This window comes from Erysipelatoclostridium sp. An15, from assembly GCF_002160675.1.
Classification (GTDB): domain Bacteria; phylum Bacillota_I; class Bacilli_A; order Erysipelotrichales; family Coprobacillaceae; genus Thomasclavelia; species Thomasclavelia merdavium.
On sequence record NZ_NFLA01000018.1, the window covers coordinates 1 to 55,233 of the forward strand.

Below are 55,233 nucleotides of genomic sequence, written 5' to 3' on the forward strand. Positions count from 1 at the left end.
AAATCTTCTAATGCTTTATATGCTCCATAGTAATCATTGAATGGTTGATGCAATAATACTAAATCAATATAATCTAATTGCATTTTCTTTAAAGATTCTTCTACTGAAGCTTTTGTTTTATCATATCCATAATTAGCGACCCATACTTTAGTTGTAATAAACAATTCATTTCTTGGAACTGATGTTTCTTGAATAGCTTTTCCTACTGCTTCTTCATTTCCATAAGATTGTGCAGTATCAATTAAACGATAACCAACATCAATTGCATCTAATACTGCTTGTTTACATTGTTCTTGATTTTTGATCTGGTATACTCCAAATCCAACTTTAGGCATTTTTAAGCCATTATTTAGTGTTACAAACTCCATATTTTTATCCTCCAATTCAATTATACTCTTTAAATTTTAGTTAGTCATGGATTTTTAATCCCATTAATCTTGTTTCGTTTGATAAATCTTCTGGATCATGTGTTCCTTTTCCAGTATCCATTGCTTGGATATTTTTCATTTCTTCATCAGTTAATTCAAAATCAAAGATATCAATATTTCCTTTAATTCTTTCATCATTTGTTGATTTAGGTAAAGAAATGATTCCTTCTTGATAATGCCATCTTAAAATAATTTGTCCGACATTTTTATTATATTTATTAGCTAAAGATACTAAATATTCATTTTCTAATAATTCTTTATTTCCATGTCCTAATGGATACCAAGCTTCAAGTTTAATACCATATTTTTCCATTTCTACGCGTAATGGTTTTTGTTGGAAAAATGGATTGCATTCTACTTGGTTTACAGCTGGCATAATAGTCATACCATCTTTAAATTTATTCCATAAATTAATTGTTACGTTAGAAATACCAATTGATTTAATTTTTCCTTCAGCTACTGCTTCTTCTAATGCTTTCCATGATCCTAAATAATCACCATATGGTTGATGTAATAAATATAAATCAATGTAATCAACACCTAAATTCTTTAAAGAATTTTCAATACCTATTTTAGCATTTTCATAACCATAATCTTGTAACCATAATTTTGATGTAATAAAAATTTCTTTACGATCAATTCCACTATCTTTAATAGCTTTTCCAACATCACTTTCATTCATATATCCAGCTGCAGTATCGATATGACGATATCCTGCTTTTAATGCTTTTAAAGTAGCTTCATAAGTTGGCCCATCATTAGGGATCATAAATACTCCAAATCCAACTGCTGGGATAAGTTCATGATTATTAAGTTCAAATTTTTCCATAGTTCTCTAATCTCCTTTTCATTAATTTAATTTTAACAGCTAATCATGGATTTTATATTTATTTAACCATTTTGCTGTTGTGTAACTTTGATGATTGATTATTTCGCTATAACCCAAATCCATATTGGCAATCATATTCATATCTTCATTGTCTAATTGAAAATCCCAAATGTCTAAATTTTCTTTCATCTTATCAACTCTAACTGTTTTGGGAATTACAATAACATTATTTTGAATATGCCAGCGTAAAATAACCTGGGCAATTGTTTTGTTATGTTTTTTAGCAATTGCTTCTAAAATTTCATTGTTGAAAATATCACGTTGTCCTTCGTTTAATGGTCCCCAGGCTTGTACTTTGCAATGATATTGTTCTAACACTTTAACAAGTTCTTTTTGTTGAAAAAATGGATGTAATTCAATTTGATTGATCATTGGTTTAATTGAACAATTTAAACAAAGATCAACAAATCTTTCTGCAGAAAAATTACAAATCCCAATTGCTCGAACTTTACCTTGGCGATAAAGTTCTTCCATTGCTTTCCAAGAGCCATAATAATTTCCATAAGGCTGATGAATCAGATACAAATCAAGATAATCTAGCCCTAGGTTAGTTAAAGATTGATTAAAAGCTTTAATCGTATTTTCATAACCACTATCCTGGACCCACACCTTAGTAGTAATAAATAACTCGCTTCTTGGTATATGTGATTCCTTAATCGCTTCACCAATACCAGTTTCATTAAAATACGAAGCAGCTGTATCAATTAATCGATATCCTTCATCTAATGCCTCTAATACTTTTCTTTTTGCTAAATTAGAAGAAATTTGCAAAGTTCCATAACCGATAATTGGCATTTTTACACCGTTACTAAGCTCTATCCACTCCATCTGTTCCCTCCTTACACTTACATTTTAGTTAACTTAAAAAATAAAGTACAATATCAATATTACATTATGCTATAATTATAGTGCATAGTGAGGTGATAATAATGATCGAACTTTACCAATTAGAACAATTAGTGACTATTGCCAAGGCCGGTACAATCTCTAAAGCTGCTGAAATTTTATTAATAAGCCAGCCGGGTCTAACACGCTCAATTCAGCGTCTAGAAGATGAACTTGGTTTAAAATTGTTTGATCGTAAGAAAAATAAAATAACATTAAATGATAACGGAATCATGGCCGTTGAATATGCTAAAAAAATACTTGATGAAACTGATAAAATGGTTAAACAACTACAAAGCTATGATTTAAGCAAACGAACAATCAGTATCGGTTCTTGTGCTCCAGCACCAAATTGGGGATTAACTTATATTTTTAAACAATTATATCCAGCTATGAAAATTACCGATAGCCTTGATAGCAATGAAGATAACTTATTAAGCGGTCTAGATAATCATGAATATTCGATTATTGCCATTAATCATCCCATCAATGATGATAATCGCATTTGTATCCCATTATTTGAAGAACACCTATATTTATCAGTACCCCCTGCTCATCCATTAGCTTTGTTTAAAGAAATATCATTTCGAGATTTAAATGGTGAAAGTGTTTTATTATTATCGCGAATTGGTTTTTGGAATGAAATATGTTTAAAAATGATACCGGAATCTCATTTATTGATTCAAGAAGATGATGCCATTTTTGAAGAACTAACAAAAGCATCAGCTTTACCTAACTTTCGCAGTAATTTAACATTACTTCGCGAAAAAGAAAATAATAATCGTATCAATATTCCAATCAGCGATCCTGAAGCTCATGTTCAATATTATGCAGTATATAACAAAAACAATCGTAAAATGTTTGACCCTATCAAAGATGAAATTACTAATATTGATTGGGCTAAAACAGTATAAATTAATAAAGCTGTTAACGTTTTTGTTAACAGCTTTATTTAATCTTTTTTCGATTTTTCATATATCGTAAATTAAATTTATCATTACTAATTGGTTTATCATAATAATAACCTTGACCAAAATCACAACCAAAACTTCTTATTAAATAATTACATTCTAAAGTTTCTACTCCTTCAACAACTGTTGAAATCGATAATATTTTAGCTAACTTTACAATTTCTTCCATGATTAATTTTGTTCTAAAATTATTTTCAACAAAAATTTCTTGTAAAAAATCTTTATCAATCTTTAATTCATCAATATCTAACTTTCCTAAAATATTTAACGAAGAATAGCCACTGCCAAAATCATCCATCGACACTCGAAAACCAATTTTATGCAAACATTCTATCTTACTATTAACTTCATCAACATTATCAATAACTAAATTCTCTAAAATTTCTAAAGTAATCAAATTAGCCGGTATTTGATACTTATTAACAATTTTCTCTAGTCTTTCAACATAATCAGCTTCATAAAATAATAACTTAGACTGGTTAACTGAAATTCCAATCGGCTCTATTCCTTCATCAATCCATTCTTTGATTTGTTTACATGCCTCTTCAAACATATACATATCTAATTCAATACAAAAACCACTTTTTTCAAAAATCGGAATAAATTGATCTGGATAAAGTTCCTGTCCATCATTTGTTATCCAACGTACCAGAGCTTCTGCACTTTCTAATGAACCATCTTTTAAACCGATTTTAGGTTGTAAGAAAAACTTAAACTCATGCTTTTCAAGCGCTTGATGCATATGACTTTCAATATAATTATCTATTTTTTCGCGCTCATGTAATTCAACATCATAAAACCAGATACTTGTTTGTAACTTTTCTTTTGCTTTATCAAGAGCAAACATCACACTTACCATTAAGCCATCAAATGTTGTATCTAAATTATACTGGTCACTTGAAATTACAATACCACAATGAATTTTTAAATGATAATTTGTATGTAATAAAGCATCATAATCGAAAATTTCCTCAATTATCTTATTTAATCTTGATTCAATAATTTCCTTATCAATATCTCTTAAAAACAAAAAGAACTGATCTGCCGTATCTCGACAACAAAATTCTTCACTGTTTAAATTATTTTCAATAACCCCTTTAATATGACATAATAACTTATCCCCTTGTTCATTGCCAAATATTTCATTAAAAAACTTAAACTGTCGAATATTTAAAACTACAATACTGCAATTAAGATTCTGCCTTAACTCTTGTTTACCTTTTTGATTAAAATATAATAAATTATAAGCCCCAGTTAAACGATCATAATAAGCCGACAAAGCTAATTCATGATTATTTTTCAATGTCATCCAATAACCGTATAACAACAAACCAATTACTAAAATAACAATTACCACAAATAAACCATTAACAATTCTAGCTGTCTGACTAATCGATAACCCAGCACTTTGATCAATATCAATACAAACCATATACCAGTCATTTATATCTATAGGCTTTAAGATAGCTTGACAACTTTCATCTTTATAATCAAAAGTCAAAGAAACATTTTTATTATTTTTTAAATCACTTTTAATCTGATTAATATTAGTATCTTTTAAATTAATATTTTCAAAAAAACTATTAGTTTGATTAATATCTTGATTAGAACCTAGCAAAATATTACCATCACTGTCAATAATACAAGCATAAGTATTATCATTTTCATCAGTTGTTATATGTAAAACATCTAAAGCTACTAAACTTCCTATTATCTGATTATTTCTTAATACTGGTATTCCATAAGCAACTGTCGGTTGTGTAGATAATTCACTTTCAAAAATATCGGAAATAGCTTTTTTTCCAAGCAAAGTCTCTTCAATTACTGATTGTATTGGTTTAGAAAGATTGCTTGTTTTGACATCATATTTAATATCCTGGTCATTTATCGCAACAACATTAGATGAACTACTAAAATATCCCAATAAAATAAAATCACTTTTTTGATTTGCTAAATCCAATGCCAGTGCAATGTCTAGATCATTTTCAATCGTAAATATACTAGTAAATGAATTCAATATTTGAAAATCAGTATCAACCTGTTCCTTTAAACGATCTATATATTCATCACTATCTACTTTTATTTGATTGATAATTGCTTCTTTGATTGTATTATTCAAATAAACTCGTAAATAAATACTAGTTCCTAATAAAAATATCGCAACAGTCAAAACAATCAATATTGTTTTTTTAAGCCTATTTCCAAACATTGTTTTATCCACCACCATTCACCTCCAATCATCAAACATCATATATTTATCACAATATATTTTCACATTAAATTATAACACTTTTATATAAAATATACACCTTTTAACCCAATTCATACTAAAAGAATCAAAAAAAGCATCAAAATGATGCTTACTAAATATTATTAACTTTAACAAACATGATCATAACACTTACAAATCCATCTTGAAGACTACTTACTGAACTAATGCCATGATACCTGTTTAATAATTCATTCAAACTTGCAGCAACTTTTTCTTGTAAATCACAATTAGAACAATTGAATTTAAACTCTTTTTCCGCTGTTTTAAAAGCATTTGAAAAGAAAGCTTTACCATCTTAACCACCTCTTTTACAATTCAATCATAGTAAAAATCAATAATTCATACAATCACCTTGGAATAAGAGACAGTTTATTAGTATAAGCGGTAAAAAAAGCCACTAAACAGTGACTTTTAATAAACTATGATTTTTTACTAGTATCAATAAGATAACTATGATATTCAACTTCCCCATTTAATACTTGATTATAAAATTTTTGTTTTTTATCAATATACTTTAAACTTTCTTGAATTTCTTCTAACTTTTTAATTAGATTATATTTTTGTTCCTCCAACATTTCCTGTCTTTCAGGAATTGTCTGTTCACCTTGTAAACATAACTTTAAATATGCCTGCATTTCTTTAATTGACATCCCGCAATTTTTTAAACATGATAAACTCTTGATCCAATTAATATTATTTTCATCAAAAACACGGTGATTGTTTTTATCACGTTTAACATTAGGAATTAAACCAACATTACAATAATACTTAAGCGCTTCATAAGTCATATTAACCATTTCACAAGTTTCTTTCATCGTATAATACATAAAAAACCTCCTCAAATCAGCATTACCGGTTGTAACAACCGATAGTTATAACTAGATTATAACAAGAAAATTATTAAGAATCAAAGAGTATCCAACTGTTTCAAAAACTGAAGTATCATTTTAATTACTATGTAACATCCAGCCAACTAATACCGGTATTACAACTACCCCTAATAAATATTGTGTTTTAGGGATTTCAGTTAATTTTTTATCTTCATAAAGCAGTTCAAAACCAATTACTGTCGATAAAATGAAAAAAGAATAATAAATTGAAGAAGTCATATCAATACCAATTGCAACAAATTCTAACACAAAATATAACAATCGCTTAAATCTTCTATTTATCATTTTTTTCTCCTCTAATTATTAACCTTCAATTAAACCAAAATGCACAAATGCTTTGTATAATCCATCTTTATCAACATCATCTGTAACATAATCAGCCATAGCTTTAATTTCGTCGCCACCACTATTCATAGCAACACCTACTTTACAATATTCCAACATTGGAATATCAACTTTAGCATCCCCAAATGCATAAGTATCTTCTAAAGAAGCACCTAAATATTTCAACAATTCACCAATAGCGTGGGCTTTAGTAATATCTTTAACTCCTAAATCGCCAAATAAAGCAACTTCACCTTTACCACCCCAAGTACCAGGTTTTAAATCTGGAAATTCTTCAATAGAATCTAAATGATCTTGATAACTATTTAAAATAAAACTAACTTTGTTTAAATCATCACGATACAATTCTCCCCCAAAAATCATTTTTGGGAAAACATCGCGAACAGTAAGATTATCTGCCCCTTCTTTACCTTTACGCTTAGAATATTCTTGAATTACTGGTTCTCCTTTAGTTTCAAAGTTTTCACTAGCAAACAAACCATTATTACTTTCAAGATAAAATTCTAATCCCCGTGAATGAAGCCAATCAACAATATGTTTACATTGTTCTAATGTAATTAACTGATGCATAACTACATGACCATTGTCTTCAACATAACTTCCATTACCACCAATCATACCATCAAAACCAATGTTCCAAACATAATCATATACCTCTGCTTTACTTCTTCCGCTGCAGATATAAACTTTATGACCATTCTTTCTAGCTTGTCTAATAGCTTTAACAGCAGATTCTGGCAACTTGTTTTCATAGTCTAACAATGTTCCATCAACATCAATAAAAATAATTTTGTTACTCATCTTCTCTCCTCCTCAATATTATTTTCTATAATAATTACTTAAATATTTATCTGACAAAATAATTTTATCACTAATAATCAAAACTTAAAGCAGTAAACATTTAATTGATAAAAGATTTAAAACAAATTTCTAAAATCATCTATAGATCTGAAAAAATTTTTTCATAATCATACTTTTAATAAAAACTATAACTAAAAAGTGTGATGATAACTTAGTACTTAAACTTTCATCACACTTTAATAATTAATCTAGATTTTCACCATTTGTTTCAATTACTTTTTTATACCAATAAAAAGAATCTTTACGATAACGTTTATAAGTTCCATTACCTTGATCATCTTTATCTACATAAATAAAACCATATCGTTTTCTCATTTCCCCAGTTCCAGCACTAACTAGGTCAATACATCCCCAAGTTGTATAGCCAATTAAATCAACACCATTATTAATAGCATTACCCATTTCTTTGATATGATCTCTTAAATAATCAATACGATATGAATCATGTACTGAACCATCTTCTTCAAGAGTATCATAAGCTCCTAAACCATTTTCTACAACCATAATTGGTTTTTCATAACGATCATAGATCATTTCTAAATAATATCGAAGTCCAAGTGGATCTTGAGCCCAACCCCAATCAGAATATGTCAAATAAGGATTTCTTGCTCCGGCAGCAAAATTACCAGATACCATATCATCAGTTTCATGAGTTGTTTCAACAGATGACATGTAATAAGAGAATGTATACATATCAACACATCCCTTTTTCAACTCTTCTAAGTCTTCTTCAGTAATATCTAATTGAACATGATGTTCATCCCATAGTCTTTTTGCAAAAGTTGGATACTTTCCTTTACATTGAACATCACCACAATAGAAAATACTCTTTTCCCACATATGTCTATTCGCCATAATATCTTTTGGATCACATGTTCCAGGATAGAATGTAATTCCACAAATCATACAGCCAATCATATTATTAGCATCAATTTCATGTCCAATTTGAACAGCTTTGGCACTAGCAACAAATTGATAATGTAATTGCTGATATCCTTCTTGATGTTCTTTATCTCCAGCGTGATTTCCAAATAAGTTTAACATCATGATTGTATTATTGATTTCATTAAATGTTAGCCAATATTTAACTAACCCTTTGTATTCTTTAAAACAAGTTGTTGCAAAACGAACATAAAAATCTATTAATTTACGATTATTCCAGCCACCATAATGTTCTTCTAGATATAAAGGGGTATCAAAATGCCAGATTGTTACTAATGGTTCAATTCCATATTTTTTACATTCCATAAAAACTGAACGATAAAATTCAACCCCTTTTGAATTAGGTTTATCTTCATCACCATGAGGATATAAACGAGACCATGAAATAGAAAGTCTAAACATTTTAAATCCCATTTCAGCTAGCAAGGCTATATCTTCTTTATAATGATGATAAAAATCCACACCATCATGATTAGGATAGTAATAATCATCTAAAACAGCGTATTTAGCACCTTCTGGTATCGGTTGTCCATTAACAACCTTTCCTGGATTTCCATCTTTATCAATAAAAGTCACATATCTTGGCTCTTTAACAGAACCTCCTGTAGTTACATCGGTTTTAGCAGGACCACGACCATCTACGTTCCAAGCACCTTCAGCCTGATTAGCCGCAATAGCGCCACCCCATAAAAAATTTTCTTTAAAACTCATCTTTAGCATTCCTCCTTGTACTTCTATTTTAAAATACTTAAGCAGAAAGACAAATACTTATTTATTATATAAATCCATGCTTTTTCTATATGTGTTAAACTTACTATTTAAATAGCCAAAATAAACTTATAAATTAATTTTTTACATACCTAATTTTTCCACTTCATTTTTTATCAACTCTAAAAATGTTTCAGCCTGGTTAGAAAAAACGTGATATTTTTTCCAGGCAATATGAATTCCTACATCTAATTGTGGTGATAGTTCTTTAAAACAAAGCGGACTATTTTCATCATCACGAATTAAATCTTTAAAAGTTAAGGCATAACCACCACCCTCTTCTACAAGCAAGGCAGCATTATTAATAAGATTATATGTAACCTTGATATTAAGCTTTCTTTCATTACCACCGATCCATCCAGCAATCTCATTTTTTACAATATCCTGATTTGAAGCAATTATCGGCTTATCTTTTAATAATTCTGGAGTTATAACATCATACAAAGCTAACTCATCATCTTTTTTCATCAATAGCCCCATTGTTTCTTTAAACGGAAGAGTAAAATAATCAAATTTAGTAAGATCAACTGGATCAAAAAATATTCCAAAATCTAATAGTCCACTATCAAGTTTATCTGCAACATCCTGAGCATTACCACTAAATAAATGAAAACGTATTTTAGAATATTTAGATTGCATTTTAGCAACCACACGCATAACAAAACGAATACCTGAACTTTCACCACTTCCAATATAAATATCACCAGCTAGTTCATTATCTTCTTTAAGCAAATCACGCTCAGCCTTGTCTACTAAGCCAATAATTTCCTGGGCATACTGCTTTAATAAAATCCCATCTTTAGTAAGAGTAATTTTTCTACTTCCCCGAATGAATAACTTTTTATTAAATTCATCTTCTAATTCTTTCATTTGGCGAGAAAGGGTTGGCTGTGTAATGTGTAAAACTTCAGCTGCTTTAGAAATACTTTCTTCTCTAGCAATTGTTAAAAAATATTGTAAAACTCTTATTTCCATTAAACATCACCTATCATAATTATATTGAGCAAACCCATGCTTATCAAGTATAGAAAAGCATAAAATTTAAGTAATTGATATATCTTAAAAGTATCGATACAATAGATGCGAAATTGAAAGGAGAAAATAAATGGCAGCATTAACAACGTTATTTCCCGTATTTTTTATGATTGGACTAGGAGCTATTGCTCGTATCAAAAACTGGATTACCCCAGAACAAAAAGATGGAGCAAACAATATTGTCTTCAATGTCTTATTTCCAATTATGATTTTTAATGTTTTATTTACAGCAAAGATAGAAGTATCAGTTATTTGGGTTATTATTTATGTATTTATAGCATTTGTTTTAACAATGGTTATTGGTAAATTGATTAGTGGATTTACCGGTAAAGAATTAGCGCATATTTCACCATACTTATTAACAACCTGTGAAGGAGGAAACGTTGCTCTACCACTTTATACATCAATAGTTGGCTTAAGTTATGCAAGCAATACTGTAATTTTTGATATTGCTGGTAGTTTCATTGCATTTGTTGTTATCCCTATTTTAGTTGCAAAATCTACTGCTGGTAAAACAAACAATAAAGACTTATTAAAAACTATCTTTACAAACTCATTTGTAATTGCTGTAACTCTTGCATTAATATTAAACTTAAGTGGATTTTATAACTATTTAAGTCAAACACCATTTATCAACGTCTATACTAGTACTGTTACTCAGGCTACTGCTCCTATTGTAGGAATGATATTATTTATTATTGGTTATAATTTAAAGATCAAAAAAGAAACATTACCGTCATTACTTAAATTGTTATCAGTTAGACTAGTTTTATATGTATGTATCATTGCTGGATTCTTTATCTTCTTCCCACATATGATGGCAGATAAAATTTATATGATCGCAGTATTAATTTATTTTATGAGTCCTACTGGTTTTGCTGTACCAATGTTAATCTCACCACTTAATAAATCAGAAGAAGATGCTGATTTTCAATCGGCATTTATCTCATTATTTATGGTTATTACACTAATTGTTTATACTGTAATAGTTATCTTTATTTACTAACTAAAAAGACTGGGCCAAGTTTTACCTACTTTTACGCTCAGTCTTTTTAATATTGAAAATTATCATGGGACATATAAACCAGGATTTCCTCTAATAACTTTAAAATCATCATGTTCTAATTGTAATTTCTTTTAAATAAATATCAACTCCCTTGGATCATTTAAAATGTTATTATAAATCCTCAAACTTAAACCAATAATACCAAAAGGAAGAATTAATAAATCAATTATATAATATTATTTATAAAATTTATTTTCTTTAACTATTCTATAAACAAAAATACATAGAAACAAAGCTATATGAACAGTCCAAATTATTGTTCTATTAAAACTTGTAAAATTTAAATTAATAAGAAGGCTCATTGCAATTATAAAATACATAAAGTAACACCAAGAACGAATTTTTATAAATTGTTCTTTATATTGTTGTTTTATTGTTTTTTCTTCAACATATGAGATTTTTTTAGTACGTTTAAGATAAATAGAATAAATAAGTGACGTTAAACCCCAATCAGAAAAACCAAATAACTTTACTAGACCATTAAGAAAATTATTCATTCTAACCACCATTATGAAGTAACCCCTCTTCGATATTATCTTATTTTTGCCTACTTCATAACTTCCCCTTTCTTTGAATTTTTATTTCTATAAAGTTTTTTATCATTATAAATCTATACCTAGTAAATTAATTAGTTACTTCATAGTATCTCAATACTAATTTTTGAGATATATCTTTAATTTCATTATACATAACCATATAGTAAATACAACTTATTAACATGTTTTTGTTGATGATACCCCGATTTTTTTATAAAATAATTAATTTCATTTCAAAATATTTTTTTACCTGTCTTAAAATTAAATTTTGAAAATTCAGTGATCTTAATATTTATCTATCATCCATAATAAAAATACCCTAGTATCGTTCAACTATTTATACTAAGGTATACTTTTATATCTCCATTAATACCTGTATTAAAATATCACTATTTAATACATATCAAGTGAAATCTTTTTACTATCAATTTGCCATTTAGAGCCTTCATTTTGTAGATCAACCATATGACGATAGAGTCCATTTATAGCATATAATTTTGCTGGTGCTCCATATTCTTTGACATTACCATTTTCTAAAACAACAACCTTATCAGCAGATTGGACTGTTCGCATACGATGAGCGATGACTAAAACAGTCTTATTAACCAGTAACCTAGATAAAGCTTCTTGCACTTTAGTCTCATTTTCCACATCAAGGCTAGCTGTTGCCTCATCTAACAAAACGATTGGAGCATCTTTCAAAAGCGCTCTGGCAATGGAAATTCTTTGTCTCTCACCACCTGATAGTTTTGCACCATTTTCACCAATCAGTGTGTCATAGCCATTAGGAAGTTTCTGCACAAATTCATCGCAATTTGCTGCTTTAGCGGCTTCATATACTTCTTCATCTGTTGCTCCTCTTTTTCCTAGACGGATGTTTTCCTTTATGCTGTCATCAAATAAAACAACATCTTGAAACACCATTGAATAATCTCTCAATAAAATTTCAGGATCAACAGTATTAATATCAATTCCTCCTACTGTTATAGTTCCTTTATTGACATCCCAAAGACGTGCAGCTAATTTAGCACAGGTACTCTTGCCAGAACCAGAAGGTCCAACTAAGGCTGTTACTTCTCCTTCCTTGGCTATAAAACTGACATCCTTTAAAACATCATGGTCATCATAAGCAAATGAAACATGATGAAATTCAATATCATGTCCTTTTGGTTCAAAAGTTTCTTTCCCTGATGCAACTGGAGTATCGTAGATTTCCATCATACGATTTGCTGATACCTGTGAGACAAACATCTCAGCAATTAATGCTAGACTCTGATCAAAAGGTGCATAAATTCTTGTAATGACCAATAAGAACATAAACAATACCATAAAATCCACTTGTCCGTGAACAATAAGATTTGCACCAACTAAGATTGTAGTTGCAACACCTAAACGCATGATGACACTTGCTGCATTGATAAAAATACCGGATACAAGTTCTCCTTTGATCATCACTTTTTCATGTTCATCAATTTTTTGATAAAGACCTTGAAGATAAGTTTCTTCTTGGTTTGTGGCTCTAATCTCTCTAACATTTTCTAATGTTTCCTGTATTCCATCAGAAACTTTGACAGCTGCCTTTTTCAGTTTTTCAGAGGCTTTTGCAGTCCACTTTCGAGAGCCAAACAATAGACCAAACGCAACAGGTACCCCCCAAAGACAAGCTATTGCTAAACGCCAATCATAAATAAATAGGAAAATAGCAATAATTCCTGTTGAAATATAAGATCCGTATAAATAACCAAGCACATGTGACCAGACATGCTCCATACGATTAACATCTCCCATTATCGTTTCTGTTAAATCTGCAATATCTTTTTTATTAAAATATCCTAATGGTAATTTACGAAGTTTTTCCGCCAAAGCAATTCTTGTAGCCTTGACTTCACCATAAACAAGTCCATAAGTGGCTATATACTGCTGAAGATGTGTTATAAATGATAAAAATACAAATGCAACTAATAAAATAAGAATCGTTATCATATTGATTTCTGTTTGATCACCTGTCAAAACTCCCATCAATTCTTTCATCAGTAGATATAATACGCTAACACCAGCCATAACAACAATATTTACTATAACTGTCCAAAATGTCCCCTTTTTGACATTCTGAACACCTTTCTCTGTTAAGGCATATTTTCGCTTAAAATTTTTTCCAAACATTTACGCTGCCTCCTTTCCACTTGTGATTTTCCATTTCACTGCCTGATTATAGTCAGTCCACATTTTATGATACAGACCATTTTTATCTAATAATTCTTTATGAGTACCCTCTTCAATAATATGTCCCTCTTCTAAAACAATGATTCTATCTGCATTGACAACAGTTGATAAACGGTGAGCAATCATGATAACTGTTCGATCTTTACATAAAACACTGAGGGCTTTTTGTATTAAAATTTCATTTTCAGGATCAGCAAAAGCAGTAGCCTCATCCAATACAACAATAGGAGCATTTTTCAAAATAGCACGTGCTAAAGCAATTCTTTGCTGTTCACCTCCAGAAAGATATGTTCCCTCATTCCCAATTATCGTATTGACACCATTAGGAAGTTTTTCAATAATATCCTCACATCTAGCCGCTTTTAAAGCTTGCATAACATCATCATCTGATGCGTTTGGATTGGCAATTTTAACATTTTCTAAAATCGATGTTTTGAAGAGCTTTGTATTTTGAAAAACGAAAGCGACCTGATCCATTAAAACATGCTGATCAATTTCTTTAACATTAACATTTCCAACCGCAACTACACCTTCATCTACATCCCAAAATCGAGGAATTAAACTGGCAGCTGTTGTTTTACCACCACCTGATGGTCCTACGAGTGCAACAGTTTGACCTGGTTCAACTCTAAAAGATATATGTGATAATGCAGGAGTACTTGAACCAGTGTAAGTAAAACTGACATCTTTAAAAACCACACTATTATCTTCAGGCTCTTTTGGATTCACACATTTTTCAAGCGTTGGAGCCTTCATGACTAAATCAATGCGGCTTAACGCTGTACTAGCTAGCATAATACCTGAAGATGCAAACATAATTTTTGCGAGTGAAGTCGAAATGATAGCAGAAAAAACAGCATAGAATACAAAATTCGTAATAAAATCACTGAAGTTACCGCTATGCAATGCACCAGGTATCAAAAAGATAGCAATAGGCACTAAAAAAATAAAAGCCCCTTCAGTAAATGTCAAATTGATCGATTGAGGCACACGACAAACTTTCGCCTGATAATATTCTGCCTTATCACTATATTCTTCAATGGCCTTTTTAAAAGTCTTAAACGAATAAACAGTCTGCTGAAAAATCTTAACTACAGGAATTCCTCTAACATATTCTGTTCCTGCTTTTGTCATTCTATCCTGGGCAGCTTGATATTCAGCCATAAGCTGAGCATTTTTACCGCCCATCATTGAAAACATTGCAATAATGGATATAACTGCAGACAATAAACATGCAGCACCCATACGCCAATCAAATATAAACATCAAAATGACCATTCCGACAAATAATACGATAGTTCCAACAATATCGGCTAAATTGTGGGCTAACAGTGTTTCTGTATCATTAGCCGCACTATCCAACCTTCCTCTAATAAGTCCTGAAGCATTATTGTCAAAATACCCTAATGGTGCTTTCATGATATGATTCATACCTATTTTTCGTATATTTTCAGCAGTTCTAAAAGCCGCTAAATGAGTACATATTAAACCAATAAAATATAGTACAATTCCTAATACAGCGAAACCAAAGGCAATCCATCCATAGGTTTCTACATTTTGAACTTTAGAAAAGTCAGACACAGCGGTAATCAGATCTTTAGCAACAAGCCAAATACAAACATATGGCACTATGCTACAAAGCATCGAAATTGCAGATAAAGTTAATCCTATAAACGTCAAGACCTTATAGTTTCCAGCATAACCTAATAAAGCAATAATAGCATTTTGTTTCTTTTTTTCCATATTAACCCTCCTTTTTCAACAAACACTTATGTTAGCATATGCTAACTGACAGGGTAAAAAAATTGCGGTTGTTGCATTAATCTATTTTGTTTCCATTAATGCTAACCAACCAGCTGTGTAAAATGCTCGAAGTTGACCTACATCACGCATAGCCTGGTCTTTAGGAATATCGTGGATGACAACTTCAAAAATTCCTCCAAACATACCACTTGCGATAATGTGACACAAAGTCCTATCGAGTTGAGGTACTAAATAACCAAGTTCCCTTAAAACATCCATGTATTTTAGAGTATATTCAACTTCGACTTCAACAATATTATGAACAAAATTTTCATAACTCGTTCCTTCAGCTTTCAATAATAAAAGTTTTACTGCTTCACGATGATCACAGATATAATTAACCATCCAATTTACACAAGAACTTGATTCAATTCCCATATGAGAAGGTTGTTCATCTTTAGGTAAATCAGCAAATTTTAATTGAGCTTGCATAAAATTAGCCATTATAGCTTGTGCATGCGGTTCAACAATTGAAGCAAATAATGCTTCCTTACTAGAAAAATATCCATAAAATGCTCCAGTTGTCACACCTGCATGTTTAACGATTTGACGTAAAGAAGCTCCTCTAAACCCTTTTTCCAAAAACTCATCAATAGCAGCTTGTTGGATTTTATTCAGTGTCAAATTTGAAGTATCTTGCATTTTTTACCCCCTATATAACAGTGTTATATAACACTGTTATAATACACCTATATATTCAATATTGTCAATAATAAATTAAAAATACAACTTATAAATATTCATTTTATAATGAACAAAAAATTTAGAACACATTTAAAATAAAAAAAATACTTCAGGACCAACCCTGAAGCAAATATCAACATGGTGCGGGTGACAGGAATCGAACCTGCACGCCAAAGGCGCTAGATCCTAAGTCTAGTGCGTCTGCCAGTTCCGCCACACCCGCGTATATAAAAATGGTGCCGGCTAAAGGACTTGAACCCTCAACCTACTGATTACAAGTCAGTTGCTCTACCAATTGAGCTAAGCCGGCTTATAATGGTGGAGGTTAACGGGCTCGAACCGCTGACCCTCTGCTTGTAAGGCAGATGCTCTCCCAACTGAGCTAAACCTCCAAATGGTGACCTGTACGGGATTCGAACCCGTGAATGCATGCGTGAAAGGCATGTGAGTTAACCGTTTCTCCAACAGGCCACATGGCGCTTGAAGTAGGACTCGAACCTACGACCGATCGGTTAACAGCCGATTGCTCTACCAACTGAGCTATTCAAGCACTTGGTGCCCTACTATAATAGCATTATCCAATGTATGATGCAAGTGTTTTTTACAATTTTTTTAATTTTTTTTATTTTTTATATATTCCAAATAAAAATCATCCTGTTCATCTTGGTCAATTGCTATCTGTTCCATTTCCATTGTTACTATACTTACATCTGTTTTATATTCATATTTTAAAAGTATTCCCGTTTGTTTGTCAACAAATAAAGATATAGTCCCCTTATTATAAACCGTATCATCAATAGTCCCTTCAACAACAAATACTTCTCGATCAAGAAAATCAGTATTGTCTTTAATATCATAATTATCATATTTCATTCCTAACTGATATAAAGCAATTTCTTCTGGAAATACATATGGTGCAACATCACCATATAAATCATTTGCAACCCGAGTACTACTAAAATTATCAATTCTTTCTTGAAGTGATAAATCCCGATATTTAAACAAATTATTATTGGCACTAACTTGTTCTACGATCATTTTTTTCTCTTTTATCAATTCACTCAAATCATTATTCTTTAAATCATCAATATTGCCATTATAAAAATACATCTTTTCACTATCTCTAAAAAAACATTGCTCATTAAATCCAGTAGAAGAAACCTGATAAATAAAACTATGATAATCAGGCACATTAATTTGAAAATCATATTTTATCTGCTGCATTTGTCCTTGATAATCCATTGTCAGTACCATTGAACCATTTACATAATTATAATAATCAACACTATTTGCCATTAATAATAACAAATTGTTTTTCCCATCTTGATTATTTTTAAAATTCTGATTGTTTTTCAAAACCTCATTTTTAATTGTTAATACTTTTTCATTTTCTTTAGCGCTAGTTACTTTTTTAGCATCAGCATCTTGACAACCACATAACAAAAGTAATGCTATTATTAATAAATATCTACCCTTCATCACATATCACCCATATAGAATTTAAGCATATTTATTTATAAAACATTGTAGAAATCCATAGAAACACTCAAAAGTTCTTAAATTATATCAATAAATTACAAATATATTAAAAAAACTCTTTACAGATTAAAAAAAATATGTTATTTTATTTAGGCACTGAAAAAAGACCCGCTAGCTCAGTCGGTAGAGCATCTGACTTTTAATCAGAGGGTCAGGCGTTCGAATCGCCTGCGGGTCACCATTCTAAGTATCCAAGATGAACTGAGTTCATCTTTTTTCATATAATCAAGGAGTAATGATATGATTAAAATTTTATTTATCTGTTTAGGGAATATATGTCGTTCTCCAATGGCAGAATTTGTTTTTAAAGATTTAGTTGAAAAAGAAGGTTTAAGTAATCATTTTTTTATTCAATCAGCCGGCACTTGTGGTGAAGTCGGTTCTCCTGTTCATTATGGAACCCAAAACAAACTACAACAATATCATATTTCTACTAGCGGTAAAGTCGCTATGCAATTAAAAAAATCGGATTACAAAAATTATGATTATTTAATAGCAATGGAAACTAGAAATGTAAATGGCATTTTAAGAATTGTCGGTAATGACAAAGAAAATAAAATATATCGTTTACTAGATTTTTCAAAACAACCTCGTGATATTGCTGATCCTTGGTATACTGGTAATTTTGATGTTACCTATGATGATGTTTATGAAGGTTGTTTAGATTTTTTAACATATTTAAAGCAACACCATAATTTATAGTGTTGCTTTTTCTTTTTCATTATTTTGTTTAATATATTCTGCAATAGTTTTATCACTATATCCTAATAAATATCCAAATTGATAAGCTAAAGAGTTTCTAACTTGTTCATATTTATTATTTTTTAAAGCCTGCCTTTTTTCTTCTTTTAATTCTTGATATTTTTTAATATCTTCATCGTTTCGATAAAAAATAATATTATAAGTATTTAGATTCATTGACATTGCAAACAAATCAGTAATTAAAGGATCATCGTCTAAAAAATAACGAATGTGATACTGATTAGTAATTTTTTCTACAAACCCTAAATAACTATCTTGATCTTGTTTTGTTTTAAAAGGATGTGCTAAGGCAATTTTTTTAACACCAGCTTTAACCATTTCACAAAAACAATCCATTACCCCACAACGATATGAATATTCATCTATAACTATTTCCTGTTTTTGATTTTTCCAATCATCTTCTAAAATAGCCATTAAAATAGTATCACCATAATTATCGCCATCTTTAATCGAATCTTTTAATATGCCCTCTTGTTTAAATCCCGCTTTTTTATAACTATGAATAGCTCGTGGATTAAATGAGAAAACTTCTAATTCTACTCGATGTAATTTTAAAGTATCAAAAGCAAATGCTAATGTATTTTTTATTGCCCAGCTGCCAATCCCACGATTACGAGAATTATTATGAAATAAAGCAACTCGATAATTCGCACATTTCAAATCTTGATCTATTTCATTTAAAACACTTTCACCGATTATATGCCCTTTAGGTTCAACAATAACAAAATCATAGCGATCTTTAGCGTCAATACACTGTTTAAAAAAACTAACAACTTCTTCTTGAGTATATGATGTTTTTGAGCCTGTAAATCTAGCCACTTCAATGTCTAATGGATTAAAATTGTTTTGATAATAATCTAATGCATCTTCTTTTTTAGCTAATCTTAAAATATAACCATTTTTTTCAAAAAAGTCGTTCATAAATTTCACCTGCCAGTTATAAATATTTTTATATAAAAAAATCAAACCAACCGGTTTGAAATATGGTGCCGGCAACGGGATTTGAACCTGCAGCCTATCCATTACGAGTGGATTGCTCTACCGTTGGAGCTATGCCGGCTTAAATATAACAATATTATAGCACTTTTGTAAAAAGTGTAAAATATTTTTACCTATTTTCTATTTGGGAATATATAAAAAAATGGTATAATAATCTATCGGAGGGAAATAAATGTACGTTAAAGATGATGAAATAAATAGAATATTTAATGAGCAAAACTGGGCAATGGCTCGAAAGTATTATAAAGATAATGTAATTTCGAACATGTCAGTAATCAAACAAGGTAACACATACCATATTGATGGCCAGGTTACTATTAATGGTCAACATAATAATTGTCAGGTAACTGTCGATACCAGTGGTAAAATAACCAATTTCCTTTGTGATTGCGCTAATTGTCAAGATAACAAAATAGCTTGTGGTCACATCGGCGTTTTATTATTAAAATTTTATAGTTTAGAAATGTCTGATATCCCATTTCAGTTTAATCAAAAAATTGAATATAAAGCTAAAATAGAAGCATTTGAAAGAATCCAGGAAGAAAAAATAATTAACAGTAAAATCCAAGTAGCAAAAGATTTGATTGACAGTTATTCTAATTACCAGGAACCTTCTTTAACGGATACTAATATTCGAATAATACCAAATATCAATCATTCTTTTAATAAACTGTTAATTTCTTATCGTATTGGTAACCAGAAGACTTATGCTATTAAAAACCTAAAAGAGTTTATTAAAAACTTCCGTTACCAGCGAACAGTTAGTTATGGAAACATGTTAACGACAAATCACAATCGTCATTCTTTTGATCAAAATGCTTTAAAACAAATTAATTTCATTCGTGAAAACAGTGATTTTATTGATAGTATCGATCGTTTTAGATCAATTGAAATCAATCAATATAATATCGATGAGTTTTTTGAATTATACTTAACTAATTTAGATATCAATATCTTATTTACAACTATCGATCATGATAATATTGCAATTAATATTAAAGATAAAGATGATTATTTTGAATTAGAACTAAATGTATCTGATGGTCAATTAATTATTGGTAATCAATATATCTATTGTTTAGAAAACAATGTATTAAACCGTTATAGCTTAAAAATGTCTACTATCACTAAAGAGTTATTAAGCGTTTTAACAAAGGAAAATATTATTGTTAATAAGGAAGATTTTGGTTATTTTGGAAAATATATTATTGATCAAATATTACCATATATCTCAATTACCGGTGTTAATATTGATGACTATTTACCTAGTGTAATCACTCTATTAAGCTATGTTGATATGAATAACTTCGGTGATTTAACCATCAATTTAGAATACCGCGACGAAGAAGGAAATATTTTATTTGATGGTAAATATATTGAAAGCTACGAAACTAAACTACCGTTAAACGTTGATAAAGCACTAGCATTAATTGAAGATTATGCCAATTATGATGAATTGACTAATATGTATTTAATTACTAATAATGATGAAGATATTTATTATTTTATTAAATATGTATTGCCAGAATTAAATCAGTACTGTGATGTTTTCGTTAGTGAAGATATTAAAAATATCAACAAACCAAGAAATGTTGCATTTAATATCGGTATTAGATTGAAAAATGACTTATTAGAAATTGATTTAGACAGCATTAATGTTTCTAAAGATGAAATCCAGGGGATTCTAGATTCTTATCAAAAAAATAAAGCCTATCACCGTTTAAAAAGCGGCGAGTTTATCAATCTTGAAGATCAGACAATCAGCGAAGCCTATGATTTAATCCAGGACTTAAATATCAGCAGCGCTAATGTTGAAGATGGTAAAATCTTAGTCGATAAATCTAAAGCATTATATTTAAATCAACTAACATTAGATAGTAAGACAATTAAATTTTCACGTGACCAGCAATTCCAGGAACTTGTTGACCACATAACTAACTGCAATACTAACCAATACCAGATTGCACCAGCTTATCAAAATATCTTACGTGACTATCAAAAAGATGGTTATCGCTGGATCAAGACAATGAGTGATTATGGTTTTGGGGGTATCTTAGCTGATGATATGGGGCTTGGAAAAACATTACAAATGATTGCTGCTTTAGAAGATAGCAAAGATAAAGTCAGCATCGTTATTACACCAGCAACATTAATTTTAAACTGGCAAGATGAAATTAAAAAGTTCTCTAACGATTTAAAAGTAACTTGTATAACTGGTAATCTAGCTGTTAGAAAAAAATTAATTGATCAGATTAATAACTATAATATCGTAATTACATCATACGATTATTTACGTCGCGACTTTGAATTATATCGTGATTATCGTTTTGAATATATTGTTTTAGATGAAGCTCAGTATATTAAAAACCAGACTACAAAAAATGCTAAAGTTGTTAAGGAATTAAAAGGTACTCATCGTTTTGCTTTAACTGGTACCCCAATTGAAAATTCATTAGCTGAATTATGGTCTATCTTTGATTTTTTAATGCCTAATTATTTGTTTAATTACAATTATTTTAAAGAAAACTTTGAACGTCCGATCGTTTACAATAAAGATCAGGAAGTACAAGAAAAACTTAAAAAAATGGTTGAACCATTTATTTTAAGAAGAACTAAACAAGAGGTATTATCAGAATTACCAGAAAAAGTAGAAAATACTATTAAAATAGCATTCAACAAAGAAGAAGAAAATCTATATTTAGCTAACTTAAGCCAAATCAACGATAAATTGCAACAAGCTCTAGAAGTTGAACATCTTGATCATATTCAGATATTAGCAATGATGACTAGATTAAGACAGCTTTGCTGCGATGCACGAATTCTTTACAATAACATTGATGGTCCAAGTTCTAAAATGAGTGCTTGTCTGGATATAATTAAAAAAGCTAAAGAAAATAACCAGAAAGTATTGTTATTCTCTTCATTTACTACTTCATTAGAGTTAATTGAAAAAGAATTACGGAAAAATGATATCTCGTATTATGTATTAACTGGTGCCACAAATAAAATCAAACGTCATCAATTAGTAAATGCATTCCAAAAAGATAATACGACAGTATTTTTGATATCATTAAAAGCCGGTGGTACAGGTCTAAACTTAACTGCAGCATCGATCGTTATCCATTATGACCCATGGTGGAATATGTCAGCTCAAAACCAGGCTACCGACCGTGCTTATCGAATTGGACAAACAAACAGCGTTCAAGTATATAAGTTAATCATGAAAAATAGTATCGAAGAAAAAATTCAGGAATTACAAGCTCAAAAACAAGATTTATCTAATATCTTTATTGAAAACAGTCAAAATAGTATTACTTCAATGTCTACTGAAGAAATTATTTCACTGTTTAAACAAGACTAACAACAAAAGGTATCAGCACACTGATACCTTTTTAGTTTATTCAGTTCTTAAAGCAGTAACCGGATCTTCTAATGCCGCTTTTTTAGCTGGAATCAAACCACCTATTAACGTTAATACAACACTTAATATAATCAATACTACCGCTCCAGTTACTGGTAAGATAGCACTAACATCCTGGCTACCAGCAATATCGTGAATAATCATATTGCCTGGTATTAATAACAATAATGTAATAACAATACCTAATACTCCCGCAAATAATCCAATAATAAATGTTTCAGCATTAAAAACTTGCGAAATATTACGTTTAGAAGCTCCAATAGCCCTTAAAATACCAATTTCTTTTTTCCGTTCTAAAACGCTTATATAAGTAATTACACCAATCATTATCGAAGATACTACTAATGATATTGCAACAAAGGCAATTAACACATAACTAATGACATTAATAATATCAGTTACCGAAGACATTAATGTACCTATATAATCAGTATAAGTAATAACTTTATCTTCATCAACTTTTTCAACATTTTCATTATATTGATCTAAAACATTAATAACTTCCTGTTTACTTTCAAAATCAAGTGGATAAATATTAATACCACTAGGTTCATCTTTACTTGCATAGCCAAGTTTTTGTAAATTATTTTCATAAGAAGATGAATCCTCACTCATTAACGATAACATCAATTCAGATAATTCTTCTTCTGACATATTCACCTTAATAGCACTAGCAAATTTACTTGTATCTATACTAATAGCATCTTGGAATTGACTTGAAAAATTATCCATCTGATCAGCCATAACAGTTGTTAACTGCTGTTTTAATGAATTTGCGATCACTTCACTATACTGAGCCATCATCGTTTGCATTTGACTTTGTAAATTAGCTGCAAACTGCTTTGCCATACCACTTTCCTGGATTAATGCTGCCATTTCACTTTGAATCAAATTTTTAGCCGCATCGCTTTGTAAATAAGCCCGAAAATATTCATCCATCTTAGATGGATCAGTAAAATTATTATCTTTTAAATATTGTTGAAATTGGGTCATAATTTTTTGACTGATTTGATTAATCTGATCAGTTGTAAGTTCAAATTTAATATCTCCTAGTAAACTATCAACATCTAAAGAGGGCAATAATGATGGATCGATTGATAACTGACTAAAATCAACACTACTCATATCCATTGATATTTTACTTTGATCAAAAGTAAAAGCACTTTGTAAAGTTTCACTATCAACTGTAAATAATGAATTCATATCTAAACTTGAACTTTCAGGATCATCAAAACGTTTCCCGGTAAAAACATCAATATCACGTGTTGCTAATTGTTTTTGAACAATTTCACTTGATTGCGCCTGATTTATAACATGATCACTCAACGATGGCAAATACCCTATCCCAGATTGCAACATTGTAACATTAGCACCATCTGAAGGCTGAACAATTCCTACTATTTCTAGATTTTCACCATTATCAATTAACTGTTTCATATAAGCTTGATCATCTGTTTTATCACGATAAATATTATAATTAGCATCGTATTGATAACAATCTGAAGGATTAACTAATTTAAAATTAATACCAATAATATCATCATATGAATATGATTGACTATTATCAGGTACTGTTACTTTTTCTTCTTGAGAAAATTGTTGAATCATCGTATCTAATTCCGAATAATCACGTAACCCTAAAGTATAAAGCATAAAATCACTAATCTTACCATTGTTATTCAAAACCAGCACACATTCATTATACTTTTTAGGCCATCTCCCTGCTTTTACATCATATTGTTCTTGATATAGATCAGTATTTTGTGGCATCTGATAAAATACATTAGTACTCATCATTGATGACATTGTACTATTACTTGTACTTGAAGCCCCTAAACCAAGCGCTGCAAACGATCGATCAGGATTAACTTGTCGAATCGATTCCGTATTAGCACTATAAATCTGCGGAACAACATTGTAAGTATATTCAACTGACTTAGTATATTTAGAAAGATCACCCTTATTACTATCCAAATATTCTTTTAATGATGTTAAATCATTAGATCCCACTCGCGAAAATATATTTGTCAGCATTTGAAATACTTGAACTTCACCATCTTCTTTAGTTGAATCATCGCTTGACTGGGTATCCATCATCGAAGTTATATCAAAACCTGTACTTTGAATCTGTAACGGATATTCCGATAAAGTTTCTTCTTCTATCGATTGAATATATTGATTTACCCCATTAGATAAAGAAAGAATCAAGGCGATACCAATAATACCAATCGATCCAGCAAAAGAAGTTAAAATCGTTCGCGCTTTTTTTGTTTTTAAATTATTAAAACTTAATGATAGCGATGTTTTTAAAGACATTGAAGATTTACCCATATTTTTATGCTGTGGTACCTTTAATGTCTTGTTATCAACATTAAATGGGTTAGAATCACTGCGAATTACTCCATCTTTTAATTCTACAATTCTAGTTGCATATTCATAAGCCAATTCTGGATTATGAGTAACCATGACTACCAAACGGTCCTTAGCTACTTCTTTTAATAAATTCATTACCTGAATGCTTGTTTCACTATCCAAAGCCCCAGTTGGCTCATCAGCTAATAAAATATCTGGATCATTAACTAATGCTCTAGCAATCGCTACCCTTTGCATCTGTCCTCCAGACATTTGGTTAGGCTTTTTATGACCTTGATCACCTAGTCCTACTTGTTCTAAAGCTCTTTTAGCACGTTTTCTACGTTCTGCTTTAGATACACCCGAAATAGTTAAAGCTAGCTCGACATTCGATAGAACTGTCTGATGGGGAATCAGGTTGTAACTTTGAAAAACAAAACCGATTGTGTGATTACGATACGAATCCCAATCACGGTCTTTATATTTCTTAGTTGAAATACCATTAATAATCAAATCACCACTATCATAGCGATCTAAACCACCAATAATATTTAAAAGCGTTGTTTTCCCCGAACCACTAGGTCCTAAAATAGCAACAAATTCATTATCACGTAAATTCAACGAAACACCATCAAGTGCTTTTTGAATTAAATTACCTGTTTTATATTGCTTACAAATATTTTTTATTTGCAGCATCACATTCACCCCTTACAATTACTATAATTTTTAAATAACATTATAATAGTATTATCTAAAAATTATAACTATTCTTGTTATCACTATATTAAATGTTATTTTAATATTTAATGATATATAATTTTACTTAAGAAATGTTACACTTATATTAACAACAAAAAAAGTTAAACCATTATAAACGGTTTAACTTTAAATACCCATTTTTAATATATTTTAATTTTTTAAATGACCGATAAATTAGCCATGTAATCAAAATCGGAGCAATAATATCAATTACAATAATTGGAATCCAATAACTGCTTCCCATAACATTTATCGCTTCTAATATTCCTACCAATCCAGCCGTTCCCATTCCCGAACCAACAGGAGTACATGATATTTCTAACACACAGGTTGAAATTGGTGCAATAATAATACTTGTTAAAATTGGCGGTACCCAGATAATTGGATGTTTAACAATATTTTTAAACTGCAACATACTTGTACCAATTCCAATTGCAATTACATCTCCTAAATCATTATCATCGATTGACATCACTGCAAAACCTAACATTTGTACGCAACAACCTGCCAATGCCGCTCCAGCAGCCAAACCATTCAAACCTAACATCACACCAATAGCAGCACTAGATATTGGCGCCGTTAAAGCCATTCCCATTAAAACTGCTACAACTATTGACATGAAAAATGGTTGCATTGCCACTCCCTGATTAATTAAATCACCAATCCAGTTAATTACCATCGTTAAATATGGACCCACAAATATCGTTACCAATCCAGAAATAACGATTGAACAAAATGGTACCAGTAAAATATCTATCGGTGTTTTTCCTTGAAGTAAACGAGTAACTTCAACTGCCGCAATTACCGCTACATAAGCAGCGATTGGATTGCCAGTTGTTGCTTGATTACCATTAAAAGTTCCAGCCCCAATTGTCCCAGCAATTACCGCTGCAATTAAATTTAGTCCTTTAGCATCAATTGCATAAGCAATTCCAACGCCAATAGCCGGTCCCATTAAATATGTTGCTATTTCACCCCAGATAATCAACTGACTTATATTTACAAAACTACCAATTTGTTTTAATATCGTTCCAATAATTAAACTGCAAAAAAAGCCATACGCCATACCATTTAAAGATTTTACGATATAGTTCTCTTTTTTCATCATCTATCCCCTTTTATTTCTTTTTATGTTTAAGCAGATCTGGGAAAGCTCGAATTAAACGTCTTTGTGAATACTTTAAATTCCCTTTTTGCTTAATTAAGTTTTTAAAAATAATCTGTTGACGTTGCCACTGCAAACGATTTTTCCCAATGCGTTTATTAACTTCCTGTTGTTTTTCTAATAAGTTTTTCAATAACACCATTTCATTATTTTCAATAGTCTGTTTAAACTGCTCTACTTTCTTTTCAATATTCAAAGCAATTCTAGTTGAAACAATAGTATCAAAAATAAATAATATCGTTAAAACACTAGCAATTATAAACAATAATTTTTCATCGACCTTCGATAATTCATAGGTAAAAAATGGTTGTACATAATCAATGGCAACAACACTAAAAACTCCAAAACAAACAAATCCTTCTAAACAAACCCGACCATTTAAATTAAACGGTTTATGACTATAATCCCACCAGCGCTGATGGAATAGCTTTTCCATACCATAAGATGTAATATATTCTAATAAACAAGCAACTACAGCCCCATTAATAAATAAAGCATAGACAGGATAATCGGTTTTATGAATATCAAATAATACAATTACTAATATCGCTCCAAAACCATATATTGGTATCCATGGTCCATTTAAAAAACCACGGTTATAAGGTTTTTGTTTTCGTGATAATGGTAAAATAATCGATTCCCATACCCAACCAAGAAAGCAGTATATAAAAAAACTAGCTACTAAAATGATTAATTTATCGGTCATAATTACCTCCTATAAAAACAAAAAAACTCTGCCAAAGCAGAGCTAATTTACAAATGGTGGAGCCTAGCGGGATCGAACCGCTGACCTCCTGCGTGCAAAGCAGGCGCTCTCCCAGCTGAGCTAAGGCCCCAAAAATATTTTATTAATTTTTATATATGGTGGGCCTGAATGGATTTGAACCATCGACCTCACCCTTATCAGGGGTGCGCTCTAACCAACTGAGCTACAGGCCCATATATAAATGCAATTAATTAATGGTGGGCCTGAATGGATTTGAACCATCGACCTCACCCTTATCAGGGGTGCGCTCTAACCAACTGAGCTACAGGCCCATCAATCGACTGCTCAAATATAATAACATAAGCTTTTATAATCGTCAACCCTTTATTTAAAATTTTGTCATTTTTTTTGCTATTAATTTATTCTTGTATCAAGCACGTCAAAATCAAACATTCACAAGCATATTATTTGTTATTAATATAAAATCATTTTATAATTAATAAATAAATTATTAAAAGGAGAATAACATGAACTTATACGATATAAACGTTTTAGATAACAATAATCAACTACAATCATTAAGTACATATCAAAACCAGGTATTACTTATTGTAAATACGGCTACGGAATGTGAATTTACTGAACAATATGATGAATTAGAAGATTTATTTGAACAGTATCACGACCAAGGTTTTTGGATCCTTGATTTTCCTTGTAACCAGTTTGGTGAACAAGCACCAGGAACAATGGAAGAAATTATTTCTTTTTGTGCTGATACTTATGGGGTTAGCTTCCCACAATTCGCTAAAATCGATGTCAACGGTCCAAACGAAGCACCTATTTATACATATCTTAAAGAAAACCAGGATCCAGCACTTTCTAAACGAATTGATTGGAATTTTACTAAATTTTTAATTGATCGTAAGGGTAATGTAGTCGCTCGCTTTGAGCCATTAGTCAAACCAAAAGAAATTGCTCTTGAAATTGAAAAACTGCTTGCTCATATTTAGTATCATAATTGCCAAATTTTATCATAAAATTACTAATGGAGGTTATAATGGTAAAATTTGCAATTTATACTTTTCTAGGCTTTATTATCGAATCGGCATATATTTCAATACTTGAAAAAAGAATTCATTTTTCCGGATTATTAAAAGGTCCTTTTATTCCAATATATGGATTTGGAGCATTATTAATATTGAAAGCAGTTCCCTATCATACTAATAATTTTGAAATCTTCTTTTATTCTTTAGTATGTTGTACTGCTTTAGAATATGTAACACACTATTTTTTAGCTCATGATTTAAATATTGAAATCTGGAATTATCAAAAATATCCGGATAATTATTGTAGTCGAATTTGTTTGTTTTATAGTTTAATTTGGGGAATATTAGGCATAATATTAGTGAATTTTATCGACCCTTTTATCAATCAGCTTTTAGCTGCTTCTAACTATTATCTTGTTAATGTTATTGCTCTAATATATATATTGGTTATTATTTATCGGTTTTATAATTTACGTTTTCAATTTAAAACAAAAAATAAGTACGGAAATTAAAAAACGCCGTACTTATTTATTATACAAAATATTCATTTTCTTTACGTTTTGATAATTTTTCAGTAAATTCCTTAGCAAACTGTTGGTAATTTTGATCATGATCCATAGTTTTAGCTTGCATTGGACAAATTCTAATACATCTAAAGCAAGATAAACACTGATCATTAATCGTTTTACAATCCTTTGGATCAATAGCTTGCATCGGGCATTTTTTTACACACAATCCACATTGCGTACAATTTTCATTTGTAGACGGTCTAAATTTACCACCATTACCACCTTCACGATAAGGATAATGACCTGGTATTGAAACAAATGAAAAGTTATCTTTATTAATTTTTAACCGCACTAAGCTTCCAAACAACTCATCGCGATACATATCATCATGATCTGGACGTCCCACTTGGATATTTCCATAAGTATGCTGACCAACTAATGTTGCTGCTGCAATCGGGATAAACCCTTGCCCTTCTACAATATTAAATAACTCTAACAATGCATCATCATAATGACGATTACCATAAGTTACTGTTATAATACAAGGAGTATGATCACCAGTAAATGATTTTAATCTTTTAACCGCCTCAACAGGAATACGTCCCCCATATACCGGCATTCCAAATACAACAACATCATGTCGATTAAACTGTTTAGCTTCAATTGGCATAGAAGTTATGTCTATTTCATTTAATGTTCCTTCTAATCCGCGAGCAATACTAACTGCTGATTTTTTAGAAGTTTCTGTAGGGGAAAAGTATATTACATATGTTTTATCAATCTTCATTCCAATCGCCTCCGACACTTATTATACTGACAAAGAATGAACAAATGATTAAGTTTTTAATAATATATTAAAAAACTGACTGAAATTCAGCCAGTTTAAGCCATTGTTGTTAATTCTTCTTTAATTGTATCAAAAGCAACGGCAATATTTAAACCATGATCACCGATTCTTTCAAAATCAATAAGTGTTTCAGTATATAATGCACTATGTTCTGGTGTACATTTTTTATCACGCAATCTTTTTAATTGATTTAATGAAAATTCATGAGTGATACCATCAATATTATCTTCAATTACATCAACTTTTTCAACAATATCATGTAATTCTTCACGTTTTAAGACACTTAATTCTTGTAAAATATTTCTAGTCATATCATTCATGATTGAGATTTCTTTCATTGCTTCATCAGAGAAATGTTCATCATTTTCATAAAGTTGTTTTGCACGTTCAGCAATATTTATAGCGTGATCACCAACTCGTTCTAAATCTCCGGCAGTTTTTAAGAATAATCCAATTGATTGTGATTCTTCGATTGGAAATTCTGAAGAAATCGCTGTTGTTGTATATTGGATAATTTCTTTGTTTAAATAATCAATATATTCTTCATGTTTTAATATTTCTTCGTGTTTAGCCTCATCATAGTTACTCATTAGTTCAAAGGCACGTTGTACATTTTGTTGAACTTCTGACAACATATTTTGTGTTTCATTAAATAATTGGCGATTAACAATAGCACTACGTCCAATATAATAATCATTTGTAAAGACAGATGCATCTAAATATTTAACTGTCATCTTATCTTCTAAACCTTCTTTTTCAGGTAAAACTATATATGTAAGTTTAACTAATTGAGCACCAAAAGGTAATAAAACAATTGTAGTTACAACATTAAAAATTGTATGCACGTTTGCAATCTGTGCCGGTATATTAGTAGGTGTTAATGATGCCATAAAATCAGCAAATGGTGTTAACATACTAATAATTACGAAAATGATTGTCCCAATAATATTAAATGATAAATGGATAATTGTTGTTCTTTTAGCGTTTCTAGTTGTCCCAATACTTGCTAGTACTGAAGTAATACATGTCCCAATATTTTGTCCATACAATACATAAATTGCAGAAGGTAATGTAACGACACCGCTTCTAGCAAGAGCTTGTAAAATACCAACAGACGCAGAAGAACTTTGAATAAGCGCTGTAAAACCAGCACCAACCAAAATACCGATTAATGGATTTTCAAAAGAAGAAACCATACTTACAAACGTTGGTGAATCACGTAATGGTTCCATTGCACCAGACATGATATCCATTCCCATAAACAAAATTCCTAACCCGGCAATAATTGTCCCAAAAGCATCAAGTTTTTTACTTTTGAAAAATGCAATTAACGCTACACCGATAAAAGCGATAATTGGTGCTAATGCTGTAATATCGATAGCAATCAATTGCCCTGTTATTGTCGTTCCGATATTAGCTCCCATAATAATCCAAACAGCACTTTTTAGTTCCATTAATCCAGCATTTACAAATCCAACGACCATTACTGTTGTAGCAGAAGATGACTGAATAATAGCTGTAATTAAAGCACCCACAGCAACACCGATAAAACGATTAGCAGTTAATCTTTCAAGGATTGTTTTCATCTTATTTCCGGCAGCTAATTCAAGTCCATTAGACATCATTGTCATACCGTATAAGAATAATGCCAATCCACCTAGTAAAGTAAATATATCAGTAAGTTCCATTATTTTTCCCCCTTTACAAACGTTACTTTAACATAAAATTAACATAATGCAAACATTGTTAACAAATTCTTAACTTTTCTTTACAAAGATTTACATGAACTTTAGATAACATTACCTTGACATATCAAGGACAAATGGATTATTATAGCTTTAGACAGTTCGTTTGTACCATCCTGTCTTAAAATAAAACTAGGGCATACTTTTTTATATTATCTTTTAAAGTAGGCTTTTAGTGCGCCTACTTTTTTTATTGATGGTATGGAAAGGAGAGAAAATGTATTATTTAAAAACTGAACAAAGCTTTGATAGTGCTCATTTTTTAGCTGGCTATAACGGAAAATGTGCTAACATTCATGGTCATCGCTGGCGCGTTGTCGTTTCAATTAAAAGTACATCTTTATTAGAAGATAAACAAAACAATGGTATGATTATTGATTTTACTGATTTAAAAAATGATTTAAAACAGATTACCGATTCACTTGATCATACTTTAATTATCGAAACTAATAGTTTATCAACTGATTTGTACCAAGCTTTGATTAACGAAAATTTTAAAATCGTTTCATTACCATTTCGACCAACTGCAGAAAATCTAGCTCGATATATTTTTGAGTTATTAGCTAAGAAATACAATCTTGATTGTATTGATGTTTATGAAACTCCTAATAATTGTGCTAGTTACCGAGGTAATGATGAATAATTTTAAAGTAGTTGAAAAGTTTATTAGCATCAATGGTGAAGGCAGTAAAGCTGGACAATTAGCTGCTTTCATTCGTTTTCAAGGCTGTAATTTAAATTGCAGTTATTGTGATAGTAAGTATGCCAATAGTGATGATGCTAAATATTCTTTAATGACTGAAGAAGAAATTATTAATTATTTAAATGAAAACAAAATCAAAAATGTAACTTTAACTGGTGGTGAGCCACTGTTACAAAAAAACATTAAGTCCTTGATTTTTGAATTATTAAAACTTAATTATAACGTCGAAATCGAAACTAATGGTAGTGTTAATATCAAACCATTTATTAGCGATTTACGACCAATTTTTACCTTAGATTATAAAACCCCATCTAGCTTGATGGAAAATTATATGAATGAAAAAAACTACAATTACTTAACAAAAGATGATGTTGTTAAATTTGTAGTCGGTAATCAAAAAGATTTAATTACCGCTAAAAATATTATTGATAAATACGATTTAATTAACAAAGCGCAGGTCTACTTTAGCCCAATTTATGGACAAATCGATCCTAAAGAAATTGTTGCTTTTATGATTGAAAATCAGCTAAATGGCGTTAATTTTCAATTACAATTACATAAATATATTTGGAATCCCAATATGCGAGGAGTCTAAAATGATTGATCTTAAAAAAATTGAAGAATGTATTTATCAAATTATTGAAGCCCTTGGTGAAGACCCTAATCGTGAAGGGTTAAAAGAAACACCAAAGCGAGTAGCTAAAATGTATGAAGAAGTTTTTGCCGGCATTCAATATACTAATCAGGAAATCGCAGAAATGTTCAATAAAACTTTTGCTGATGATCTTGATTTTGCTAACCAAGAAATTGTCGTTGTAAAAGATATCGATATTTTTAGCTATTGTGAACATCATCTTGCATTAATGTATGATATGAAAGTTACAGTAGCTTATATTCCTAACGGTAAGGTCATCGGTCTAAGCAAGATTGCAAGAATTGCTGATATGGTAGCCCGCCGTCTACAGCTGCAAGAAAGAATTGGTAGTGATATTGCAGAAATCATCAGCTTAATTACTGATTCAAAAGATATTGCAGTTATTATAAACGGTAAACATAGCTGTATGAGTGCCCGGGGAATAAAAAAAGCAAACACTTCAACAACCACAAGCACTTTAACTGGGCGTTTTAAAAACGATCCTAGTTTGCAAATATATCTACAATAAAAGGAGAAACTAATGAGAGTTTTAGTATTATTCAGCGGTGGGGTTGACTCTACTACCGCCCTAGCATTAGCAATAAATCAATATGGTCATGAAAATGTCGTGGCCCTTTCCATTAGCTATGGTCAAAAACATGATAAAGAAATTCAGGCAGCTAACCAAATTGCTAAATATTATCAAGTAGAACATATTTTTTTAGATTTAGCTAAGATTTTTGAATATAGCGATTGTTCGTTATTAAATCATTCAAGTAAAGAAATTCCTCACGAAACTTATGCTAAACAATTAAGCAAAACTGATGGCAAACCGGTAACTACATATGTACCTTTTAGAAATGGTTTATTTTTATCTAGTGCCGCTAGTATCGCCTTATCTAAAAATTGCAATTTAATCTATTATGGTGCTCATAAAGATGATGCTGCCGGAAATGCCTATCCTGATTGTAGCGAAATTTTCAACAATGCTATGAATCAAGCAATTTATGAAGGAAGTGGACATCAACTACAAATCGAAGCTCCTTTTGTTAATAAAAGTAAAGCTGATATTGTAAAAATTGGTTTAGATTTAAATGTTCCATATCATTTAACTTGGTCATGCTACGAAGGAAATGATAAACCATGTGGAAAATGTGGTACTTGTCTTGATAGGCAAGAAGCTTTTTTAAAAAACGGGGTTATTGACCCGCTATTAGGAGGAAACAATGGATAATTTAACATTATTAGGTAGTAAAAATACTGAATATAAAGATGACTATGCTCCTGAAGTATTAGAAACTTTTGATAACAAGCATCCAGATAATGACTATTTTGTAAAATTTAATTGTCCTGAATTTACTAGTCTTTGTCCAATCACCGGACAACCTGATTTTGCTACTATTTATATTAGCTATGTTCCTAATATTAAAATGGTTGAAAGTAAATCTTTAAAACTTTATTTATTTAGTTTTAGAAATCATGGTGATTTTCACGAAGATTGTATGAATATTATCATGAAAGATTTAATTAAATTATTAGATCCTAAATATATCGAAGTTTGGGGTAAATTTACACCACGTGGTGGTATTTCAATCGATCCTTATTGTAATTATGGTAAACCCGGAACTAAATGGGAAGATATTGCTTGGAATCGTCTTGCAAATCATGATTTATATCCAGAAAAAATCGATAATCGCTAAAGCAGTGTATTTAAAAAGGCCCTTGACTAAAAGGACCTTTTCTTCTTATTCTTCAATAATATTTGCTAAATCCATAATTAAATGACTTGCTTGAATTCTAGCTAAATCACGTTTTAAATCATCTAATTGAATTTTTTCTAAAACTTCATCAACGCTCATTTGATTAGCAGCAGCAATTTTAGAAACTTGATCTTTAGCTTCTTCATCAGATGTAGTTAAACTTTCAACTTTAACAATTTCATCAATGATAGCTTCAAATGATGCTTGTTGTTTAGCTGTTGGTAATATTTGTTGTTTTAAACTATCTAAATCTGTATTCATCATTTGTAAATATTGTTCTAATTGTAACCCTTGTTGTGCCAATTCAATTGAAATATGTTGGATATGTTGTTGTAATGCTTTTTCAACATCTTCATCACTAACTTCAACTTCACATTCTCCAATTAATTTACCTAATACTGCATTTTCTTTAGCAGCTTCAAATTGTTGTTTATATTGCATTTGTAAAGAAGTTTCAATTAAATTTTTTAATTCTTCTACTGTTTTAAAGTTTGGTGCATTTAAAGAAGCAATAAATTCATCAGTTAATTCAGCTTCTTTTTTGGTAGCAATTTTATTAACAGTAACTTTAAATACTACATCTGCTCCAGCTAAATCTGCTACTCCATAATTTTCAGGGAATGTTAAGTTTAAGTCACGAGTTTCACCTTTAGTCATCCCAATCATTTGTTCTTCAAAACCAGGAATAAATTGACCAGAACCAATTTCTAATTGATGTCCATTAGCTTTACCACCTTCAAAAGGAACACCATCTTTGAACCCTTCGAAATCGATAGTTGTTACATCTCCATTAGCAACTTCACCATCTTTTTCTACTAATTGAGAGTTTTGGCTTAGAAAATTTTGAATTTCACGATTAATTTCTTCTTCTGTTACTGATAATTGTTTAGGAACTTTAACTTCGATTCCTCTATAATCACCTAATTTTATTACTTTACTCATTTTTGTCCTCCTGTATAATAACAGAGAAATTCTAACATAAAATCTAATATAACTTAACCATTATTTACTTTTTTTAACAAATATTTTTCTTTTTAAAATAATCTCATTATCCTTTTTGTCATCTAGTTAAATATTTCTATAAAAAAATAAAATACCCATAAGCGGTATTTTATTTCAATAATTCCGTTAATTCTTCAACACTAGCAACCAAATAATCCGCTTGATACTGTTTTAATTCATCCTCAGTTCCATAACCATATAAAACACCAACACAAGGAATCTTATTTTCATGAGCACCAATAATATCATGTTTACGATCACCAACCATAATAACATCATCATTATCGATTTGATTAGTTTTTAAAACATATTCAATTACTTCGGCCTTCTTTTCACGACTATTAAACTCACTACCACCAACATATTCAAAATATTTTGATAACGAAAAATGTTCAATAATCTGTTTAGCGAAAAACTCTGGTTTAGAAGTGGCTACATATAATTTTTTACCATTATCTTTTAATGTTTGTAAACATTCTACCATTCCTTGATAAACCTTATTATCAAAAATACCATCTGTCTTATAATATTCTCGATATTTTTCAACTGCTTCATTAGCTTTAGCTTCATCAAATCCATAATATTCTTTAAAAGAATCTCTTAATGGTGGACCAATAAAAGGTAATAGGTCATTTAAATCATTTACTTCAATTCCATAATAATTCAAGGCATAACGAACTGACTTAGTTATTCCCATCATTGGATCTGTCAAAGTTCCATCTAAATCAAATAAAATATGTTTCTGTTTCATATTTCCTCCTAAAATAAACTAGTTTGTAAATTACCTGATGTTATAATTAATGATTCTGGTTTTATTTTTAATAAAGACGTAACATTTTTATTTTCTAACCACTCGATCATTTGTAAGTAATTAAATATAAGTGGCATCCGTGAATGAATATTTTCCATACTTTCATTAGCATTAGTAGTAATAATTGCTACTTCTTTTTGATTATTAAATTCCCGATAAATTCCTGCCATAAATAATAATTTATGTTGTGGATTTTCGAAACTAAATCTTTGTTTATGTTCATCCCATTCATAAAATCCCGTAGCTGGAATAATACAACGATGATTAATTAAATCATTTTTAAACAATGCTTTTTGATTTAGTGTTTCACTTCTAGCGTTTATTACTAATTTATTGTCAAATAAGCGATAACCCCATTTAACTAAATCACCTGTTAATTGATTATTATTCATTTTGATTACTGGAATTTGATTACTAGGATAATAAGTTATTCTTTTTTGTAATTCTAATTCAAAAAGATAATCTATCCTATCTTCCATTTCCATTAACATCTTTAATTCTAAAAAATACTGACTACACATTATTCGTTAACTCTCTTTTTAAAAATTCTAATATTTTATAGTTTAATAAATCATTGCTTTTTATTTCACTAAGCTTAGCTACCTCATTACTACACTCACCACAAATATCAATTCCTATTACTTGTCCTTGTTTAATCATTTCCGCTAAAAACAGTTTAAGTTCTAATAAATACATTTGTCCTTGTTGCCAATTAGTTATAACAACATCTTGACTTAACACATCTTTATCAATTGATATATATAATGGATAATTTTCTAGCAGCATTGCAGCTTTATCCCATTTATTTAAATCACCTAAATCTTCATCAGTAAAATATATAATATCTTTTTGATATTTTTCATCAATTAAAGCAACTTGTTCTTTGGCAATTCCAATTAAAATCACTTTCTTTAAATACTTATTATGTTCCATAGCATTTAAAATCCAGGAACCACAACTTAAAATATCGCCAAAAAGCGGTTTTAACATATCGCTATGATGATCAAAAACAACTAAAACAAACTCCTCAGTTAATCTCTCTAGATAAAATTCACTAACATAATGAAAATTCCCTGAATCAATAAAATGAATCCCATTAACTGGACAAGTACAGATACGTTTTTTTATCTTCTCTTTAGCTTCATCACTACAATAGCCATGAGTCCCTTCAATATCTCGACAGTCAATCCAGTTTATATTTTCATGTCGATAAAACTTTTGCATCCGATATATCCCTGTAAAATCCATTACTGTAAGTTTTTTGTCATCTTTAATCTTCAATACCATTAAATCATCTCCATTTATCTTTGATAACAAAAACAATCAGTTTCATGATCATTAACAACACCTACTGCTTGTAAATACGAATAGATAGTAATTGACCCCACAAAACTCATTCCGCGTTTTTTTAAATCGGCTGAAATACAATCAGATAAACTAGAAGTAGTTTTAATTTTATCATCCTCATTTTTAATTATCTGATAATCGGTATAACCCCAAAGATATTTTGAGAAACTACCGAATTCTTTTTGAATATCTATAAATATTTGAGCATTCTTTATTGCAGCATTAATTTTTCGTTTACTTCGAATAATTTTTTCATTATTTAATAATTCAGTTACTTTATCTTCATTATAAGCAGCTATTTTATTCACATCAAAATTATCAAACGCTTCTTTAAAAGCTTCTCTTTTTTTCAAAATTGTAATCCAGGAAAGTCCCGCTTGAAAAGTTTCTAATAAAAACATTTCATATAATTTTTCATCATCATAAACCGGTACTCCCCATTCATAATCATGATAATCTTGATATAATTTTGATTTGTCTTCAACCCACTTACATCTTTTAACCATTTTACCTCCATCTTTGTATCAGCATATTTTATAATTAATCTCTTTTATTTTAACAAATTATCATTCATAATCAAAATATTTTAACCAAGAATAGACAGCCTCGATCATCATTACGCTTCTAATGAAACTTACACATAGTCATACTCTATTATTTTTTATAGATAATATTTACCCATATATTAAAAAGCTGCTTTTCCAGCAGCTATAGTCTATTATTTTTTAATTACTTTCTTGATTGTTTCTAGTGATTGATTTTCTAATAGCATTTTAAAAATCTTATCATACTCTTTAGCTTCTAAATTACTCAAAAAATTATCATCTTCATCTGGATATTTTGATTTGAATAGCTGAAGTGTTAGATTCTTTTTTTCAAGCAAAATTCCTTCTTCTTTTCCATTTTGATAACTCTCTTCGAGTTCCATTTCATGAGCATAAATATTTAGCTCCCGATTATATGCTGCTAATCTTAGTTCATCATCCTGATTAAATCTTTCCATCTTGTCTTTCATTATCTCAATCACCTTTGATTCTTTCAGTTTCATTATATCATCTGTTATCCCGTTTGCAAATATATAGATTGCCAGTTCTAATTCGCTGAATTCATCTAGTTTTTTATACTGCTTTATGACATTGATATAAGGCACTTGAACATATACTTGATTCATCAGATTATTCTTTTCTAATTTACCTTCTTTATTTCTACTTTGATAAGTATCATAAAGCTGTAGATTATCACTATCTATATCATTGATAAAAATAATTTGATAGACTGGATTTATATATCTATATTTCTTTACCTTTTTTTCCTGATATGTAGGCATTTTAGCTCCGTATAGTTGAAAACGATGACGTTGACTAACAGAAAAAGAAGAATTTTGCATCTCAATATCAATCTGCTTGCCTGATGCAACAGTTACTCTAATATCTAAGATCATATCTTTATCTTCAACATGGTCACGACTTAAATCCGGATTCAAAACTTTGATATCCTGACATTGAATATTTAAAATACCTTCAATAAACAACTTTAACAAATTATTATTCATAATCAAAATGTTTTAAATCATAAAATATGATTACTATAATTTATGATTTAAAATAATAAAAGAGATCTACCTATTTAAGGTTCTTACTCGATAATGGGTAGATAAAAATTAGGAAGTAATAAAATTTATTGATCAATCAACTTATTTTATTCTTCCATTTACGTATATTACCCTAAAGCAAGAAAGAACCCTATTTAATAAACCTCTTTTAACAATTTATTTAATCGGGAAAAGTAATTCTAAAATATGTTTACCCTGTTTATTAGAAAATAGCACTCCATCATTACAATATTTACAATAAGATACGATAACATCAGTAGTAGCTTTATTATATTTATTAGTAAAATATGCTTTTTTTTCTTCTTCAGTTAGCTTTTGTTTTAAATGATATCCAGCAATTTCATACGAAGGACAATGATCATTTAAAGCCTCATTTTCAACAATATCAATATTCATTTTTTTCATTAATGATCTTATCGCTTTTTTTACTTCTTGTTTGTTATTAGCCAAATGACAATCTTGCAATGTCATTTGAATGCCATGATAATCATGGAAAATAAAATTATCATCTTGATCAATGATGTTCCAAATAAATTCTTGTTGATTACCTTCTAGTACTCGTGAGCAATTGAGGCAAACTAAAATTGCTTGGTCATCATCATTTAGCATTTTCCCTTTTACTTTACAACATCCTATTGGATCAATTTGATATTTATCTTTAAGATATGCAGCTAATTTTTTACTAGCCTCAGGATAACTAGCAACCGCTTTACAACTTGGAAAAAATACTTTTGCCATCTTAGTTTCCCTCTTTACTACTATTTAAAAGTTCATTAAAAATAAAACGTCCATTATCATACTTAAAATGCAATATACAGCAGTTAGTCAATCTTTTCCCGTTTAATAATTGTTCTGGATTACCTAAATGAGACAAAAAACAACGGCATGCACCAGCATGAGAAACAGCTAAAACCTTTTGACAATCAGGTTGTTCCATTATATTAGTAAGTGTTGTCACCATTCTATCCATAACTTCTTTTCGGGTTTCGCCACCGTAAAGAGAAAAAAATTCATCATATTTAGCTACTGGTGGATTTAGATCCTCACTCTCACCTTCAAAGCTGCCAAAATACCTTTCCTTTAGTCCTTTTAATCTTTGATAGGGTTGGTAAGTAATTAACTCTAAAGTATCAACACATCGTTCTGCTGTCGAACTATAGAAGTGGTCAAATTTAATCTTAGATAATATGTTTTTAGCTTGTTTGGCCTGATTGATACCAGCTTCAGTTAAAGGTGAATCACACCAGCCCTGAATTTTTCTTCTTTGATTAAACAAAGTCTCTCCATGACGCATCAAATATAAATCTTTCATTTCTACAAATCCTCCCCATTGGACTTAATAACTTTTTGATACCAATAAAATGAATCTTTTTTTATTCTCGAAAAATCACCTGTACCATCATCATGTTTATCTACATAAATAAAGCCATATCGTTTATAAAATTGGCCTGTTCCAGCAGAAACAATATCTATTGGTCCCCACGATGTATAACCTATTAAGTTAACCCCTTCATTAATAGCCTCCTTCATTGCTATTAAATGTTTTCTTAAATAATCAATTCGATAATCATCATGAATACTTCCATCTTTTTCAACTTTATCAACTGCACCAAAACCATTTTCAACTATCATAATAGGTATTTTAGGATAACGACTTGAAATGGCTTTTAATGTATATTTCAATCCATCCGGATCAATTTGCCAACCCCATTTACTTGCTTGTAAATAGGGATTTTTAGCCCCGCCAACTAAATTACCACCAATTTTTTCAACATTAGGATCAGTACTAACACAATTGGAAATATAGTATGACATTGTATAAAAATCAATAACTCCCTCTTTTAAGATTTTTTTATCATTTACTAATATATAAGAAGTATCAATTTGATGATTTTTCAAATAAGCTAACATATATTCTGGATATTCACCCCTAATTTGAACATCTGCACAAAAATCATTAAAAATTGCATCTTTTTGTTGCCATGCTAAAATATCTTTAGGATTACAAGTGCGTGGATACCAGGTAATATGACTAATCATATTGCCAATCATAAATTCTGGATTGATTTTATGACCTTCGATTACCGCCAAAGCACTAGCAACTAATTCATGATGTAATGCCGTATATCGTTCTTGAGGATTATCACTTAATTCATCAAAAGTACATGGCTCATTTCTTTGTAAATCTTTTCTTGTCATATAGCCAAGTCCCATAATACTAGCCAAAGGATCAGCCATCGTCCCAGCATTAATTTCATTAAAAGTAAGCCAGTATTTAACTTTATTTCGATATCTTTTAAAACAAGTTTTTGCATATTTGAGATAATAATCAATCACTATTCTTGAGTAAAATCCTTGATATTTTTCTACTAAATGCCAAGGCATTTCATAATGAGATAATGTGACCATTGGTTCTATTCCATATTTATGACATTCATTAAAAATTTTATCATAAAATTTTAAGCCTGCTTCATTAGCAACTGCTTCTTCACCAGTTGGATAAATACGAGCCCAATTAATTGATATTCTCAAAACTTTAAAACCCATTTGTGCAAATAAGCCAATATCCTCCTTATACCGATGATAAAAATCAACGGCTTCATGACTAGGATAAAATTTATTTTTCTGAATATATTTACAAATTGTTCTTGGGGTATTAATATCACCACCTAAAATCATATCTGGTACACTTAACCCTTTACCATCTTCTAAATATGCACCTTCACATTGATTAGCGGCCAACGCACCACCCCATAGAAAATTTTTTGGAAATTTCATCTTGACTCTCCTTACTTAAAATTAATTATTTTTTCCAGGATTTTTCAACTTCATAACCCTCTTCTTTTAACATATCTCTTAATTGTTCAACACGCCATTCTTGTCCATCTCCATAAACAGTTAAACTATCTAATGTATTGTCTATTTCATTAACCTCTTTATCCATCAGTTCAATATCAGCAGTTTTTAGATTTTCATAAATAAACTTTTCTTGATACATTCCTGGAATAGGTACTAAACGATCATATTTATGCATTAGCCAAGCTAAAGCAATTTGAGCATAAGTTGCATTTTTCTTAGTTGCATATTTTTCTAGCATATCTAAAATTGGCTGATTTTTCTCTAAGTTTTCATCAGTGAACCATGAAAATACACGATGAATATCATCATTACTATATTTCATACCTGGTTTATAAGCACCGCTTAAAAAACCTGAAGCCAATGGCATATATGGTGTAAAACCAATTCCTAATTCTTTACAAGTATCTAAAACTCCATCATGAAGAGGTGTTCTTACTAACATTGAAAATTCATTTTGAACAACTGCTAGCGGTGCAATAGCATGTGCTTTTTTGATTTGACTCGCTGTAGCTCTACTCATTGCCCAAGAACGAATTTTTCCTTTTTCAATCAAATTTTTCATTGCTGTTGCATATACTTCGATTGGTAAATCATCAGGAACACGATGCATCATATAAATATCAATATAATCAGTATCTAATCTTTTTAATGATGCATCTAGTCTAGCTTCAATTTGCTCTTCTACAGTTCCTTTTGACAAATCATTTACAGGATCTTTTTCAGGGTTAAATTTTGTTAAAATAACAACTTCATCTCTAATGGGTTTTAGTGCTTCTCCTACTAATATTTCATTATGACCATTAGCATAAACATCTGCCGTATCAAATAAAGTAACCCCCAATTCATGAGCTTTGCGAATCATCTTAATACATTCTTCTCTAGGGGCAGGGTCACCATGAGCATGTGAAAATCCCATACATCCCATACCAATACAACCTACTTCAATATTACCTAACATTCTTTTTTTCATATTTTCCTCCATTTCCGTCCGTCTTCGTCGGTCGGACACAAACATTTTATTAAAAATAATTTCTCTCCAATCGTTTTTGTAGTATCCTATAAGAGAGGTGGTATACTACAGAGCACGTGGAGGAGAGTAGGCAATTCTACTCGATATAGAATATCCTGAATATTTATAAGTCGCCGTCAGTCTTTCAAGCACAAACAAGTAGGACTTAGAGCCTGGACACTTAAGATTGTTTTAATCAACTATAGTGATATTTCGCAGACTGACAGTCAATGCCACTTCTCCTTTTTTGAAAGGAGTTTTTTTTATGCTTAAAATCCACCGTTTTAATTGTGCTGGTCTTGATGTTCACAAGAACCTTATTGTTGCCACCATTGGTATCACTGACAAGAAAACTCGTGTCACTGAATATATTCAAAAAGATTTCTCTTCTCTTAACTATGATCTCTATAACCTTAAAAACTGGCTTATTGAGCACAAATGCTTTGATGTCTGCATGGAATCTACCGGTAAATATTGGATTCCTGTGTTCAACGTCCTTGAGACTGAAGCCAAAATGAATATTGTCCTTGTTCATCCTAAATATGTCAAAGCTATCAAAGGCAAAAAAACAGACAAGAAAGATTCCAAATGGATTTGTGATCTTTTCAAACATGATCTTCTCAAATCATCTTTTATCCCATCTAAGGATATTCGTGAATTAAGAGGTCTCTCTCGTTACCGCTTCAAGCTCATCTGTATGCGTACTTCTGAACGGAATCGTTATCAGAATTCTATGACCGTTTCAAATATCGCTCTTGCTTCTGTTGTTTCTGATCCTTTTGGAAAAACAGCTAAAGCCATAATGAATGAAGTTCTATCTACTGAAGCTATTGATGAAGCTAAAATCACAAAACTTATACATGGCAGCTGCAGAAACAAAGACAAAATAATTGAATCTCTTAAAAATTCCAAGATTGAGCCCGATCAAAGATTTAAGATGACAGAAATTCAATCACATATGAATGAACTTGATAAACATATTGAAGCTGTTGAAATAGAAATCATCAAACGTGCTTCCAGATACTTTGATGATTTCATCCATATTACGGAAATTGATGGAATACAGCTTATGTCTGCTATTCTTATCATTTCTGAAATCGGTGTTGATATGACACAATTTGAAACAGATAAACAGCTATGCTGCTGGGCTGGAGTCTCTCCTGCCAATAATGAAAGTGCAGGAAAGAAAAGATCAGTTCGTATCAGCAAAGCCGGGCAGTATCTTAAACCGGTATTAGTACAATGTGCATTGGCAGCCATCAGAAAGAAAAACAGTTATTTTGGTCAAAAGTATACAAGGATCAAGAAAAGAAGAGGACACAAGAAAGCAATCATAGCTATCGCAAGAATGATGCTTGTCAGTATTTATCACATGATTCTTACTGGAGAAAAGTTCAATCCTTCAGACTACGAATCATTTAAGGATCCAAAGCCACAAAGAGAAAAGAACAATTATACAGTTGAGACAGCACTGGCCTTTCTAAAATCACAGGGATTTGATGTATCATCTATTCAAGAAATTCCTAAATAATATTCTGTTTTTTCTAAATGAAACCGAACTTGTTTTTAAGTTCGTCTTTTTTTGTGTTTTTACTCACGATTGGGTCAAATTATTTTTCACACTTTTCCTCCTCTTGTATCTATGTTTTAACATGCTTTAAAACAAAAAAATAGAGCACCTGTTCTTTTAAAAACATCGCTCTAAAATTTATTTTAATAATTATCTAAAAAATAGAACAGTGCTCTATTTTTTAGATAAAATACTAATTTTTATCTTCTTCCATTATAATTTGGTTAGATGAAAAATGTTCTACTTCAACTTTTTTTGAATGCTTTATTTTGTAATCTAAATTATTTTCATAATTGAGTCGAAAATAGCATGAATATAAAATATTAAACAATAAAGATACTGAATGTTCAGAAGTAAAATTAGCAATCTTAGAAAATAACTTTTCTCTAGTAGCAATATATAAAATACATTCACTAAAACAACTTAATGTATTTTCTCCAAAACTCGTCATAATGATAATCGGAATATTTTTCTCTTTTAATAACGAAGCCACCCTAATTAAACTATGATTTTCTCCTGAATAAGATACAATAATAGCACAATCATTAACATCTAACATATCCGCCTGATATTTTTCTTCACCAATATGATTTTGAACAATAACATGCTTTTTTATCCTCGACATTTTTTGTTGAAAAACTGTAGCTAGTGGTACATAAGCCCCAAAGCCAAAAACATAAATATGCTGGGCCTTATCAATTATCCTAATTGCACGTTGCAATGAATCATGATGAATTAACGATACTGTATCTTTTGTAGCTTCGTTAATAACTTCTTTAATACTGCCAACAACACTCATCATATTATCATCTTTACTAAAAGGCAAATTAGCATCAATATTATCGAAATGTGAATCCAAATATTTTTGTTCCTTAATTAATTGTTCTTTTAACTGATTATAACCTTGATATCCTAATTTATGAGCTAATCTAATTACAGCTGAAGATGAACAATATACTTCTTTTGCAATATCTCGAGTTGACAAATTACTTAAAGAAACTCGGTGTTCCAATAAATAATTCGCAATATCTCGTTCTACTTTGGTTAATTTCTCATTAGCTATTTTGTCAATTAATAACATCTCTATTCACCACCCTAAAATTAAGTATATAATATTTTAATATTATATAACCATATCTAAGTAAATTTATAAAACTTTTTAGTAACTCTTTTGATCCTAAATTAATATTCTATAAAATTGTAGTTAATAACTATTATCATAAATATTCTAAAAATATAATATTTGTTGACTATTTTTCTAACTTCAGTATAATACGAATTGTTAGTTTGTTCTAACTTTGTAGGTATTATGTTGTTAAATAAAATTATTGCTTTAATTTGTTGTATTCTATTAATTCTATGTATTTTACCATTATGGAAAAATAAGTTTGCGGGTAATAAAGTTCTTTTAAAAATCACTTCATTCCACCAGATTTATGCTTTTTTATTACTTGTTTTAGCTTTAATCCATGGGATATTAGCCGGTAATAATCCAGCGATGTTTAGTGGTAAAATTGCCTGGATGATTTTATTATTAATTATTTTATTTGCATATATAATTAAACAAAACAAGCCTAAATGGAAAAAAATCCATATGGCATTATCTATTATTTTTGCAGGATTAGTAATTTTACATATTATTCATGCAATTATAGTATAAAAAAAGAGGATTATTTTAAGAAAGTCTTATAATCCTCATAGTTTTTCTTTAATAATTCAGGTGTGTTTAAATCATATGGACAATGTGCTTTACATTTACCACAATTTATACATGTCTCAATTTTTTTCATTTCCTCTTGCCAATGCGGTGAAAGCCAATTAGCACTTGGAGATCTTCTAAGCATTAAAGACATTCTAGCACATTGATTTATTTCAATTCCCATTGGACAAGGCATACAATAACCACAGCCACGACAGAATTCACCAGCTAATTCTTGACGATCATGTTCTATTATTGCTTTAATTTCATCATTTAAAACTGGTGGATTATCATTGTAACTAATAAACTCATCTAGTTCTTTTTCTTTTTGAATTCCCCAAATTGGTAAAGTATTATCAAATTGAGCTAGATAAGCATAAGCTACATCAGAACGAGTAATTAAACCACCTGATAAAGCTTTCATGCAAATAAAACCGACATCTTTTTCCTTACATAATCTTACTAGTTCTTCTTCTTTATCAGATGCTAAATAACTAAATGGGAATTGTAACGTATCATACAAACCAGATTCTACGGCTTCTTTTGCAACATGTAGACGATGATTAGTTATTCCAATATGTTTTATTTTTCCTTGTTCTTTAGCTTCCAACATTGCTTCATACAATCCTGTTCCATCATTTGGTTTAGGACAAAATGATGGATTATGAAATTGGTAAATATCAATATAATCAGTTTTCAATAATTCCAAACTTGTATTTAAATCGCGCCAAAAATCTTCTACTGTTGTAGCCATTGTTTTTGTGGCAATATAAATATCTTTACGTACATCACTTAAAGATAATCCTATTTTTTCTTCACTATCACTATAAGCCCGAGCTGAATCAAAGAAATTAATTCCATTTGCATAGGCCTTTTTTAAAATCACTTTGGCTTCTTCTTTATTTACTCTTTGTACCGGTAAAGCTCCAAAGCCATTACGATTAACAACAATATTAGTTCTTCCTAATCTTACTTTTTCCATAATACCCCTCCTACATCGATTGACATTAACTATTATAACATTAAAAAAACGAGAATTTAATCTCGTTTACTTAAAAATCATGATTAATTATTTCAACTAAAGAAAACTCATCATTTTCAAATTCAAATTTCAAAATACAACAATTACGAATTCTAGTTGTTTGATCAACTTGACTATTTTTTGACCAGTAACGCATGAACCCACGACATGAAGCCCCATGACTAACAGCTAGAACTGTCTGATGATCTTCTTTTTTCATAACTTCTAATAAAGTATCTGCCATTCGCTGACGCATTTCTAATTCACCTTCGCCACCATAAGTTACAAAGAAATCTCCATATGGAAGAGGTGGATTTAAATCTTCACTTTCTCCTTCAAAAACACCAAAATTCCACTCTTTTAAACCCTTAAGACGTGTATATGGCATATCTGTCACTAATTCTAAAGTATCGCAAGCACGCTCTGAAGTTGAAGAATAAGCATGATCAAATGTAATATTATGATCTTTAAAATATTTTCCCGCAACTTTAGCTTGTTTAATTCCTAATTCTGTTAAAGGCGCATCACACCAGCCTTGAATTTTCTTTCGAACATTAAATAATGTTTCTCCATGACGCATTAAATATAATGTCTTTTTCATTTCCAATCAACCTCCATAAAATACAAACCAGCCTCAAAATCAAGCATACTATAACACAATTTAAAAAAATGCGCACCATATTTATTATTTTTAACTATTAACCCCCTAGAAAAAACATTATCTTCTGTATTTACAACTTAAAATAAGGTAGAATAAAAAAAGAGCTATATATCATAATTTATTCATTTACTAATAATAATTTCGTTTGTTTTGTATGAAAATCATACACTAACATATAAAAAATATTAAGAAAGGAGATGTGAAGGACTTTTAAATATAAAAATTAGGTAACAAACAATTTAATAAAAGTCACTTCATAAAAAAATTTATGGAAACATATGGAATTGAAAAATATGGGCTTTCAACTACTGGAACAATTTATCGAAACATTCCCGCTGGATCTTTAGTCGAAAAAGCCCTATTAAAAAAAGAAGGACGCCTTAGTAGAGCTGGCTGTTTATGTATTGAAACTGGTGAAAGAACGGGTCGTTCACCAAACGATAAATATATTGTCGACCACCCTTCAATCCATGATAAAATTGCTTGGGGTAAAGTTAACCGTCCGGTTTCACCAGAAAAATTTGATTTAGTTTATAAACAAATTATCGATCACTTATCAGATAAAGACTTATACATTTTTGATGGTTACGCTGGTGCTAACCCAAAATATTCATATGCTTTTAGAATCATTAATGAAAAAGCCAGTCAAAATCTTTTTATTTCTAATCTTTTAATTAAACCTACTCCTCGTGAATTACAGCATTTTCAAGAAGATTATTTAATTTTAGCAGCACCTGATTGCAAAATTGATAAAAGCGTTGGTTTAAATAGCGATGTTGCTGTAATGATTGACTACGCTAGACAAATAGTTTTAATCGCTGGAACTGGTTATTCCGGTGAAATCAAAAAAAGTATTTTTTGTGTCATGAATTATGTTTTACCGCAACGAAATGTCTTTACTATGCACTGTTCTGCAAATATTGGTGATGAAGGCGATACTGCGTTATTCTTCGGACTTTCAGGAACTGGAAAGACAACTTTATCCGCTGATCCTAAACGTAAATTAATTGGTGATGATGAACATGGCTGGTCACATACTTCAGTATTTAATTTTGAGGGCGGCTGCTATGCAAAATGTATTAATTTATCTAAAGAAAATGAACCTGAAATCTGGGATGCGGTAAGATTTGGTGCTGTTGCTGAAAATGTCTGCTTATTTGAAGATACTAGAATAATTGATTTTAATGATAATTCAATTACTGAAAATACCCGTGTTGGTTATCCGCTAAATTTTATCGCTAATATTGCACCTGAAGGGGTAGCTCCAATTCCAAAAACAATTTTCTTTTTGGCCGCTGATGCTTTCGGGGTTTTACCACCGATTTCTAAATTAGATAAAAACTCAGCAGCATATCATTTCGTATCTGGCTATACAAGCAAACTAGCTGGTACTGAAGATGGGGTTACCGAACCCGAAGCAACTTTTTCTACCTGTTTTGGAGAACCATTTTTACCATTAGACCCTTTGCTTTATGCACAACAATTCCAGCGTCGAGTTAAAAAAGCTGGTGCCAATGTCTTTTTGATTAATACTGGATGGGTTGGCGGATCTTATGGAACCGGTAAACGTATCCCGATTAAATTTACTCGTGCTATGATCAATGCCGCAATTGATGGCGAACTAGATTTTGTCAGCTATGAAAGAGATCCTTACTTCAATTTAAATATTCCTAAATTCTGTCCTGGTGTTCCTCAGGAATTATTGAATCCAAAATCTACTTGGATCGATAAAGATGCTTATGACCAGACTGCTCAAAAATTAGTAAAAATGTTCCAAAACAACTTTAAGCAATATTCTAATTTCCCAGAAGCAGTTATCAACGCTGGACCTGGCGGAACTTACAGCCAGTAATTTCAAAATAGTATTTATAAAAACTTGGGGTTCTTACTTTAAACAAGAACCCCTTTTCATCTCTATACAAATCATATTACTATAATCTTAAATCATTCATTTCTAATACTTCTATCAATAATCCAACTCCACCAGCTAATAAAAAACCTGCAAGAATATAATTTATGATAACCGTCATAACCATTGGCGCTATTAATAAAATTACTGCCATAATAATACTAATAATACCAATAGCCCTTACCCAGCTAACATCAACAATTCCAAATAAACTTAAACGATACGAAAAAGTTAACTTATTAATACCATAGATAAGTAACACAATTGCTAAAACACATGTAATAGTACTAACTGTCAGTTCTAACGGTGAACTTAAAAACAATAATCCAATTAATAGATTACAAACAACTATAACTAAATTACCGGTATATCTTACAAAAGATGGTGTTGCTAAATAATCTATAAAACGATATATAGCTAGTATTAAAAAAACTAACCCGATAAACTTGCCTACTAAACTTAATGATTCAATCGGAAAAATAATTGCTAAGATAGCAAGAATAATCATCAAAACACCAATAATTCCACCAACGATCCTTAATAAACGTACTTTTTTATTCCATTTATCAATAATCTGATTTTCAAATTCATAATTAAATCTAAACATAATATCACCTTCTCATTTATATTATAGTCCTGTTAATTTAAACATTTATGAACAAATCATCCTATTAATTATTAAAAGACAAGTAAATAGCTACACCAATAATAATCAAACCACCTAATAATTCTTTAAAAGCCATCATTTCATTTAATAATAAAAACGCAAATATAATACTATATACACTTTCCATACTAGAAATAATACTAGCTGTTTGGACTTTTATCTTTTTCAAACTATTTACATAGATACTATGGGCTATTGCTGTACAAACAATTCCTAAAAATATTATTGCTCCTAAGTCTAATGAATTAATTGTCGTTGTAACAAAAAATATTGTCGGAAATAAAATAATTGTTGCTACACCTTGTTCATAAAGACATATTATTGTTCCTGAATAATTTAGTGATAAATAGCGATTAAATAAACATAAAATAGCATAACTAAAGGCACTGATCATCCCTACAACGATTCCAAGCGTCATTTGATTAGCCAATGAAAATTCTGGAACAGTAATTAATACTCCTGCAAACATAATAATTGCCATTGTCACATTTTTTATTTCTAATTTTTCATGATATATTAATGGTTCTAAAAATGTTACAAATATTGGAAAAGTTGCAAATGTAATGGTTCCAATCGCAACCGTTGCTATTTGGATTGCCTGCAAAAAAGTAAACCAATGAATTGCAAGTATTATCCCTGCTACAATAACATAACTATAATCACGTTTCTTTAATTTCCAATTGTCCTTTTTTATTAATATAATAATTAATAAAAATATTGATGAAAAAAACACTCTTCCAAAGGTGACTAAAATAGCTGGTACACTAACAAACTTACCAATGACCCCCGCTAACCCAAATAACATTACCGCAATATGTAAAGAAATAATTTCCCGTTTCATAACTACCTCACTAAATATAATCTTAACGACAATGATTAATATTTACAAGGCTAATAACAAAAAAGAAATGATAATATTAATTTGACATGGTATAATCATTAAAAAATAATATTTTTATAAAAGGATAAATAAAAATGAATGTAACTAATGAACTATTAACAAATTTAGCTAAATTACACACAACTGATTTAGGTGTAATTAGAATAAAAAGAAATCTATCTTTAGACAGCGATGATGTTGTTGAATGGTGTAAATCTAAAATTAAATTGCCAAACGCAATCATTATCCAAAAAGGGAAAAACTGGTATGTAAGTATCGATAATTGTATTATAACGATAAATGCAAATAGTTATACAATTATTACAGCTCATAAAGAAAAGAAAAACCGTCAGTCTCTATAAATAAGATGACGGTTTCAATTTATATTCAATTAAATAACATATAAAATTATACATAAAAAATGTAAAGCACTTCCAAGCAGTATCCATAAATGCCAGATACTATGCATATAACGATGTTTATTTTGTAAACCATAGAATATCGTTCCAATTGTATACGCTAAACCACCGGCTACTAATAAATAAATACCACTCATCCCAACTGCTTCTGGTAATAGATTAAATCTAAAAACTATTCCCCAGCCCATCGCTAAATATAAAACCATCGATAAAGTTGAATATTTTTTTATATCTATCGCATTTAAAATAATACCTATAATTGTACAGCCCCATTCTATTGCTAAAATGACCCAAGCCCAAAAAGGATCGATTGGTCTGATTGAACATAGTAATACTGGTGTATATGTTCCAGCAATCAAAACAAAAATAGTACAGTGATCCATAATCTGGAATACTTTTTTACTTTTTCGATTAGCTGGCAAGCCATGATAAATACTGCTCATAGTATATAATAAAATCATTGAAACACCATATATTATCCCTGAGGCAATTCCATAACCATTATGATGAATAGCAGCAAAAACGATACAAAGAACTAATACCGCTATTCCAAAAGCACCACCGACTATATGAGTAACCATATTAAAGATTTCTTCACCGCGGGTATATTCTGGTAATATTCGATCATCTAATTTTGTCCTTTTCATCAAATTCCTCCATTCTTTGACTATAAAAATAATACGATACTATATTTAATTCCAGTTTTTTAATCATCTTAAAACATTAATATATCTTTTATATTAACTTATTAAATAAATTAGGATTAATTACCTCATTAGAAAACAGCATGTCTTTACATGCTGCTTACTTACAAATACATTTACTTTTTCCTTTTTTCTTAGCCATATATAAAGCTTCATCAGCAGTATTTAATACTTCTAACCATGACTCTTCATCTTTAATAATACCAGTTGTTCCCCCAACACTTACTGTCACACATTTTCTAGCTACATTTGGTGGTACGGTTAAATCTAGCTGTTCGATTGCTTGACATAATTCATCACCAATTACTTGCAATCTTTCTAGCGTAATATTTTCATTAATATAGACAAACTCTTCACCGCCATATCTAATCAATACCCCTTCGCTTAAACAAAGTGTTAAGGCATTCGCTACTCTTTCTAAACAACGATCTCCCTTTACATGACCAAAGTAATCATTATATTTTTTAAAATCATCAATATCAATTATCAAAACTCCCGTTTTTTGAGGTAGATTACTATTTTTTTGATAAATAGTTTCTAAATATTTAGTTAGATAACGACGATTTAATAATTTTGTAAGAGAATCATGATGGGCAACAAAATCTAACCGAGCACTATTTTCAACAATAGTTTTATTTTTAGCTCTAATAATATAATTATTTAAAAATGCCTGGCGTGTTGATTGATAACGATAATAACTAATAAATAGTGCCATAAGCGTTAATGATACACTATTAAGATATAAACTATAATGAATCGTATAATCACCAGGATAAAAATATGAAATCGAATAAATCAAAGCAATATTAGCAATTACATACAACGGTACAAAAAACTTAGGTGGAATGTATGTTAAAATAGCAATTCCTAATAAACTAATAATATAAACATTAATATTGTTAGAAACCCGGTTATCATAAACAGTAATTATCAATGACCATAGTATTAAAAATAATACAAAGAAATATTGAATGCCAGTTACCTTGCCACCTTTTCTTTTTTTAAAAGCTATGATAAGTAAAGTCAAAATACAAACAGCCATCATTACAGCATACATTGTCATATAAACTTTACTAGCCACTGAAGCAAAAGTAAAATCAGTATAAATGCCTACATAAAACATATTATATATTTGAAAAAGTAAAATCAAAACAACTATAATCCATAAATTCTGCTTAATTTCATTTTCAATAGTTAGCTTATACTCATCTTCTTGAGCTTTATTTAACTTTATCTTTTTAAATAATGGTATAAGTTTCATTATTATCTCCCTTCAATAACTGTTTTTCAGATAAAAACTTACTAAATTTCTGATTATCTTTTCATAAGCTGGTAAATGTCGGTATAGCCTGTATTTTAGGGCTTTATCGGCATTTTCCGTTTGGAAGATACATTGCAAAAGCTGGCATTTACCAGCATGAAAATGCAACCAAAAGTAGTAAATGAGTAGTACAATCACCGATTTAAGAAGCAAGAGCCAGTCTTTCAAGTTCTGCTTTTGCTGAATTGAAAGTACCG

At 30.2% G+C, this 55,233-nt stretch carries 53 protein-coding genes and 10 tRNA genes; 16 read left to right on the forward strand and 47 right to left on the reverse strand.

What is annotated here, in order from left to right; translation table 11 throughout:
- From B5E92_RS07255 to B5E92_RS07265, 3 genes are all read right to left on the reverse strand, one after another.
- A partial coding sequence (locus B5E92_RS07255) for an aldo/keto reductase (RefSeq protein WP_143357572.1) occupies positions 1 to 368 on the reverse strand: 368 nt, incomplete at its 3' end.
- A 40-nt stretch (positions 369 to 408) separates the two neighbouring features.
- The gene (locus tag B5E92_RS07260; RefSeq protein ID WP_087300681.1) at positions 409 to 1,257 is read right to left on the reverse strand and encodes an aldo/keto reductase; all 849 of its coding nucleotides are present in this window, start codon (positions 1,255 to 1,257) and stop codon (positions 409 to 411) included.
- A gap of 39 nt (positions 1,258 to 1,296) precedes the next feature.
- On the reverse strand, positions 1,297 to 2,145 hold the full coding sequence (locus B5E92_RS07265) for an aldo/keto reductase (RefSeq protein WP_087300683.1): 849 nt from the start codon (positions 2,143 to 2,145) through the stop codon (positions 1,297 to 1,299).
- A 101-nt stretch (positions 2,146 to 2,246) separates the two neighbouring features.
- On the opposite strand from B5E92_RS07265, the gene B5E92_RS07270 reads away from it, so the two are divergent.
- Positions 2,247 to 3,116, forward strand: coding sequence for a LysR family transcriptional regulator (locus tag B5E92_RS07270; RefSeq protein ID WP_087300685.1), 870 nt, complete (start codon positions 2,247 to 2,249; stop codon positions 3,114 to 3,116).
- Between the two features lie 34 nt (positions 3,117 to 3,150).
- On the opposite strand, the gene B5E92_RS07275 is transcribed toward B5E92_RS07270, so the two are convergent.
- From B5E92_RS07275 to B5E92_RS07300, 6 genes are all read right to left on the reverse strand, one after another.
- A complete protein-coding gene (locus B5E92_RS07275) occupies positions 3,151 to 5,394 on the reverse strand; it encodes an EAL domain-containing protein (RefSeq protein ID WP_158095205.1) in 2,244 nt (747 codons plus the stop codon).
- A gap of 470 nt (positions 5,395 to 5,864) precedes the next feature.
- Positions 5,865 to 6,272 (reverse strand): MerR family transcriptional regulator, encoded by a 408-nt coding sequence (locus tag B5E92_RS07280; protein ID WP_087300689.1) that lies wholly within the window; start codon positions 6,270 to 6,272, stop codon positions 5,865 to 5,867.
- 120 nt (positions 6,273 to 6,392) lie between these two features.
- Positions 6,393 to 6,620 carry a hypothetical protein gene (locus B5E92_RS07285; protein WP_087300691.1) on the reverse strand — a complete coding sequence of 76 codons (228 nt, stop codon included), beginning with the start codon at positions 6,618 to 6,620 and terminating at the stop codon, positions 6,393 to 6,395.
- Between the two features lie 18 nt (positions 6,621 to 6,638).
- Positions 6,639 to 7,481 carry a Cof-type HAD-IIB family hydrolase gene (locus B5E92_RS07290; RefSeq protein WP_087300693.1) on the reverse strand — a complete coding sequence of 281 codons (843 nt, stop codon included), beginning with the start codon at positions 7,479 to 7,481 and terminating at the stop codon, positions 6,639 to 6,641.
- Between the two features lie 243 nt (positions 7,482 to 7,724).
- Positions 7,725 to 9,194 (reverse strand): family 1 glycosylhydrolase, encoded by a 1,470-nt coding sequence (locus B5E92_RS07295; protein WP_087300695.1) that lies wholly within the window; start codon positions 9,192 to 9,194, stop codon positions 7,725 to 7,727.
- 141 nt (positions 9,195 to 9,335) lie between these two features.
- Positions 9,336 to 10,226 (reverse strand): LysR family transcriptional regulator, encoded by an 891-nt coding sequence (locus B5E92_RS07300; RefSeq protein ID WP_087300697.1) that lies wholly within the window; start codon positions 10,224 to 10,226, stop codon positions 9,336 to 9,338.
- A gap of 130 nt (positions 10,227 to 10,356) precedes the next feature.
- On the opposite strand from B5E92_RS07300, the gene B5E92_RS07305 reads away from it, so the two are divergent.
- Complete coding sequence (locus B5E92_RS07305; RefSeq protein WP_087300699.1) at positions 10,357 to 11,292, forward strand: AEC family transporter; 936 nt, start codon at positions 10,357 to 10,359, stop codon at positions 11,290 to 11,292.
- Positions 11,293 to 11,528: 236 nt separating this feature from the next.
- Here the strand turns inward: B5E92_RS07305 and B5E92_RS07310 are convergent, their stop codons facing one another.
- The 10 genes from B5E92_RS07310 to B5E92_RS07355 form a co-directional block, all read right to left on the reverse strand.
- Positions 11,529 to 11,849, reverse strand: a complete 321-nt coding sequence (locus tag B5E92_RS07310; RefSeq protein WP_087300701.1) for a hypothetical protein — start codon at positions 11,847 to 11,849, stop codon at positions 11,529 to 11,531.
- Positions 11,850 to 12,281: 432 nt separating this feature from the next.
- The gene (locus tag B5E92_RS07315; protein WP_087300703.1) at positions 12,282 to 14,051 is read right to left on the reverse strand and encodes an ABC transporter ATP-binding protein; all 1,770 of its coding nucleotides are present in this window, start codon (positions 14,049 to 14,051) and stop codon (positions 12,282 to 12,284) included.
- Positions 14,052 to 15,854 carry an ABC transporter ATP-binding protein gene (locus B5E92_RS07320; RefSeq protein WP_087300705.1) on the reverse strand — a complete coding sequence of 601 codons (1,803 nt, stop codon included), beginning with the start codon at positions 15,852 to 15,854 and terminating at the stop codon, positions 14,052 to 14,054.
- An 81-nt stretch (positions 15,855 to 15,935) separates the two neighbouring features.
- Positions 15,936 to 16,556, reverse strand: coding sequence for a TetR/AcrR family transcriptional regulator (locus tag B5E92_RS07325; protein WP_087300707.1), 621 nt, complete (start codon positions 16,554 to 16,556; stop codon positions 15,936 to 15,938).
- A gap of 181 nt (positions 16,557 to 16,737) precedes the next feature.
- Positions 16,738 to 16,821: transfer RNA gene (locus B5E92_RS07330), tRNA-Leu, on the reverse strand.
- A gap of 11 nt (positions 16,822 to 16,832) precedes the next feature.
- Positions 16,833 to 16,908 (reverse strand) — tRNA-Thr (locus B5E92_RS07335).
- Between the two features lie 6 nt (positions 16,909 to 16,914).
- Positions 16,915 to 16,990 (reverse strand) — tRNA-Val (locus B5E92_RS07340).
- A gap of 3 nt (positions 16,991 to 16,993) precedes the next feature.
- Positions 16,994 to 17,069 (reverse strand) — tRNA-Glu (locus B5E92_RS07345).
- A 3-nt stretch (positions 17,070 to 17,072) separates the two neighbouring features.
- Positions 17,073 to 17,148 (reverse strand) — tRNA-Asn (locus B5E92_RS07350).
- Positions 17,149 to 17,210: 62 nt separating this feature from the next.
- Entirely contained in the window at positions 17,211 to 18,077 is an 867-nt protein-coding gene (locus tag B5E92_RS07355) for a hypothetical protein (protein ID WP_087300709.1), read from the reverse strand.
- A 165-nt stretch (positions 18,078 to 18,242) separates the two neighbouring features.
- Here B5E92_RS07355 and B5E92_RS07360 point away from each other — a divergent pair.
- Positions 18,243 to 18,318 (forward strand) — tRNA-Lys (locus B5E92_RS07360).
- Between the two features lie 59 nt (positions 18,319 to 18,377).
- Positions 18,378 to 18,839: a low molecular weight protein-tyrosine-phosphatase gene (locus B5E92_RS07365; RefSeq protein WP_087300711.1), complete on the forward strand. Its 462-nt coding sequence runs from the start codon at positions 18,378 to 18,380 to the stop codon at positions 18,837 to 18,839.
- Here the strand turns inward: B5E92_RS07365 and B5E92_RS07370 are convergent.
- Complete coding sequence (locus B5E92_RS07370) at positions 18,834 to 19,820, reverse strand: GNAT family N-acetyltransferase (RefSeq protein WP_087300713.1); 987 nt, start codon at positions 19,818 to 19,820, stop codon at positions 18,834 to 18,836. The two genes, B5E92_RS07365 and B5E92_RS07370, sit on opposite strands and share 6 nt — an antisense overlap.
- Before the next feature lie 63 nt (positions 19,821 to 19,883).
- Positions 19,884 to 19,959 (reverse strand) — tRNA-Thr (locus B5E92_RS07375).
- A 111-nt stretch (positions 19,960 to 20,070) separates the two neighbouring features.
- On the opposite strand from B5E92_RS07375, the gene B5E92_RS07380 reads away from it, so the two are divergent.
- Positions 20,071 to 23,259, forward strand: coding sequence for a DEAD/DEAH box helicase (locus B5E92_RS07380; protein WP_087300715.1), 3,189 nt, complete (start codon positions 20,071 to 20,073; stop codon positions 23,257 to 23,259).
- A gap of 36 nt (positions 23,260 to 23,295) precedes the next feature.
- Here B5E92_RS07380 and B5E92_RS07385 read toward each other — a convergent pair whose 3' ends face one another.
- The 6 genes from B5E92_RS07385 to B5E92_RS07410 all read right to left on the reverse strand — a co-directional run bounded on the left by B5E92_RS07385 (position 23,296) and on the right by B5E92_RS07410 (position 28,633).
- Entirely contained in the window at positions 23,296 to 26,367 is a 3,072-nt protein-coding gene (locus B5E92_RS07385) for an ATP-binding cassette domain-containing protein (protein WP_087300717.1), read from the reverse strand.
- A 172-nt stretch (positions 26,368 to 26,539) separates the two neighbouring features.
- Positions 26,540 to 27,535 (reverse strand): PTS transporter subunit IIC, encoded by a 996-nt coding sequence (locus tag B5E92_RS07390; RefSeq protein ID WP_087300719.1) that lies wholly within the window; start codon positions 27,533 to 27,535, stop codon positions 26,540 to 26,542.
- A 13-nt stretch (positions 27,536 to 27,548) separates the two neighbouring features.
- Complete coding sequence (locus B5E92_RS07395; RefSeq protein ID WP_087300721.1) at positions 27,549 to 28,301, reverse strand: putative ABC transporter permease; 753 nt, start codon at positions 28,299 to 28,301, stop codon at positions 27,549 to 27,551.
- A 54-nt stretch (positions 28,302 to 28,355) separates the two neighbouring features.
- A tRNA-Ala gene (locus B5E92_RS07400) sits at positions 28,356 to 28,431 on the reverse strand.
- A gap of 26 nt (positions 28,432 to 28,457) precedes the next feature.
- Positions 28,458 to 28,534: transfer RNA gene (locus B5E92_RS07405), tRNA-Ile, on the reverse strand.
- Between the two features lie 22 nt (positions 28,535 to 28,556).
- A tRNA-Ile gene (locus B5E92_RS07410) sits at positions 28,557 to 28,633 on the reverse strand.
- A 195-nt stretch (positions 28,634 to 28,828) separates the two neighbouring features.
- Here B5E92_RS07410 and B5E92_RS07415 point away from each other — a divergent pair.
- Both B5E92_RS07415 and B5E92_RS07420 read left to right on the forward strand, forming a co-directional pair.
- The gene (locus B5E92_RS07415) at positions 28,829 to 29,311 is read left to right on the forward strand and encodes a glutathione peroxidase (RefSeq protein ID WP_087300723.1); all 483 of its coding nucleotides are present in this window, start codon (positions 28,829 to 28,831) and stop codon (positions 29,309 to 29,311) included.
- A gap of 47 nt (positions 29,312 to 29,358) precedes the next feature.
- Complete coding sequence (locus tag B5E92_RS07420) at positions 29,359 to 29,859, forward strand: putative ABC transporter permease (RefSeq protein WP_087300725.1); 501 nt, start codon at positions 29,359 to 29,361, stop codon at positions 29,857 to 29,859.
- A 19-nt stretch (positions 29,860 to 29,878) separates the two neighbouring features.
- Here the strand turns inward: B5E92_RS07420 and B5E92_RS07425 are convergent, their stop codons facing one another.
- Positions 29,879 to 30,643: a 4Fe-4S dicluster domain-containing protein gene (locus B5E92_RS07425; RefSeq protein ID WP_087300727.1), complete on the reverse strand. Its 765-nt coding sequence runs from the start codon at positions 30,641 to 30,643 to the stop codon at positions 29,879 to 29,881.
- 95 nt (positions 30,644 to 30,738) lie between these two features.
- Positions 30,739 to 32,391 carry a Na/Pi cotransporter family protein gene (locus B5E92_RS07430; protein ID WP_087300729.1) on the reverse strand — a complete coding sequence of 551 codons (1,653 nt, stop codon included), beginning with the start codon at positions 32,389 to 32,391 and terminating at the stop codon, positions 30,739 to 30,741.
- A 274-nt stretch (positions 32,392 to 32,665) separates the two neighbouring features.
- On the opposite strand from B5E92_RS07430, the gene queD reads away from it, so the two are divergent.
- Genes queD through queF form a run of 5 tightly spaced genes read left to right on the forward strand, consistent with a single transcriptional unit; the run spans position 32,666 to position 35,485 of the window.
- The gene (gene queD / locus B5E92_RS07435; protein ID WP_087300731.1) at positions 32,666 to 33,091 is read left to right on the forward strand and encodes a 6-carboxytetrahydropterin synthase QueD; all 426 of its coding nucleotides are present in this window, start codon (positions 32,666 to 32,668) and stop codon (positions 33,089 to 33,091) included.
- Positions 33,084 to 33,746: a putative 7-carboxy-7-deazaguanine synthase QueE gene (gene queE, locus B5E92_RS07440; protein WP_087300733.1), complete on the forward strand. Its 663-nt coding sequence runs from the start codon at positions 33,084 to 33,086 to the stop codon at positions 33,744 to 33,746. Before queD ends, queE begins: the two co-directional genes overlap by 8 nt.
- A 1-nt stretch (position 33,747) precedes the next feature.
- Positions 33,748 to 34,314 carry a GTP cyclohydrolase I FolE gene (gene folE, locus B5E92_RS07445; protein ID WP_087300735.1) on the forward strand — a complete coding sequence of 189 codons (567 nt, stop codon included), beginning with the start codon at positions 33,748 to 33,750 and terminating at the stop codon, positions 34,312 to 34,314.
- Between the two features lie 12 nt (positions 34,315 to 34,326).
- Complete coding sequence (gene queC / locus B5E92_RS07450) at positions 34,327 to 35,019, forward strand: 7-cyano-7-deazaguanine synthase QueC (protein WP_087300737.1); 693 nt, start codon at positions 34,327 to 34,329, stop codon at positions 35,017 to 35,019.
- The gene (gene queF / locus B5E92_RS07455; RefSeq protein ID WP_087300739.1) at positions 35,012 to 35,485 is read left to right on the forward strand and encodes a preQ(1) synthase; all 474 of its coding nucleotides are present in this window, start codon (positions 35,012 to 35,014) and stop codon (positions 35,483 to 35,485) included. Before queC ends, queF begins: the two co-directional genes overlap by 8 nt.
- A gap of 45 nt (positions 35,486 to 35,530) precedes the next feature.
- Here queF and tig read toward each other — a convergent pair whose 3' ends face one another.
- The 10 genes from tig to B5E92_RS07505 form a co-directional block, all read right to left on the reverse strand.
- Entirely contained in the window at positions 35,531 to 36,487 is a 957-nt protein-coding gene (gene tig, locus B5E92_RS07460; protein WP_087300741.1) for a trigger factor, read from the reverse strand.
- Positions 36,488 to 36,656: 169 nt separating this feature from the next.
- Positions 36,657 to 37,298 carry an HAD family hydrolase gene (locus B5E92_RS07465; protein WP_087300743.1) on the reverse strand — a complete coding sequence of 214 codons (642 nt, stop codon included), beginning with the start codon at positions 37,296 to 37,298 and terminating at the stop codon, positions 36,657 to 36,659.
- Between the two features lie 8 nt (positions 37,299 to 37,306).
- On the reverse strand, positions 37,307 to 37,837 hold the full coding sequence (locus B5E92_RS07470) for an SOS response-associated peptidase (protein WP_239404333.1): 531 nt from the start codon (positions 37,835 to 37,837) through the stop codon (positions 37,307 to 37,309).
- Between the two features lie 34 nt (positions 37,838 to 37,871).
- Entirely contained in the window at positions 37,872 to 38,645 is a 774-nt protein-coding gene (locus tag B5E92_RS07475; RefSeq protein WP_239406423.1) for an arginase family protein, read from the reverse strand.
- Between the two features lie 14 nt (positions 38,646 to 38,659).
- Positions 38,660 to 39,211, reverse strand: a complete 552-nt coding sequence (locus tag B5E92_RS07480) for a DNA-3-methyladenine glycosylase I (RefSeq protein WP_087300747.1) — start codon at positions 39,209 to 39,211, stop codon at positions 38,660 to 38,662.
- A 212-nt stretch (positions 39,212 to 39,423) separates the two neighbouring features.
- On the reverse strand, positions 39,424 to 40,257 hold the full coding sequence (locus B5E92_RS07485; protein ID WP_087300749.1) for a PD-(D/E)XK nuclease family transposase: 834 nt from the start codon (positions 40,255 to 40,257) through the stop codon (positions 39,424 to 39,426).
- Between the two features lie 216 nt (positions 40,258 to 40,473).
- Positions 40,474 to 41,055 (reverse strand): hypothetical protein, encoded by a 582-nt coding sequence (locus B5E92_RS07490; protein WP_087300751.1) that lies wholly within the window; start codon positions 41,053 to 41,055, stop codon positions 40,474 to 40,476.
- Position 41,056: 1 nt separating this feature from the next.
- Entirely contained in the window at positions 41,057 to 41,629 is a 573-nt protein-coding gene (locus B5E92_RS07495) for a histidine phosphatase family protein (protein WP_087300753.1), read from the reverse strand.
- A 2-nt stretch (positions 41,630 to 41,631) separates the two neighbouring features.
- Complete coding sequence (locus B5E92_RS07500; RefSeq protein ID WP_087300755.1) at positions 41,632 to 43,095, reverse strand: glycoside hydrolase family 1 protein; 1,464 nt, start codon at positions 43,093 to 43,095, stop codon at positions 41,632 to 41,634.
- Between the two features lie 25 nt (positions 43,096 to 43,120).
- A complete protein-coding gene (locus B5E92_RS07505; RefSeq protein WP_087300757.1) occupies positions 43,121 to 44,146 on the reverse strand; it encodes an aldo/keto reductase in 1,026 nt (341 codons plus the stop codon).
- A 304-nt stretch (positions 44,147 to 44,450) separates the two neighbouring features.
- On the opposite strand from B5E92_RS07505, the gene B5E92_RS07510 reads away from it, so the two are divergent.
- Positions 44,451 to 45,716: an IS110 family transposase gene (locus B5E92_RS07510; RefSeq protein ID WP_087300759.1), complete on the forward strand. Its 1,266-nt coding sequence runs from the start codon at positions 44,451 to 44,453 to the stop codon at positions 45,714 to 45,716.
- Between the two features lie 232 nt (positions 45,717 to 45,948).
- Here B5E92_RS07510 and B5E92_RS07515 read toward each other — a convergent pair whose 3' ends face one another.
- Positions 45,949 to 46,836 carry a MurR/RpiR family transcriptional regulator gene (locus B5E92_RS07515; protein ID WP_087300761.1) on the reverse strand — a complete coding sequence of 296 codons (888 nt, stop codon included), beginning with the start codon at positions 46,834 to 46,836 and terminating at the stop codon, positions 45,949 to 45,951.
- A gap of 228 nt (positions 46,837 to 47,064) precedes the next feature.
- On the opposite strand from B5E92_RS07515, the gene B5E92_RS07520 reads away from it, so the two are divergent.
- Positions 47,065 to 47,415: a hypothetical protein gene (locus tag B5E92_RS07520; RefSeq protein WP_087300763.1), complete on the forward strand. Its 351-nt coding sequence runs from the start codon at positions 47,065 to 47,067 to the stop codon at positions 47,413 to 47,415.
- 10 nt (positions 47,416 to 47,425) lie between these two features.
- On the opposite strand, the gene B5E92_RS07525 is transcribed toward B5E92_RS07520, so the two are convergent.
- Positions 47,426 to 48,436: an aldo/keto reductase gene (locus B5E92_RS07525; RefSeq protein ID WP_087300765.1), complete on the reverse strand. Its 1,011-nt coding sequence runs from the start codon at positions 48,434 to 48,436 to the stop codon at positions 47,426 to 47,428.
- Positions 48,437 to 48,506: 70 nt separating this feature from the next.
- Positions 48,507 to 49,076: a histidine phosphatase family protein gene (locus tag B5E92_RS07530; RefSeq protein WP_087300767.1), complete on the reverse strand. Its 570-nt coding sequence runs from the start codon at positions 49,074 to 49,076 to the stop codon at positions 48,507 to 48,509.
- A gap of 328 nt (positions 49,077 to 49,404) precedes the next feature.
- Between B5E92_RS07530 and pckA the strand changes: the two genes are divergently transcribed.
- Positions 49,405 to 50,988, forward strand: a complete 1,584-nt coding sequence (gene pckA / locus B5E92_RS07535) for a phosphoenolpyruvate carboxykinase (ATP) (RefSeq protein ID WP_087300768.1) — start codon at positions 49,405 to 49,407, stop codon at positions 50,986 to 50,988.
- A 79-nt stretch (positions 50,989 to 51,067) separates the two neighbouring features.
- Here the strand turns inward: pckA and B5E92_RS07540 are convergent, their stop codons facing one another.
- Together B5E92_RS07540 and B5E92_RS07545 are read right to left on the reverse strand one after the other, a co-directional pair.
- A complete protein-coding gene (locus B5E92_RS07540) occupies positions 51,068 to 51,652 on the reverse strand; it encodes a DUF308 domain-containing protein (protein WP_087300770.1) in 585 nt (194 codons plus the stop codon).
- Positions 51,653 to 51,716: 64 nt separating this feature from the next.
- A complete protein-coding gene (locus B5E92_RS07545) occupies positions 51,717 to 52,553 on the reverse strand; it encodes a DMT family transporter (RefSeq protein ID WP_087300772.1) in 837 nt (278 codons plus the stop codon).
- Positions 52,554 to 52,687: 134 nt separating this feature from the next.
- Between B5E92_RS07545 and B5E92_RS07550 the strand changes: the two genes are divergently transcribed.
- Positions 52,688 to 52,954: a DUF3781 domain-containing protein gene (locus tag B5E92_RS07550; RefSeq protein WP_087300774.1), complete on the forward strand. Its 267-nt coding sequence runs from the start codon at positions 52,688 to 52,690 to the stop codon at positions 52,952 to 52,954.
- A gap of 29 nt (positions 52,955 to 52,983) precedes the next feature.
- Here B5E92_RS07550 and B5E92_RS07555 read toward each other — a convergent pair whose 3' ends face one another.
- The 3 genes from B5E92_RS07555 to B5E92_RS15650 form a co-directional block, all read right to left on the reverse strand.
- On the reverse strand, positions 52,984 to 53,658 hold the full coding sequence (locus B5E92_RS07555) for a hemolysin III family protein (protein WP_087300776.1): 675 nt from the start codon (positions 53,656 to 53,658) through the stop codon (positions 52,984 to 52,986).
- 157 nt (positions 53,659 to 53,815) lie between these two features.
- The gene (locus B5E92_RS07560) at positions 53,816 to 54,976 is read right to left on the reverse strand and encodes a GGDEF domain-containing protein (RefSeq protein WP_087300778.1); all 1,161 of its coding nucleotides are present in this window, start codon (positions 54,974 to 54,976) and stop codon (positions 53,816 to 53,818) included.
- Between the two features lie 12 nt (positions 54,977 to 54,988).
- The coding region (locus B5E92_RS15650; protein ID WP_087300780.1) for a hypothetical protein at positions 54,989 to 55,233 on the reverse strand (245 nt) is incomplete at its 5' end.

Coding starts and splice junctions, on each gene's coding strand:
- B5E92_RS07480 (WP_087300747.1), bottom strand. CDS start 39,211: ATGGTTAAAAGATGTAAGTGGGTTGAAGACAAATCAAAATTATATCAA.
- B5E92_RS07510 (WP_087300759.1), top strand. CDS start 44,451: ATGCTTAAAATCCACCGTTTTAATTGTGCTGGTCTTGATGTTCACAAG.
- B5E92_RS07505 (WP_087300757.1), bottom strand. CDS start 44,146: ATGAAAAAAAGAATGTTAGGTAATATTGAAGTAGGTTGTATTGGTATG.
- B5E92_RS07355 (WP_087300709.1), bottom strand. CDS start 18,077: ATGAAGGGTAGATATTTATTAATAATAGCATTACTTTTGTTATGTGGT.
- B5E92_RS07325 (WP_087300707.1), bottom strand. CDS start 16,556: ATGCAAGATACTTCAAATTTGACACTGAATAAAATCCAACAAGCTGCT.
- B5E92_RS07430 (WP_087300729.1), bottom strand. CDS start 32,391: ATGGAACTTACTGATATATTTACTTTACTAGGTGGATTGGCATTATTC.
- queE (WP_087300733.1), top strand. CDS start 33,084: ATGAATAATTTTAAAGTAGTTGAAAAGTTTATTAGCATCAATGGTGAA.
- B5E92_RS07420 (WP_087300725.1), top strand. CDS start 29,359: ATGGTAAAATTTGCAATTTATACTTTTCTAGGCTTTATTATCGAATCG.
- B5E92_RS07390 (WP_087300719.1), bottom strand. CDS start 27,535: ATGAAAAAAGAGAACTATATCGTAAAATCTTTAAATGGTATGGCGTAT.
- B5E92_RS07315 (WP_087300703.1), bottom strand. CDS start 14,051: ATGTTTGGAAAAAATTTTAAGCGAAAATATGCCTTAACAGAGAAAGGT.
- B5E92_RS07310 (WP_087300701.1), bottom strand. CDS start 11,849: ATGAATAATTTTCTTAATGGTCTAGTAAAGTTATTTGGTTTTTCTGAT.
- B5E92_RS07515 (WP_087300761.1), bottom strand. CDS start 46,836: ATGTTATTAATTGACAAAATAGCTAATGAGAAATTAACCAAAGTAGAA.
- B5E92_RS07530 (WP_087300767.1), bottom strand. CDS start 49,076: ATGAAAAAGACATTATATTTAATGCGTCATGGAGAAACATTATTTAAT.
- B5E92_RS07285 (WP_087300691.1), bottom strand. CDS start 6,620: ATGATAAATAGAAGATTTAAGCGATTGTTATATTTTGTGTTAGAATTT.
- queF (WP_087300739.1), top strand. CDS start 35,012: ATGGATAATTTAACATTATTAGGTAGTAAAAATACTGAATATAAAGAT.
- B5E92_RS07370 (WP_087300713.1), bottom strand. CDS start 19,820: ATGAACGACTTTTTTGAAAAAAATGGTTATATTTTAAGATTAGCTAAA.
- B5E92_RS07555 (WP_087300776.1), bottom strand. CDS start 53,658: ATGAAAAGGACAAAATTAGATGATCGAATATTACCAGAATATACCCGC.
- queC (WP_087300737.1), top strand. CDS start 34,327: ATGAGAGTTTTAGTATTATTCAGCGGTGGGGTTGACTCTACTACCGCC.
- B5E92_RS07260 (WP_087300681.1), bottom strand. CDS start 1,257: ATGGAAAAATTTGAACTTAATAATCATGAACTTATCCCAGCAGTTGGA.
- B5E92_RS07395 (WP_087300721.1), bottom strand. CDS start 28,301: ATGACCGATAAATTAATCATTTTAGTAGCTAGTTTTTTTATATACTGC.
- B5E92_RS07425 (WP_087300727.1), bottom strand. CDS start 30,643: ATGAAGATTGATAAAACATATGTAATATACTTTTCCCCTACAGAAACT.
- B5E92_RS07385 (WP_087300717.1), bottom strand. CDS start 26,367: ATGCTGCAAATAAAAAATATTTGTAAGCAATATAAAACAGGTAATTTA.
- B5E92_RS07485 (WP_087300749.1), bottom strand. CDS start 40,257: ATGAATAATAATTTGTTAAAGTTGTTTATTGAAGGTATTTTAAATATT.
- B5E92_RS07465 (WP_087300743.1), bottom strand. CDS start 37,298: ATGAAACAGAAACATATTTTATTTGATTTAGATGGAACTTTGACAGAT.
- B5E92_RS07540 (WP_087300770.1), bottom strand. CDS start 51,652: ATGTTTAGATTTAATTATGAATTTGAAAATCAGATTATTGATAAATGG.
- B5E92_RS07475 (WP_239406423.1), bottom strand. CDS start 38,645: ATGGTATTGAAGATTAAAGATGACAAAAAACTTACAGTAATGGATTTT.
- B5E92_RS07545 (WP_087300772.1), bottom strand. CDS start 52,553: ATGAAACGGGAAATTATTTCTTTACATATTGCGGTAATGTTATTTGGG.
- B5E92_RS07295 (WP_087300695.1), bottom strand. CDS start 9,194: ATGAGTTTTAAAGAAAATTTTTTATGGGGTGGCGCTATTGCGGCTAAT.
- B5E92_RS07560 (WP_087300778.1), bottom strand. CDS start 54,976: ATGAAACTTATACCATTATTTAAAAAGATAAAGTTAAATAAAGCTCAA.
- B5E92_RS07365 (WP_087300711.1), top strand. CDS start 18,378: ATGATTAAAATTTTATTTATCTGTTTAGGGAATATATGTCGTTCTCCA.
- B5E92_RS07520 (WP_087300763.1), top strand. CDS start 47,065: ATGTTGTTAAATAAAATTATTGCTTTAATTTGTTGTATTCTATTAATT.
- B5E92_RS07280 (WP_087300689.1), bottom strand. CDS start 6,272: ATGTATTATACGATGAAAGAAACTTGTGAAATGGTTAATATGACTTAT.
- B5E92_RS07320 (WP_087300705.1), bottom strand. CDS start 15,854: ATGGAAAAAAAGAAACAAAATGCTATTATTGCTTTATTAGGTTATGCT.
- B5E92_RS07290 (WP_087300693.1), bottom strand. CDS start 7,481: ATGAGTAACAAAATTATTTTTATTGATGTTGATGGAACATTGTTAGAC.
- B5E92_RS07495 (WP_087300753.1), bottom strand. CDS start 41,629: ATGAAAGATTTATATTTGATGCGTCATGGAGAGACTTTGTTTAATCAA.
- folE (WP_087300735.1), top strand. CDS start 33,748: ATGATTGATCTTAAAAAAATTGAAGAATGTATTTATCAAATTATTGAA.
- queD (WP_087300731.1), top strand. CDS start 32,666: ATGTATTATTTAAAAACTGAACAAAGCTTTGATAGTGCTCATTTTTTA.
- tig (WP_087300741.1), bottom strand. CDS start 36,487: ATGAGTAAAGTAATAAAATTAGGTGATTATAGAGGAATCGAAGTTAAA.
- B5E92_RS07380 (WP_087300715.1), top strand. CDS start 20,071: ATGTACGTTAAAGATGATGAAATAAATAGAATATTTAATGAGCAAAAC.
- B5E92_RS07300 (WP_087300697.1), bottom strand. CDS start 10,226: ATGGAAATAAGAGTTTTACAATATTTTTTAACAATTGCTAGAGAAGAA.
- B5E92_RS07265 (WP_087300683.1), bottom strand. CDS start 2,145: ATGGAGTGGATAGAGCTTAGTAACGGTGTAAAAATGCCAATTATCGGT.
- B5E92_RS07490 (WP_087300751.1), bottom strand. CDS start 41,055: ATGGCAAAAGTATTTTTTCCAAGTTGTAAAGCGGTTGCTAGTTATCCT.
- B5E92_RS07500 (WP_087300755.1), bottom strand. CDS start 43,095: ATGAAATTTCCAAAAAATTTTCTATGGGGTGGTGCGTTGGCCGCTAAT.
- B5E92_RS07525 (WP_087300765.1), bottom strand. CDS start 48,436: ATGGAAAAAGTAAGATTAGGAAGAACTAATATTGTTGTTAATCGTAAT.
- pckA (WP_087300768.1), top strand. CDS start 49,405: ATGGAAACATATGGAATTGAAAAATATGGGCTTTCAACTACTGGAACA.
- B5E92_RS07270 (WP_087300685.1), top strand. CDS start 2,247: ATGATCGAACTTTACCAATTAGAACAATTAGTGACTATTGCCAAGGCC.
- B5E92_RS07550 (WP_087300774.1), top strand. CDS start 52,688: ATGAATGTAACTAATGAACTATTAACAAATTTAGCTAAATTACACACA.
- B5E92_RS07305 (WP_087300699.1), top strand. CDS start 10,357: ATGGCAGCATTAACAACGTTATTTCCCGTATTTTTTATGATTGGACTA.
- B5E92_RS07415 (WP_087300723.1), top strand. CDS start 28,829: ATGAACTTATACGATATAAACGTTTTAGATAACAATAATCAACTACAA.
- B5E92_RS07470 (WP_239404333.1), bottom strand. CDS start 37,837: ATGGAAGATAGGATAGATTATCTTTTTGAATTAGAATTACAAAAAAGA.